General features: G+C 34.2%; 61 protein-coding genes and 1 pseudogene. 35 read left to right on the plus strand and 27 right to left on the minus strand.

Translation table 11 applies throughout. The features are described 5' to 3' along the window. Positions 1 to 838 (minus strand): annotated as a pseudogene (locus Q0W04_RS03575) (hypothetical protein); the annotation flags it as partial. A gap of 320 nt (positions 839 to 1,158) precedes the next feature. On the opposite strand from Q0W04_RS03575, the gene Q0W04_RS03580 reads away from it, so the two are divergent. The 4 genes from Q0W04_RS03580 to Q0W04_RS03595 are packed head-to-tail and all read left to right on the plus strand — an operon-like array spanning position 1,159 to position 4,293. Further along, complete coding sequence (locus Q0W04_RS03580) at positions 1,159 to 2,394, plus strand: LL-diaminopimelate aminotransferase (protein WP_298500525.1); 1,236 nt, start codon at positions 1,159 to 1,161, stop codon at positions 2,392 to 2,394. Then, positions 2,395 to 3,099 (plus strand): DUF6882 domain-containing protein, encoded by a 705-nt coding sequence (locus Q0W04_RS03585; protein ID WP_298500528.1) that lies wholly within the window; start codon positions 2,395 to 2,397, stop codon positions 3,097 to 3,099. A gap of 7 nt (positions 3,100 to 3,106) precedes the next feature. Continuing rightward, positions 3,107 to 3,700: a DUF6891 domain-containing protein gene (locus Q0W04_RS03590; RefSeq protein WP_298500531.1), complete on the plus strand. Its 594-nt coding sequence runs from the start codon at positions 3,107 to 3,109 to the stop codon at positions 3,698 to 3,700. Further along, a complete protein-coding gene (locus Q0W04_RS03595; protein ID WP_298500533.1) occupies positions 3,697 to 4,293 on the plus strand; it encodes a hypothetical protein in 597 nt (198 codons plus the stop codon). Before Q0W04_RS03590 ends, Q0W04_RS03595 begins: the two co-directional genes overlap by 4 nt. Before the next feature lie 55 nt (positions 4,294 to 4,348). Here Q0W04_RS03595 and Q0W04_RS03600 read toward each other — a convergent pair whose 3' ends face one another. From Q0W04_RS03600 to Q0W04_RS03620, 5 genes are all read right to left on the minus strand, one after another. Next, positions 4,349 to 4,972, minus strand: a complete 624-nt coding sequence (locus Q0W04_RS03600) for a hypothetical protein (protein ID WP_298500535.1) — start codon at positions 4,970 to 4,972, stop codon at positions 4,349 to 4,351. After that, positions 4,969 to 6,711, minus strand: a complete 1,743-nt coding sequence (locus Q0W04_RS03605; RefSeq protein WP_298500537.1) for a glycosyltransferase — start codon at positions 6,709 to 6,711, stop codon at positions 4,969 to 4,971. Before Q0W04_RS03605 ends, Q0W04_RS03600 begins: the two co-directional genes overlap by 4 nt. Before the next feature lie 10 nt (positions 6,712 to 6,721). Next, positions 6,722 to 7,132 (minus strand): response regulator, encoded by a 411-nt coding sequence (locus Q0W04_RS03610; protein ID WP_298500539.1) that lies wholly within the window; start codon positions 7,130 to 7,132, stop codon positions 6,722 to 6,724. A gap of 66 nt (positions 7,133 to 7,198) precedes the next feature. After that, on the minus strand, positions 7,199 to 9,070 hold the full coding sequence (locus Q0W04_RS03615) for a histidine kinase dimerization/phosphoacceptor domain -containing protein (RefSeq protein ID WP_298500542.1): 1,872 nt from the start codon (positions 9,068 to 9,070) through the stop codon (positions 7,199 to 7,201). Positions 9,071 to 9,077: 7 nt separating this feature from the next. Beyond that, a complete protein-coding gene (locus Q0W04_RS03620) occupies positions 9,078 to 10,970 on the minus strand; it encodes a histidine kinase dimerization/phosphoacceptor domain -containing protein (protein ID WP_298500544.1) in 1,893 nt (630 codons plus the stop codon). Between the two features lie 194 nt (positions 10,971 to 11,164). Between Q0W04_RS03620 and Q0W04_RS03625 the strand changes: the two genes are divergently transcribed. Continuing rightward, positions 11,165 to 12,184: an adenylosuccinate synthetase gene (locus Q0W04_RS03625; RefSeq protein ID WP_298500546.1), complete on the plus strand. Its 1,020-nt coding sequence runs from the start codon at positions 11,165 to 11,167 to the stop codon at positions 12,182 to 12,184. Between the two features lie 118 nt (positions 12,185 to 12,302). Beyond that, positions 12,303 to 13,691 carry a glutamate--cysteine ligase gene (locus Q0W04_RS03630; protein ID WP_298500549.1) on the plus strand — a complete coding sequence of 463 codons (1,389 nt, stop codon included), beginning with the start codon at positions 12,303 to 12,305 and terminating at the stop codon, positions 13,689 to 13,691. A 6-nt stretch (positions 13,692 to 13,697) separates the two neighbouring features. On the opposite strand, the gene Q0W04_RS03635 is transcribed toward Q0W04_RS03630, so the two are convergent. Beyond that, complete coding sequence (locus tag Q0W04_RS03635) at positions 13,698 to 14,453, minus strand: HesA/MoeB/ThiF family protein (protein ID WP_298500552.1); 756 nt, start codon at positions 14,451 to 14,453, stop codon at positions 13,698 to 13,700. A 223-nt stretch (positions 14,454 to 14,676) separates the two neighbouring features. Here Q0W04_RS03635 and Q0W04_RS03640 point away from each other — a divergent pair, with 223 nt between their 5' ends. Both Q0W04_RS03640 and Q0W04_RS03645 read left to right on the plus strand, forming a co-directional pair. Continuing rightward, a complete protein-coding gene (locus Q0W04_RS03640; RefSeq protein ID WP_298500555.1) occupies positions 14,677 to 15,435 on the plus strand; it encodes a V4R domain-containing protein in 759 nt (252 codons plus the stop codon). 145 nt (positions 15,436 to 15,580) lie between these two features. Continuing rightward, positions 15,581 to 16,552 (plus strand): ABC transporter substrate-binding protein, encoded by a 972-nt coding sequence (locus Q0W04_RS03645; protein WP_298500556.1) that lies wholly within the window; start codon positions 15,581 to 15,583, stop codon positions 16,550 to 16,552. Between the two features lie 61 nt (positions 16,553 to 16,613). Here Q0W04_RS03645 and Q0W04_RS03650 read toward each other — a convergent pair whose 3' ends face one another. Next, positions 16,614 to 16,961, minus strand: a complete 348-nt coding sequence (locus tag Q0W04_RS03650; protein ID WP_298500559.1) for a hypothetical protein — start codon at positions 16,959 to 16,961, stop codon at positions 16,614 to 16,616. Positions 16,962 to 17,017: 56 nt separating this feature from the next. Beyond that, complete coding sequence (gene acs / locus Q0W04_RS03655) at positions 17,018 to 19,114, minus strand: acetate--CoA ligase alpha subunit (RefSeq protein ID WP_298500562.1); 2,097 nt, start codon at positions 19,112 to 19,114, stop codon at positions 17,018 to 17,020. Between the two features lie 323 nt (positions 19,115 to 19,437). On the opposite strand from acs, the gene Q0W04_RS03660 reads away from it, so the two are divergent. Both Q0W04_RS03660 and Q0W04_RS03665 read left to right on the plus strand, forming a co-directional pair. Then, positions 19,438 to 20,358: a DUF2121 domain-containing protein gene (locus Q0W04_RS03660; RefSeq protein ID WP_298500565.1), complete on the plus strand. Its 921-nt coding sequence runs from the start codon at positions 19,438 to 19,440 to the stop codon at positions 20,356 to 20,358. An 11-nt stretch (positions 20,359 to 20,369) separates the two neighbouring features. Then, positions 20,370 to 21,293 carry an MBL fold metallo-hydrolase gene (locus Q0W04_RS03665; RefSeq protein WP_298500567.1) on the plus strand — a complete coding sequence of 308 codons (924 nt, stop codon included), beginning with the start codon at positions 20,370 to 20,372 and terminating at the stop codon, positions 21,291 to 21,293. Here the strand turns inward: Q0W04_RS03665 and aroC are convergent. Further along, entirely contained in the window at positions 21,290 to 22,387 is a 1,098-nt protein-coding gene (gene aroC, locus Q0W04_RS03670) for a chorismate synthase (protein ID WP_298500569.1), read from the minus strand. The genes Q0W04_RS03665 and aroC overlap by 4 nt on opposite strands. Before the next feature lie 103 nt (positions 22,388 to 22,490). Here aroC and hemB point away from each other — a divergent pair, with 103 nt between their 5' ends. Then, positions 22,491 to 23,495: a porphobilinogen synthase gene (hemB, locus tag Q0W04_RS03675; protein ID WP_298500571.1), complete on the plus strand. Its 1,005-nt coding sequence runs from the start codon at positions 22,491 to 22,493 to the stop codon at positions 23,493 to 23,495. Beyond that, on the plus strand, positions 23,492 to 24,370 hold the full coding sequence (locus Q0W04_RS03680) for a triphosphoribosyl-dephospho-CoA synthase (protein WP_298500573.1): 879 nt from the start codon (positions 23,492 to 23,494) through the stop codon (positions 24,368 to 24,370). The genes hemB and Q0W04_RS03680 overlap by 4 nt, the downstream gene beginning before the upstream one ends. 2 nt (positions 24,371 to 24,372) lie before the next feature. Here Q0W04_RS03680 and Q0W04_RS03685 read toward each other — a convergent pair whose 3' ends face one another. Then, a complete protein-coding gene (locus Q0W04_RS03685) occupies positions 24,373 to 24,783 on the minus strand; it encodes a C-GCAxxG-C-C family protein (RefSeq protein WP_298500575.1) in 411 nt (136 codons plus the stop codon). 119 nt (positions 24,784 to 24,902) lie between these two features. On the opposite strand from Q0W04_RS03685, the gene Q0W04_RS03690 reads away from it, so the two are divergent. Further along, a complete protein-coding gene (locus Q0W04_RS03690) occupies positions 24,903 to 26,444 on the plus strand; it encodes a phenylalanine--tRNA ligase subunit alpha (protein ID WP_298500577.1) in 1,542 nt (513 codons plus the stop codon). After that, positions 26,444 to 27,217, plus strand: coding sequence for an exodeoxyribonuclease III (locus Q0W04_RS03695; RefSeq protein ID WP_298500580.1), 774 nt, complete (start codon positions 26,444 to 26,446; stop codon positions 27,215 to 27,217). Before Q0W04_RS03690 ends, Q0W04_RS03695 begins: the two co-directional genes overlap by 1 nt. A 20-nt stretch (positions 27,218 to 27,237) precedes the next feature. On the opposite strand, the gene Q0W04_RS03700 is transcribed toward Q0W04_RS03695, so the two are convergent. Together Q0W04_RS03700 and Q0W04_RS03705 are read right to left on the minus strand one after the other, a co-directional pair. Next, on the minus strand, positions 27,238 to 27,933 hold the full coding sequence (locus tag Q0W04_RS03700) for a TIGR02253 family HAD-type hydrolase (RefSeq protein ID WP_298500582.1): 696 nt from the start codon (positions 27,931 to 27,933) through the stop codon (positions 27,238 to 27,240). A 38-nt stretch (positions 27,934 to 27,971) separates the two neighbouring features. Beyond that, on the minus strand, positions 27,972 to 28,655 hold the full coding sequence (locus Q0W04_RS03705) for a DNA polymerase domain-containing protein (protein ID WP_298500584.1): 684 nt from the start codon (positions 28,653 to 28,655) through the stop codon (positions 27,972 to 27,974). Between the two features lie 180 nt (positions 28,656 to 28,835). Between Q0W04_RS03705 and Q0W04_RS03710 the strand changes: the two genes are divergently transcribed. The 7 genes from Q0W04_RS03710 to Q0W04_RS03740 all read left to right on the plus strand — a co-directional run bounded on the left by Q0W04_RS03710 (position 28,836) and on the right by Q0W04_RS03740 (position 32,526). Next, complete coding sequence (locus Q0W04_RS03710; RefSeq protein ID WP_298500586.1) at positions 28,836 to 29,183, plus strand: hypothetical protein; 348 nt, start codon at positions 28,836 to 28,838, stop codon at positions 29,181 to 29,183. Between the two features lie 61 nt (positions 29,184 to 29,244). Then, complete coding sequence (locus tag Q0W04_RS03715; protein ID WP_298500589.1) at positions 29,245 to 29,526, plus strand: hypothetical protein; 282 nt, start codon at positions 29,245 to 29,247, stop codon at positions 29,524 to 29,526. 9 nt (positions 29,527 to 29,535) lie between these two features. Further along, a complete protein-coding gene (locus Q0W04_RS03720; RefSeq protein WP_298500592.1) occupies positions 29,536 to 29,769 on the plus strand; it encodes a hypothetical protein in 234 nt (77 codons plus the stop codon). A 195-nt stretch (positions 29,770 to 29,964) separates the two neighbouring features. Beyond that, entirely contained in the window at positions 29,965 to 30,339 is a 375-nt protein-coding gene (locus tag Q0W04_RS03725) for a 30S ribosomal protein S8e (RefSeq protein ID WP_292815461.1), read from the plus strand. A gap of 109 nt (positions 30,340 to 30,448) precedes the next feature. After that, a complete protein-coding gene (gene hypE, locus Q0W04_RS03730) occupies positions 30,449 to 31,468 on the plus strand; it encodes a hydrogenase expression/formation protein HypE (RefSeq protein WP_298500595.1) in 1,020 nt (339 codons plus the stop codon). Positions 31,469 to 31,476: 8 nt separating this feature from the next. Continuing rightward, positions 31,477 to 31,875, plus strand: coding sequence for an RDD family protein (locus tag Q0W04_RS03735; RefSeq protein ID WP_298500597.1), 399 nt, complete (start codon positions 31,477 to 31,479; stop codon positions 31,873 to 31,875). Between the two features lie 27 nt (positions 31,876 to 31,902). Continuing rightward, on the plus strand, positions 31,903 to 32,526 hold the full coding sequence (locus Q0W04_RS03740; protein ID WP_298500599.1) for a hypothetical protein: 624 nt from the start codon (positions 31,903 to 31,905) through the stop codon (positions 32,524 to 32,526). Here the strand turns inward: Q0W04_RS03740 and Q0W04_RS03745 are convergent, their stop codons facing one another. Then, positions 32,527 to 32,994 (minus strand): thermonuclease family protein, encoded by a 468-nt coding sequence (locus Q0W04_RS03745; protein ID WP_298500601.1) that lies wholly within the window; start codon positions 32,992 to 32,994, stop codon positions 32,527 to 32,529. It lies immediately after the preceding gene. Further along, the gene (locus Q0W04_RS03750; protein WP_298500603.1) at positions 32,987 to 33,679 is read right to left on the minus strand and encodes a PD-(D/E)XK nuclease family protein; all 693 of its coding nucleotides are present in this window, start codon (positions 33,677 to 33,679) and stop codon (positions 32,987 to 32,989) included. Before Q0W04_RS03750 ends, Q0W04_RS03745 begins: the two co-directional genes overlap by 8 nt. A gap of 79 nt (positions 33,680 to 33,758) precedes the next feature. Here Q0W04_RS03750 and Q0W04_RS03755 point away from each other — a divergent pair, with 79 nt between their 5' ends. Both Q0W04_RS03755 and Q0W04_RS03760 read left to right on the plus strand, forming a co-directional pair. Beyond that, positions 33,759 to 34,619, plus strand: a complete 861-nt coding sequence (locus Q0W04_RS03755; RefSeq protein WP_298500604.1) for a radical SAM protein — start codon at positions 33,759 to 33,761, stop codon at positions 34,617 to 34,619. 24 nt (positions 34,620 to 34,643) lie between these two features. Further along, the gene (locus Q0W04_RS03760; RefSeq protein ID WP_298500606.1) at positions 34,644 to 35,927 is read left to right on the plus strand and encodes a DEAD/DEAH box helicase; all 1,284 of its coding nucleotides are present in this window, start codon (positions 34,644 to 34,646) and stop codon (positions 35,925 to 35,927) included. Here Q0W04_RS03760 and Q0W04_RS03765 read toward each other — a convergent pair whose 3' ends face one another. Genes Q0W04_RS03765 through Q0W04_RS03790 form a run of 6 tightly spaced genes read right to left on the minus strand, consistent with a single transcriptional unit; the run spans position 35,928 to position 41,447 of the window. Continuing rightward, a complete protein-coding gene (locus tag Q0W04_RS03765; RefSeq protein ID WP_298500660.1) occupies positions 35,928 to 36,731 on the minus strand; it encodes a winged helix-turn-helix transcriptional regulator in 804 nt (267 codons plus the stop codon). A 59-nt stretch (positions 36,732 to 36,790) separates the two neighbouring features. Then, entirely contained in the window at positions 36,791 to 38,200 is a 1,410-nt protein-coding gene (recJ, locus tag Q0W04_RS03770) for a single-stranded-DNA-specific exonuclease RecJ (RefSeq protein ID WP_298500661.1), read from the minus strand. Positions 38,201 to 38,202: 2 nt separating this feature from the next. After that, complete coding sequence (locus Q0W04_RS03775; protein WP_298500608.1) at positions 38,203 to 38,472, minus strand: signal recognition particle subunit SRP19/SEC65 family protein; 270 nt, start codon at positions 38,470 to 38,472, stop codon at positions 38,203 to 38,205. A gap of 8 nt (positions 38,473 to 38,480) precedes the next feature. After that, positions 38,481 to 39,575, minus strand: a complete 1,095-nt coding sequence (glf, locus tag Q0W04_RS03780) for a UDP-galactopyranose mutase (RefSeq protein WP_298500609.1) — start codon at positions 39,573 to 39,575, stop codon at positions 38,481 to 38,483. A 5-nt stretch (positions 39,576 to 39,580) separates the two neighbouring features. Next, positions 39,581 to 40,684 (minus strand): glycosyltransferase, encoded by a 1,104-nt coding sequence (locus tag Q0W04_RS03785; RefSeq protein ID WP_298500610.1) that lies wholly within the window; start codon positions 40,682 to 40,684, stop codon positions 39,581 to 39,583. After that, the gene (locus Q0W04_RS03790) at positions 40,677 to 41,447 is read right to left on the minus strand and encodes a uroporphyrinogen-III synthase (protein WP_298500611.1); all 771 of its coding nucleotides are present in this window, start codon (positions 41,445 to 41,447) and stop codon (positions 40,677 to 40,679) included. Before Q0W04_RS03790 ends, Q0W04_RS03785 begins: the two co-directional genes overlap by 8 nt. Before the next feature lie 222 nt (positions 41,448 to 41,669). Between Q0W04_RS03790 and Q0W04_RS03795 the strand changes: the two genes are divergently transcribed. The 3 genes from Q0W04_RS03795 (at position 41,670) to Q0W04_RS03805 (ending at position 42,934) form a co-directional block, all read left to right on the plus strand. After that, on the plus strand, positions 41,670 to 41,981 hold the full coding sequence (locus tag Q0W04_RS03795) for a hypothetical protein (protein WP_298500612.1): 312 nt from the start codon (positions 41,670 to 41,672) through the stop codon (positions 41,979 to 41,981). Further along, a complete protein-coding gene (locus Q0W04_RS03800) occupies positions 41,981 to 42,343 on the plus strand; it encodes a DUF2283 domain-containing protein (protein ID WP_298500614.1) in 363 nt (120 codons plus the stop codon). The genes Q0W04_RS03795 and Q0W04_RS03800 overlap by 1 nt, the downstream gene beginning before the upstream one ends. Positions 42,344 to 42,472: 129 nt before the next feature. Beyond that, positions 42,473 to 42,934, plus strand: a complete 462-nt coding sequence (locus Q0W04_RS03805; protein ID WP_298500615.1) for a flavodoxin — start codon at positions 42,473 to 42,475, stop codon at positions 42,932 to 42,934. Positions 42,935 to 42,960: 26 nt separating this feature from the next. Here Q0W04_RS03805 and Q0W04_RS03810 read toward each other — a convergent pair whose 3' ends face one another. Then, positions 42,961 to 44,475, minus strand: coding sequence for a hypothetical protein (locus Q0W04_RS03810; protein ID WP_298500616.1), 1,515 nt, complete (start codon positions 44,473 to 44,475; stop codon positions 42,961 to 42,963). Between the two features lie 90 nt (positions 44,476 to 44,565). Here Q0W04_RS03810 and Q0W04_RS03815 point away from each other — a divergent pair, with 90 nt between their 5' ends. Further along, entirely contained in the window at positions 44,566 to 44,730 is a 165-nt protein-coding gene (locus Q0W04_RS03815; protein ID WP_298500617.1) for a hypothetical protein, read from the plus strand. Between the two features lie 172 nt (positions 44,731 to 44,902). After that, the gene (locus Q0W04_RS03820) at positions 44,903 to 45,937 is read left to right on the plus strand and encodes a phosphorylcholine transferase LicD (protein ID WP_298500618.1); all 1,035 of its coding nucleotides are present in this window, start codon (positions 44,903 to 44,905) and stop codon (positions 45,935 to 45,937) included. A 77-nt stretch (positions 45,938 to 46,014) separates the two neighbouring features. On the opposite strand, the gene Q0W04_RS03825 is transcribed toward Q0W04_RS03820, so the two are convergent. The 5 genes from Q0W04_RS03825 to Q0W04_RS03845 form a co-directional block, all read right to left on the minus strand. Then, complete coding sequence (locus tag Q0W04_RS03825; protein ID WP_298500619.1) at positions 46,015 to 47,052, minus strand: glycosyltransferase family 2 protein; 1,038 nt, start codon at positions 47,050 to 47,052, stop codon at positions 46,015 to 46,017. Positions 47,053 to 47,149: 97 nt separating this feature from the next. Further along, positions 47,150 to 47,830 carry a ribulose-phosphate 3-epimerase gene (locus Q0W04_RS03830; RefSeq protein ID WP_298500620.1) on the minus strand — a complete coding sequence of 227 codons (681 nt, stop codon included), beginning with the start codon at positions 47,828 to 47,830 and terminating at the stop codon, positions 47,150 to 47,152. Continuing rightward, positions 47,823 to 48,854, minus strand: coding sequence for a galactitol-1-phosphate 5-dehydrogenase (locus Q0W04_RS03835; protein ID WP_298500621.1), 1,032 nt, complete (start codon positions 48,852 to 48,854; stop codon positions 47,823 to 47,825). The genes Q0W04_RS03830 and Q0W04_RS03835 overlap by 8 nt, the downstream gene beginning before the upstream one ends. Continuing rightward, positions 48,851 to 49,573 (minus strand): 2-C-methyl-D-erythritol 4-phosphate cytidylyltransferase, encoded by a 723-nt coding sequence (locus Q0W04_RS03840; protein WP_298500622.1) that lies wholly within the window; start codon positions 49,571 to 49,573, stop codon positions 48,851 to 48,853. The genes Q0W04_RS03835 and Q0W04_RS03840 overlap by 4 nt, the downstream gene beginning before the upstream one ends. Positions 49,574 to 49,671: 98 nt before the next feature. Continuing rightward, positions 49,672 to 50,505 (minus strand): phosphorylcholine transferase LicD, encoded by an 834-nt coding sequence (locus tag Q0W04_RS03845; RefSeq protein WP_298500623.1) that lies wholly within the window; start codon positions 50,503 to 50,505, stop codon positions 49,672 to 49,674. Positions 50,506 to 50,628: 123 nt separating this feature from the next. Here Q0W04_RS03845 and aepX point away from each other — a divergent pair, with 123 nt between their 5' ends. The 7 genes from aepX to Q0W04_RS03880 are packed head-to-tail and all read left to right on the plus strand — an operon-like array spanning position 50,629 to position 57,649. Next, positions 50,629 to 51,936, plus strand: a complete 1,308-nt coding sequence (gene aepX / locus Q0W04_RS03850; RefSeq protein ID WP_298500624.1) for a phosphoenolpyruvate mutase — start codon at positions 50,629 to 50,631, stop codon at positions 51,934 to 51,936. Between the two features lie 8 nt (positions 51,937 to 51,944). Next, a complete protein-coding gene (locus tag Q0W04_RS03855; RefSeq protein ID WP_298500625.1) occupies positions 51,945 to 52,673 on the plus strand; it encodes a metallophosphoesterase in 729 nt (242 codons plus the stop codon). Positions 52,674 to 52,691: 18 nt separating this feature from the next. After that, positions 52,692 to 53,696, plus strand: a complete 1,005-nt coding sequence (locus Q0W04_RS03860; protein ID WP_298500626.1) for an NAD(P)-dependent oxidoreductase — start codon at positions 52,692 to 52,694, stop codon at positions 53,694 to 53,696. 10 nt (positions 53,697 to 53,706) lie between these two features. After that, positions 53,707 to 54,477: a DUF6564 domain-containing protein gene (locus Q0W04_RS03865; RefSeq protein ID WP_298500627.1), complete on the plus strand. Its 771-nt coding sequence runs from the start codon at positions 53,707 to 53,709 to the stop codon at positions 54,475 to 54,477. Then, the gene (locus Q0W04_RS03870) at positions 54,477 to 55,658 is read left to right on the plus strand and encodes a saccharopine dehydrogenase NADP-binding domain-containing protein (protein WP_298500629.1); all 1,182 of its coding nucleotides are present in this window, start codon (positions 54,477 to 54,479) and stop codon (positions 55,656 to 55,658) included. Before Q0W04_RS03865 ends, Q0W04_RS03870 begins: the two co-directional genes overlap by 1 nt. A gap of 17 nt (positions 55,659 to 55,675) precedes the next feature. Continuing rightward, positions 55,676 to 56,794 (plus strand): phosphonopyruvate decarboxylase, encoded by a 1,119-nt coding sequence (gene aepY / locus Q0W04_RS03875; protein WP_298500631.1) that lies wholly within the window; start codon positions 55,676 to 55,678, stop codon positions 56,792 to 56,794. A gap of 12 nt (positions 56,795 to 56,806) precedes the next feature. Further along, positions 56,807 to 57,649 carry a phosphorylcholine transferase LicD gene (locus tag Q0W04_RS03880; protein ID WP_298500633.1) on the plus strand — a complete coding sequence of 281 codons (843 nt, stop codon included), beginning with the start codon at positions 56,807 to 56,809 and terminating at the stop codon, positions 57,647 to 57,649. Positions 57,650 to 57,671: the final 22 nt, after the last annotated feature.

A 57,671-nucleotide genomic window follows, 5' to 3' on the forward strand; every position in this document is an offset into this window, starting at 1 on the left:
CATCTAAAACTTCTTGAATGGTTTCTTCTTTTACCTCTTCTTTTGGTTCTTCAGCTTCTAAAACTTCTTGAATGGTTTCTTCTTTTGGAGTTTCTTCTGCTTCTATAACTTCCTGGATTGTTTCAGGCTTTTCACTTTCAACCTGATTGATAATGTCCTGAATTGTTTCCTCTTTAGTTTCTTCTTCAATAGGTTCAGCATCATCTTCATTATTCAGGATTTCTGCAATTTCTTCATCGGCCAAAATCTCTTCGATGAGTTTTTCTTCAACCTCATCGCCTTCCTGTCTTTTTTTGATGCTTTCTTTAATCTCAGTTGTATCCTCGTCTTCTTTTTGGATTTTTTGAGATTCTTTTTCTCTTTCACTGTCTTTTCTTTTAGATTCTTTAATAAGTTCGTCAATAGTAAATAAGTCTTTTAATTCATGTTTTTCATTGTTAGAGTCGTTATTAGGTGTCATAATATCAATCTGAGTTTCGTTCATTGGTTCTTGGAATTTTTTAACTTTATTTTCGTAATTAATAAGTACCTGATTTTGAGATTCATAGTCTATGTTTTTGTAGTCGGTATCTTCAACCTCCACTTCATGTAAAATCTCATAATCATTGTCAATAGCATAATCTAGATTAGGTTGGGCAAAATTATTTTGGGAAATTTTATTTTCATCAGATGCTTTATTTTGACCATATGATAGAATTCCATCAAATGTTTCCTTAGAGATAACTGGTTTTTCATCAGTTTCCAATTCTTTGCCTCCATAATGTAGTTTAACTACAATTATGGCAATAGCACCAATAACTAATATTGTAACCCATAATAATACTGTTAATCCGTTCATTTTTCCCAACTTCAATCCTTTGTTTATAGTATAATATATTTATGTAAAATCGTTAATTTAAATATTTTCATGCTTTTTTAGATTTTTTCTATTTTTTGTTTAATTATTTTGTAACTTAAAATTTATGGTTCAATGGGGCTGATTTTTTATTATAAGTTTTCATTTCAAAAAATAATATTTAAAATTCTTGTTTTTATTCGGACTTTTCTTAATTTTTATTTTTTTAATTTTTAGTAAAATATTAAGATTTTTTGCAATACATCATTTTATATATTCTAAAATTAAAATATAAATTAGATTAATATTTATGAGGATTAATCATGGTTGTTAAAATTAATGAAAACTATCTTAAATTAAAAAGCAGTTATCTTTTTGTCGAAGTGGCAAGAAGAGAAGCGGAATTTGTAAAAGCAAATCCTGATGCAAACGTTATTAAAATGGGTATTGGTGATGTAACTAAACCGTTAGTTCCTGCTGTTGTAAAAGCGTTCCATGATGCAGTTGAAGAAATGGGCAAAGCAGAAACTTTCATGGGTTATGGGCCTGAACAGGGATATGACTTTTTGGCTGAAGCCATTATTAAAAACGATTATAATAAGTATGGAATCGAGCTTGATACCGATGAGGTCTTTATCAGTGACGGTGCAAAATGTGACACAGGTAACATTCAGGAAATATTTGGAATCGACAATAAGATTGCAGTAACCGATCCGGTCTATACAGTTTATGTTGATACAAATGTAATGGCTGGAAGAACCGGTGAGATGGGTGATGACGGAATGTATGAAGGCTTAACTTATCTCAAATGCAATACCGAAAATGGTTTTGTGCCTGAACTTCCATCAGAACCTGTTGACATTATCTATTTATGTTATCCGAACAACCCTACCGGAACCACTCTTACAAAAGACCAACTGAAAGTATTTGTTGATTGGGCAAAAGAAAATAAAGCTATCATTTTATTTGATTCTGCTTATGAAGTATTCATCAATGAGGATAATGTTCCGCACAGTATTTATGAAATTGAAGGGGCAAAGGATGTAGCTATTGAATTTAAAAGCTTTTCAAAAACTGCAGGATTTACAGGAACCCGTTGTGCATACACAGTCGTTCCTAAACAATTGAAAGGATATGACAGTGAAGGAAATGGAGTGGAAATAAATCCGTTATGGAACAGAAGACAAACCACAAAATTCAATGGTGTTTCATACCCTGTACAAAGGGCTGCTGAAGCAACATATTCTCCAGAAGGAAAACAGCAAATCAAAGAGGTCATTGACTACTACATGGCAAATGCAGAAATCATTAGACAAAGCCTGTCCGATTTGGGTCTTGAAGTTTATGGTGGCGTAAGTTCACCATATATTTGGGTAAAGACTCCTAATGATATGGATTCATGGGCATTCTTTGATTTATTGTTAAATGAAGCTAATGTTATCGGAACTCCGGGGTCCGGCTTTGGTCCAAGTGGAGAAGGTTATTTAAGATTAACTGCATTCAACACTTTAGAAAATACTAAAGAGGCAATGGACAGAATTTCAAAATTGGAGTTTTAGGTGTTTAATTTGAAAGCTAAATTTGAAAAACCAGTAGAAATAGAGCCTGGAGATTCATTTAAGATAGTTTTGTCCAAATATGGTGCTGTTGCATTGGACAAACAGGAAAACTTGTCAGATTTACTTGGTGATGCAAAGGGAGATTTGGATTTGGAAAAAGGCAGTCTCATTTTTGAAGATTTTGAATTGCCAATTCAGGTCATCGGATTTTTCACCGAAGAGTTTAATCAATGGTCATGGGCATGGGATAACGACAGCATAGGCTTGGATGACAGCATTATCCAATCCGCTCGCCAAATGAAAGCTATTGGGGATGAATTCAGCATTCCTCAATTGAACACTCCAATCATTGAGACTGATTTGGATACCTGCCATACTTTTGCAATGGTTACAACTTCAGTTTTGGATTTGGATGCATATTATGCAGTGCCTGAAGACGGACTCATTATCTTTGTAGCTGTAAACTCTGATTTAATCAAGGATAATGACTCTCCTGAAAAATTCAGAATAAATTATGCTATTTTCCAGAAAAACTTCAATGTATTTCCTAGAATAGCTTTTGAAGCATATACCAAACTTAAAGGTTACACTTTCAAACCCAATGATGATTTTGCCGTTGCCAAAATAGGTGAAAGCAGAGTTATTGTAGGATTTACTGAAAGAGGAAACGTAACCCATATTCAATTGCTTTTAGAGGAAGATTAGGGATATTATGAATAAGGATTTGGTTGAGGAAATTGAATACATGATAGATTTACTTGCTAAATCTGGATTTTTTGATGTCAGTGAAATAGAAGAAATCTTGGAGGATCAGTTTATCGATGAGGACATTGATTTTTCCAAGTTCGACATTTCTTTAAATAGTTTTGATAATGTTAATTTTAATAAACTGGAAAATGTTTTCAAAGCACTGGCCAATGAAGATATTGTAGCTATTCATAATTGCGGTTATGATTTACAGGAAGGAGTTGGCGATGCTTTTGAACTCAATGTTCATTTAAGAAACAATAAATTCAATCCCAGGGGGTTTTGCTTTTACACCTTTGAGGATATTGAGGATGCAATTTGGGATAACAAATTGAAAATAACCTTCGGTGATTTTGAAGACAGTGAGAAAAAGGCATTGGAAATAGGCAGAACTGTCAAAAAATATCTTGAAAAAGATTTTACAATTGTTTGGGATGAAACTGTAAACAATCAGATTGAAATTAATCCTTTTAAATGGGATAAGTCTTTTGACGGTCAAAAGGAATATGAAATAGAAGGTGCATATGATATTTTCATTAATAGACAGGTGTTAAAATGAATACTCGTTCACTAAAATTAATTCGTGAAGTAATGGTTAATTCAGGCAAATGGATTTCTATAGAAATAGCTCAGGATTCAATTTATCTTGGATTTAAGGATGTCGAGTTAGGAACTCCTAAGGAAACTGAAGACTTTTTCCTTACAGTCCGATTTGCTGCTGAATCATTTGTTTCTATTTTCTACAACAACATTTGGGATATCGATTTTTTAGCCAAATATGATTTTAAAAACCAACTGTTGAGTGAAAATGTATTGTTTGATATTGAAGAGGTCAAGTTTATTGATTTTGAATATCTCAATACCTTTTTCTATGACTATAAAAAAGAAAAAACAATCTCTGTCGATGAGGAGTTTGATATTCATAATATACGCAATGACTTTTTCATGCTGATTAAAACCAAGGAGATAGGAATTGTTGTTGGTGGAAATCAGATGGATTTCTTCACCAATCACGAAAGGCTTGATGATTCTTCACTTAGGGAGCTATCCAACCAGTGGATGCTTTACTTTTTAAAGTATCACATGAAAAGAAATATCATAATTAAAGATCCGATGTGTGAAAATCATCCGTTGTTAAACACTAAAAAATAGTTGAATAGATATTATTTTTAAATATCTATTAAATTATATTTTCTCATTTTTAAGTTCAATGTGGAATATGGCCTACAATGAAGTCATAAATGTGCCATATACCTGATACAAAACCATTATACTCATTATTGTGGATATTACTCATATCATCTTCAATACGGTCGTCAACCTCTTTTATGAAGGTTGTGTTGTTGTAATCGTGTTCTGTGAAATAATGAACCTGTATTGCGTAATTTGTATCCTCTTTTGAAAATACGTAATTCACACCAATAGGGCTCCAGATTTCATCAGTGTCTCTTGAAGGATTTGTGAAATACTGTTTTGAAACAGGCACTCCACCTATTGTACTGTTTTCATTTTTGATTACTTTATATCCCCCATCTTCCATGGACCTAAATTTTGCTTCCGATATGGAGGTTATATGGTCTTCAGGCCAGTCATCCCAATGGTCTATATAGACATATTCATTGGTAATTGCGTGTGGGGTTTTGGACATGTTGGTTAAATTCAGTTCATCTGTTGTATTCCATGCTTGAGGCACAACGGTTATACTGTGGCCGAAATCAACAGTTCTGTCTGTCTGGAAGCTTAAAAAGCTATTGATTCCATTAATGTTAACTGCAATGAAAATAATGAAAACTATGATAATGAATGTTCTTACAATATCCTGTTTTCTCATTGGTCTTTTCCTCCTTTATGCACTGTTTTTGCCCATTTTCTTTCTTTTCTTGTCATCATGTTATGCATTGTCAAGAAAAACAATGGAATTAAATGGAAACAATAAATGTAATATTTGACTAAATCTTTTACAAAGTCAAGAGGTCCTAATTTATCTCTTAAAAGAGCTAAAATCATTCCTGGGAAAAATGCAATAGCTGATAATATTCCTACAATAATAGGGGCTTCCATTCTGATTAATGTAACGTTCTGGAAGAAGAACCAGGAAATTGCATTGAGTATTGTAATTACAAATCCGAAGAAGATTAATAAGTTGAAACTGTAAAATGAAATGTGTTCTATTACATTGAATTTTTTTAATAGCGGAATGTTTGATCTTAAAATTTGAGGAAGATACACAAATAATGTTTCAAAGTTACCTATAGCCCATCTTGTTCTTTGCCTAAAGAAAGCTTTCCATTCAGTAACTGCTTCCTGATATACTGCACATTCTCCGCAGTAACTGATTTTTCCGCCCTGAAGGATTATTTTAATAGCTAAATTTAAATCTTCAGTAACTGCAAATCCGTCCCATCTTCCGCAATCAATAATGGCTTGTTTTTTTACGAATTGGCCGTTTCCACCTAAAAATCCGGTATGGCCTAAATTATCTTTTGCGATTAATGTATTTCCAAAGGTTGAAAATTCAACATGCTGCATACGGGCAAGGAAGTTCTCGTTTTTATTGAACATTTTTACCCTTGACTGAACACCGTCAATGTCTTCTCCAAGATATTGGACGACAGTCTGGAGATAATCCGGTTTGATTTGGGTATCTGCATCGAAAACTCCAATGATTTCTCCTCTGGATAATGTTAATGCATCATTTAAAACAAATCCTTTACCTTTTCCTGACCTTGGAGGGTGTCGGGTAACGATTTTAACTTGAGGGAGTTCTTTTTTTAAGTCAGCCAATATTTCTCCAGTATTATCAGTTGAACCGTCATTAACGACGATTAGTTCGTATTGTGGTTCTTCATCGATGTGGTAATCAAGTCCGCACACGCTTCTCACGGTTTCGGCAATTGTAAATTCCTCGTTGTGTGCAGGGATAAAAATACTGACAAAAGGTAGTGTTTCTGGTGGTTTTGGTTTTTTCTGTTTCTTGATACTGACTATTGAATTAATAAGCATAGCTCCTGTTGGGATTAACAGAACCCATTGTAGCCATGTTGCATTTCTGGATAAAACAGCAATTATGATTAATGATACACATAAAATTAAAAGCAAACTTGAATCGGATTTTTCAATTAGAAGTTCAACGCTTTTTTCTTTGACTTTGGATTGGGCTTCCTTAATATTTTGAATGTTCTGTTCATGTTTTCTTAAAGCCACCGCCATTGAACGTTGGAATTCTGCCTCGTCAAGAGGTTTGATTAAATATCCATAAGGATTACTCATCAGTAATTTATCAATGGTTTCATTGAATAAATCTCCAATTATGATAATTATTGGAATGTTGAAAAGCTCCAAATCTTCAGTCAATTTGATTAAATCAATATCTGGGATTTCTGAATCTAAGATTATCAGGTTGGCTTCAAGTTCGTCCACTTTTCTAAAGATATCCACTTCTTTGGATGCTGAACCTACATAATCGTAGTCATAATTTTCAACATATTCTTGTATAAAGCCCAATAACTCTTTTTGAGCACTTATTGCAAATATTTTAGGTTTACCTTCAATTAATTGGAATTCAGTCATATATAATCATTTATTCTGTAAACCCGCTTGCTTCATTGATTCTCTTTTCTTCCAATTTAGCACGGTTAATTGTGATTTTAAGTGTTTTGTCTAATTTGTTGATATCATATGGTTTTGAAACAAATCCGTAAGAACCTTTGACATTTGACTTTTCAAATGTGTCGGTATCTGTGTTTGCAGTCAAATATATGATTGGAATTCTGAGCTCTGAGATAACTTCTGCAGCTTCAATTCCTTCCATTTCTCCTTTTAATTTAATATCCATTAAAACAACATCTGGTACTGTTTCTGCAGCAGTATCTATTGCGTCTTGACCGGTGTCAACAGTGTCAACTATTTCGTATCCTAATTCTTCTAAACTGTATTTCAAATCAAGTGCTGTAATAGCTTCATCTTCTACAATTAAAATTCTTTCATTCATTTTATCCTTCCCATTATACTCTAAAATTTTTATTATTCATTTTATTTATAGTTTAACTCTTTTAATTTATTCTTCAATAGTATGTTCCATATCAAGTGGGAACGTTAATTTGTATCCGGTTCCATGTTCATATTGAATAAGTTCAATTTTTCCATCCAGTTGTTTTGTGAGATTTTTAATAATCTCACAGCCAAGATTTTTAGTTATGGCTTTAGGATTTTCAATACCCACTCCATTATCTTTGAGGATTAACTGGCCTGTTGCATTGTCCAATTTGGATATTTGTTTAAATATCTTTTTGTTAGGGACGCTTTTATCAGGGAATGCGTGTTTGATTGCATTCATGGTCAGCTCATCAATAACCAATAATAAAGGAGTAATGACTTCAATGGTTAAATTGATGTTTTCATCCACATCGGATACAAATTCAATTCCATCTCTCAAACCAATCAAACCTCTTAATTGACTGTCTTGGTCTATAATATACTCTTTTAAGTTAATATTTTTAAAGTCAGTAGTATTATAGGTTTTTTCGTGTAAAATTGCAAGTGAAGAGAGTCTTGATTGCATGTGGTCAATGATTATGCTTGGCTTGTTTTTATAAGCTCTTTTCTCTAAGTTCAGGAAACTGTTCAATACTTGCAGGTTGTTTTTAACCCTATGGTGAACTTCCTTGATTAAGATCTTTTGATGTTCGTTTGCCTCAATCAATTCTTTTTGTTTATTTCTCTCTTCGGTAATGTCGGTTAAAAATCCAATACTGTGGGTGGCTTGTCCGAATTCAAACCTTTCAATGTAAATGTCACATGTTTTTTGATGGTTTTCGTCTCCATGCACATTATATGTGAAGCTTGCATCAAGGTCGTTCACTTCACCGTCAAACAGTTGTCTGAATCTGCATTTGACATCTTCTTCAACAATATTGTCTATAACTTCTCTTGAGTGATGATATTCCAGTGGGTCAACTTCGCAAATTTCGTAGAATCCTTCTGAAAATTCATGTTGTTTAGCACTCAATGGTTCGATGAGCAATGCTAATTTTTTACTGTTTTTAAAACCTTTCAATAGGAAATCAACAGGTCTTGTCATTTTTCTGTTTGAATCTGTACTCACATCCTTCAGCAAACCATAACGACTAACCAGATTTCCGTTTTCATCGAATTTGGAATAAAGATTAACTTCAATATATTTTAAAGTTCCGTCATCGGTTCTAATTCTAATGACGGATTCATAATTTGTTCTTCCTTGATCCATTACCCTAAGTATTTTTTCAAGTATTGGTTTGTCTTCTTGAATAACTAAATCAAAGATAATGTTGTAATATTCATCATTTTCCTCCCTAGGACGGTTGATGATGTTATAGATACCTTGTGTCCAGCTGTATCTATCCTTAATTTTGTAGTAACTTCCAGTTTGTGAAAAGTATTCAATCAGATGTGCCTTTTCTTCATATCCTTCAGTTTCAGGTATAAATAATTTACTTTCGCTGTTGTCCCTGTGTTCTGAAATTAGGATAATCTTACCCATGTCACAAAGGATTTTAATATTTGAAAATCTAGCAAGTTTCTCATTAAAATGATAATAAAATCTCATTTTTTTCATTTCTTTTGTTTGATAAACTTCTCTAAGTGGTTCAGCTAGAATTTTAAAAAATCCTGGGGAAGTTTTACTTAGCAAACGTCCTGCAACATCTTCCTGTTTAATATGGCCTCTAACAAGTGCACTTAAACCTAATCTTTCTATAATAAAATCTTTTCCATCATCATATGGAATAAAAAGATCAATATCGTTGGAGATGTTGTTTAATGTTGTTTCAAAAGGCATTTTCATGACTTCAAATTCTGCCGGAACTTGGGTAAACAAGTCTCTTTCTGAAATATCATAGATACGTACTTCTTCTGTATCTTCTAATTTACGATATTCTTTTTCTATTCTCATGTTATCTTTACTCCTTCTCGTCCAGATATTCTTCTAAGGTATGTTCGAAACTTGTTGGGAATAATATTCTAAATCCAGTTCCAACATCACAGTCTAAAATCTCAATTCTTCCATTTATTTGTCTTGTTAAATTATTGATTATCTCCCATCCTAAATTGTGGTTTGTCAAAGCTTCAGGATCTTTCAATCCTACTCCATTGTCTCTAAGTATTAATTCACAGACATTCTCGTTAATTAAATCAATTTTTTTGGAAATTGTTTTGTCCGGCATGTCCGGGTCTGGAAATGCATGTTTAATAGCATTCATAGTTAATTCATCAACAACTAGAAGTAATGGTGTTATTGTCTGAATAGACAAATGTATGTCTTTATTTACATCAGATGTGAAATTAATGTCTTTTGCTCCAAACAGCATATGCAGGGTTGAATCCTGGTCTTGCATGTAATCGTCAAGATTGATGTTAATGAAGTCTTCGGTATTGTAGGTCTTTTCGTGAAGTAGGGCAAGTGAAGATAAACGTGCCTGCATATTGTCTAAAATACGATTTGGATTATCTCTATATGCTCTTCTTTCAAGATTTAAGAAACTGTTCAGTACCTGCAGGTTGTTTTTGACCCTGTGGTGAACCTCTTTAATTAAAATGTTTTTGGTTGCATTGGATTTAATCAGTTCCTGCTGTTTTTTACGTGAAAGTGTAATGTCAGTTAAAAATCCAATACTGTGGTCCTGATTACCATATTTGAAGCGTTCAATGAATAATTCGCATATTTTTAAGTTGTCTTCATCGCCATTGACTTTATAGGTAAATACCTGATTTAATTCATCTATTTCGCCATCAATTAATTGATATAGTTCTTTTTTTACATTTTCTTCCATGATATTTTCAACCACGTCTTTGGTGTGGTGATATTCGTTTTTAGGAATTTCAATCATTTTGTAAAATCCTTCACTGAACTCATATCTTTTGCTCAATGGCTCTACAAGCAGGGATAATTTTGAATGATGATTGAATCCGTTCAACATAAAATCAACAGGTCTGGTCTTATGTTTGTGGGAGTCTATACTGACATCTTTGAACAGTCCATAATGACTAATTTCTTCACCGTTTTCATCAAATTTGGAGTAAAGGTAAGTGTCCAGATATTTGATGTGGCCTCCGGGAGTTTTGATACGAATGATGTTTTCATAAGTGTCGGTTTCAGGGCTCATGGTTTCAAGCAGCTCCTTGACCAGCGGTCTGTCTTCGGGAATAACTAAATCAAAGATAATGTTGTAATATGAATCACTTGATTCTTTTGAACGATTGATTATATTGTATATGCCTGGTGTCCAAGTATATTCGTCATGAATCTTATAATAGCTTCCGGTTTGAGAGAAATATTCTATTAAGGTGGCTTTATTTTCCTCTTCTTCTCTTTTTTGTTCTTCTGGAGTTTTGCCCGCCTCTTCTGCTCTTCTCAAATCAGAAATTGCATATATTTCACCTTCATCAGTGATGATGTGGATATTTGCTAGTGCTTGAATTTTGTCGCTTTGGTAATAGAAGATTCTCATTGCTTTTGTTGTTCCATTTTTTAAAACATCTTTAAAGGTGTCTTTAAATATGTCAAAATAAAATGGTGAGCATTCGCTTAATTTACGACCTTCAACGTCTTCCAATTTTAAATTTAACCTTTCAAGTAGATTCCACCCAATTCTTTCAACAATAAAGTCTTCACCATCATCAATTGGCAGGAATACATTGATGTCTGATGGAACATGTTTCATTACATTGCTGAAACGAACTTTTTCAGGTTTCTTTACGGGGGGAACATCATTAAATATTTCTTCAGGGTTCATATTATAAACCTTGATTTCTTCAATGTTTTCTAGTTCTCTAAATTGTCTTTCAATATACATGCGAATTACCTAAATTCATAATTTATATTGAATTATATTTTTGTTATATGTAATATTTATATTATATATGAATTTTTGTTGTTATAATAGAAGTATAATGTTGGAAAAAATTTTTAAATAATAAATGATAAAATAATAGTGGTATGAAATTTTTGATAAATATTTCATTATTAATGATTAAAAGGAGTTATTAAATGACTTGTAGTATTTTAGTTGGTGGAGCATGGGGTGATGAAGGTAAAGGAAAATGTATTACTTACCTCTGTGATGCTGATAAACCAGATATTATTGCCCGTGCAGGAGTTGGACCTAATGCGGGACATTCTGTTGAATTCAATGGAGAAAAATATGGTTTAAGATTAACCCCCTCAGGTTTTGTACATACTGATGCTAAACTCATGATTGGAGCTGGAGTTTTAGTTAATCCGGATGTTTTATTCAAAGAATTTGAAGATTTAAAAAAATATAACGTTAAAGAAAGGATGTGTGTGGATCCCAGATGTGCAATAATCTCACAGGATCATATGGCCAGGGATAAGGGATCAGAGCATTTGGCGAAAAAGATTGGAAGTACAGGGTCAGGTTGCGGTCCTGCTAACTCAGACAGAGTATTAAGAACAATTGATTTGGCACGTGATATTCCTGAACTTGAAGAATATATCACAGATGTATCTCTTGCAGTCAACGAATCAATTGACAACGGTGAGGATGTATTTATTGAAGGATCTCAGGGTTTTGCCCTTTCACTTTATTATGGATCTTATCCTTTTGTAACCAGTAAAGACACTACAGCTTCCACTTTCGCAGCGGATGTTGGTGTTGGACCAACTAAAGTCGATGAAGTCATTGATGTGTTTAAAGCTTATATTTCCCGTGTTGGAGAAGGTCCTTTCCCAACTGAAATGAGTCAGGAAGAAGCTGAAAGCAAAGGTCTTGAAGAGTATGGTGTTGTAACTGGACGTAGGCGCCGTATCGGTTATTTTGATATGGAACTTGCTAAGGAATCATGCAGAATTAACGGTGCAACCCAAATAGCCTTAACCTGTGTTGACAGATTGTTTGACTGTGCACGTGTACAGAACTATGATGATTTGTCCGGTGAAACTAAGGCTTTCATTGAAGATATCCAGACCGAAACAGGTGTTCCGGTAACCATTATTTCAACAGGTCCGGATTTAAAGGATACAATTGATTTAAGAAAAGAATTGTTATAATTCTTTTTAATACTTTTTTCTATTTTTTTTACATTTTAATAAAATTTATTATGTGTCATTTATATAACTATAGTTATCGTTAGTAATAATTTTTAGTTAAGTTTAATAGGGGATGAGAATGAATTTATTAAATTTATCAAAAATGCATCCAAATGAAATATTGGCTGGTTCATTTGGAATAGAATGGGAAAGTTTAAGAGCAAAGGATGAGGGTAAATTATCTTTAACTCCTCACCCCAAAGTTTTTGGCGATAAATTAAAAAATCCTCTTGTAACCACTGATTTTTCTGAAAGCCAGATTGAAATAATCACCCCCACATTCGACACTATTGATGAGGCATTCGACACTTTTTCAATAATCTCTGACATTGTCAACCATTCCCTTCCTGAAGATGAATATCTTTGGTTTCAGTCACTTCCCTGTATTCTGCCATATGGGGATGAAATTCCGATAGCCCAATACTCAAAAGAGGGTGAATCGTCCCAAAAATACCGTGAGAATTTGGCTAAAAAGTATGGGGTCAAAAAACAATTGATTTCAGGTGTTCACTTTAATTTTTCATTTTCAGAGGATTTTTTAAAAAAATATCATGCTCTTGAAAATCCTGGTTTAAGTTTTAAGGAGTTTAAAAACAACATTTATCTAAAAATTACCCGAAACTATCTGAGATATTGCTGGCTGATAATATATTTGACAGGATGTTCAATCGGATCTCATGAAACGTTTTCCACTGACTGCATTCATCTGATGGATGCAAAAGACGATTTTGGCAGTTATTACTCCACTAAAGGACCATCATTTAGAAATTCATCCTGTGGATATAAAAATCTGAAAGATTTACATCCGTCATATGATTCGATTAATGAATTTACCAATGATGTAGGGAGTTTTATTGAAAATGGGGATTTGTCTGAAGCTAAGGAATTATATACTCAAATCAGACTTAAACCAAAACATCCTGAAGACATGCTGGATTCTCTTAAAAATGATGGAATAGAATATATTGAAATTAGAACTTTGGATATCAATCCGTTTTATAAATGCGGTCTTGTAAAACGGGACATGATGTTTCTCCATCTGTTTTTAATATATTTGCTTGTTAAAACTGAATCTGATTACTCAGATTGGCAAAAGGAAGCAAAGATTAATGAAGAGCGCAGTGCGGAATGCGCATATGTTGAATCAATGAGGCTGCTTAGGGATGGTCGGCAGGTAACCCTTAAAAGTTGGGCGGCTGATATTATCAATGAGATGTATGGGATGTGTGAAGTATTGGGTTTGGATGACTATCATACCCTGAATTTAATGCTTAATCGCATTTCAAATCCTGATTTGACTTATGGAAAAAGGCTTTTAAAATTGATTGAAAAAAATGGATACATCAACACTCATGTTGAGCTGTCAAAGAACAATAAGCAGACAAGCCTCAATATTCTTAAAAACATTGATTCTGATGAGTGTGATGAGCTGAAAAAATATTATAACATTGCGTTGTGGCAAAAATAATTTCAATTAAAGTTCATCCAGTGAAAATGAACTTAAATCGAGCAGGTCAAATGTCAATATTTTTGGAGCTACAGTAACTTTACCTGCTCCAGTAATTATTTTGTAAGCTTCAAAAGCTTCAAGACAACCGATTAAGTTTGGTGTAGGTCCGATTACAGGTGGAACTCCTGATGTAACATTTTTTAATTTTTCAATTGTATCTGCAGTTAATTCCTGTCCTATGGATGGTAAATTAAACATTTCTTCATATGTCTTTTCGCTGTTCGGTAGGAATACTGTAGTTTGGCCTAATGTGCCATGAATTGCTCCATGGATATATGGAATGCCTTTTTCTTTTGCAGCTCTTGAAACGATTACTCTTGTTAAAACATTATCCAGTGCATCAATTACAATGTCCGAATCGCCTATGACCTTATTGATATTGGTTTCATCAACATGTTCATTAAAAACGGTTACTTTAACATAAGGGTTAATCAGTCTTACTTTTTCTTTAGCTACGGCACTTTTATCAAGACCTAAGTTTTTAACAGTGGCTAATGTTTGCCTGTTAAGGTTTGACAAATCGAATGCGTCCTTATCGACTAAAACCAGTTCTCCAATTCCCATTCTTGCAAGCATTTCAATGGTTTCACCGCCAATGCCTCCGCAGCCGATAACTGTGATTTTTGCATCTTTAAATCTTTCCTGCTGACTTCTAGTTACTATGCTCATTTGACGGGAAGCTATTTCCCAGTATCCATCTCCAATATATCTTGTTGGCATATTTACACCTGTTTCATAATTATATAACAATAGTTATTTTTTTACAAATATTTAAATATTTTGAATATCAAAGATGGTTGATATTTTATTTAAATTGTTTTAATGTTGTTTTTTATTAAATAAATTATTAAGATTTCTTAAAACAAAATTTAACCCTAAAAACAAACATTTATATACTATTAAGGCAATTATATAAATTTAATAATTAATGGGGGATAATTTCATGACTACGTCCGACCCGATTCAGATTCTTTTAAACAAGAAGAAGAATAAAAAAAGGGTAAATATAGACATTATTAAAAGTCCGATGAAATATGAGATATTGGATTTGCTGAGACATGGTGAAATGAACTTCGAAGACATTGTTAAAAATCTTTCTAAAACTAAAACAGCCGTTTCACTTCATCTAAAGGATTTAAGGGATGAAAAAATTGTGGATTATAGGATAGACTCCTCAGATAGCCGAAAAAGAATTTACTTCATGAAAGCAGAAATGCTTGGAAGTGTTGATTCGGATAATGTCCGATCCAAAAACAAAACAAAAAGATTGATTAGAAGCTTCATTCAGGAAGGCGACATTGAATACAATTTGCTTTTGGTTCACACCTTTAAAACAATTTTGATGGAATACGGGATGGAAATTAACCATGTCATGAAAAACATAGGAAATCATATTGGGGATTACATATTTGCCCAGGTTTATAATGAGAATTTCGATGATTTTTTATTTAATATTTCTAAATATTGGGCGGACAATAATTTGGGCTTTTTAAGCTTTGAATTAAGACATAATATTCAAATTACATGCAGACAGTCTTTTGAATCTGTCAAACTTGAAGAGACAGGTTTTCCTGAGTGTCATTTGGAAGTTGGAATGTTTGAGTCAATATTTGGCAATTATTTCAATTTGGATATGAATGTCCGTGAAACAAAATGTCATTCCATGGGTGATGATGTCTGTTTGTTTGAAGTAGGTCCTTAAAGTTTAAATATTAATTATGTTAATAAGTATGTTTAGGGATTCAATATAACAATTGTTAATAAAATGAATAAGTAATTTATTTATAGTTTACTTGAGATAGTAGTATTGTAGATAAGTTAACTTATTTATTATTCGGTGATTATAGATGAATAAAAAAATTACATTCGTTTTAGTGTTGGCACTTGCTGCATTTTTAGTAATGGGTTCAGCCAGTGCAGGTCTCTTTGACTTTTTAGGAGGGGGAGACGACACTGTAAAAATAGGTTATTTACCTTCCGATCACGATGCTGCATTATTTGTAGCAGAAGCTCAAGGTAAATATGCCGAAAAAAACATTACTGTAGAACTTGTTCAATTTAACAATGGTGGAGACTTGATGACTGCTATGGCCAGTGGTGAAGTCGATGTTGGATATGTAGGAATTGCACCTGTATTGTCATCTGTTGCAAAAGGAGTTCCTGTAAAAGTTATTTCCTCCGCTCAAACTGAAGGTAGTGGAATTGTTGTAACTGAAGACTCCGGAATCAATTCAGCAGCTGATTTAAAAGGCAAATCAATTGCAACTCCTGGTGAAGCTTCAATTCAATATGTATTACTTACATACTACTTGAAAGAAAATAATTTATCTGCTGATGATTTAAACATTTCTGCTATGAAAGTACCTTCAATGAATGACGCTTTAAAAACCAAACAAATTGATGGAATTATCACTTTCCAACCTTATGTGAGCATTGCTACAAACGATAGTGGAAACAAATTGTTAGAAGACTCTTCTGAAATTTTACCAAACCACCCATGTTGTGTAGTTGTTGCATCCGATGACTTTATCAAAAACCATGAAGACAATGTAAAAGACATTATAGCTATTCACGAAAACGCTACTAACTTCATTAACGAACAAATTGAAGCAGGTAACGCTAGTGCAGTTGTAAAACTTTTACCTGAAGACATTGTTTCTGATGCAGATTTAGAAGCTCTTTCATTAGAAAGTTTCCCATTCATCTCAGGTATTGATGACAGTTTCAAATCTGATGTGGATGCATTCCAAAAATTAGAAGTGGAAATTGGTATCTTAAACAGTACCATCCCACAAGATAAATTGTACTGGGAAGCATAGTTAAATTAACTATGCTTTAATTTCTTTTTTTAGTAAAAATTAATTCGTTTTGTATTCCTCTTTAGTGAGTTTCATTTATCATTTCCTGCTGTGCTGGAAATGCGCTGGCAATTTTATTCAAGTTTTCAAAAACATTAATCAAGGACTCTAAACTGTCTTTGATATCTTCATTTTCAATATCCTTCAATGTTTGAATGTATTGTGGAAATACGGTCTTTCCATTTTCAAAAAACATATAATAGTCATTCATTTGAATTTCTTCTAGGTTCAAATCATTAACTACGTCCTGATAAAACTCTTGGAAATTACCACAAACTTCTTCAAAGGATGTTTTGTCTAATGTCTCAAGAGCGTTATTCAAACCAATTATAGAAATAGTATATAATTCTAAATCAAGCTCACCATTCATGTTATCACATTTTGGTTTAAAAAAAGAAAAAAGAGTAATTTCTCTAAATTGAGAAATTATAATTTGATTTTAATATCGAGTGCGGATGAACCTTCTTCGTAAACGAAGATTGGGTTAATGTCCAACTCGGTAATTTCAGGGAAGTCTAAAGTTAATCTTGCTACTCTTTTGATAGCTTCTTTAACTTCTTCTACATCGCAAGGTGCTTCTCCTCTGTAACCTTCAAGTAATTTGGATACTTTGGTGTTTTCAATTTGTTCTTCAATTTCCTGTGAGGATAATCCTTTAGCCAAATTGAATGCCACGTCCTCAATGAGGTTAACATAGATTCCGCCCATACCGAATGCAATCATTGGTCCGAATTGTTTGTCTTTAATCATACCTACGATTACTTCTTCACCTGAATCCATCATTTTCTGTACTTCCACACCATCCGGGATGATATCCGGGTGTGCTGCTTTTGCGTTTGCAATGATTTCATCATATGCTGCTTTTGCTTCGTCTTCATTTTCAATTCCGACTTTTACACCGCCAATATCGGACTTGTGTAGGATTTTGTCTGATGCGATTTTAAGTACAACAGGGAATTCCATTTCTTTTGCAAGCTCTGCTGCTTCATCAGCACTTGTTGATAATTTGATTGGTGCTGCTGAAATTCCGTAAGCTTCAGCTACTGCATAAGCTTCACTACCGAGTAATGTGTCTCTTCCGTCAGCAGTTACCTTGTCGAATATTGCTTTTACTGCATCTTTGTCGACGTCATCGATATTTTCAACAACATCGTCATATTGTCTTGCAGGCAATTTTGCATATCTGGTCATTGCTTCGAGTGCTGTTACTGCAGTTTCAGGGAATACGTATGTTGGCACTCCATTTGCTCTTAAAGCTTCATTTGCAGCTTCAAAGGATGGTCCGCCCATGTTAACTACAATGATAGGTTTGTCAAATTCTTTTCTTTCCTCTAAAATTGCTTGTGCAATTCCATCCGGATCTGCAGATGCGGTAGGACATACCATAATGATTAGACTGTCAACTTCATCGTATCCGAGTACAATTTCAAGGGATTCTTTGTATCTGCTTACAGGTGCGTCACCCAATACGTCAATAGGGTTTTTTGCACTGCCCTCTTCAGTAACGCATTCTTTTAATTTTGCGGTGGTTTCCTCATCGAATTGGACAAGGTTTAAACCAGCTTTTTCCATAGCGTCTACAGTTAAAACTCCTCCTCCACCTGCGTTGGTGATAATAGCTACGTTATCACCTTTTGGAAGTGGTGCTTTGGAGAATGCTAAACCTAAATCGAATAATTCTGCCATGGTTTCTACACGCATGATTCCTGATTGTCTAAATGAGGTATCAAATGCCAAATCACTGCCTGCCAATGCTCCTGTGTGTGAGGATGCAGCTTCTGCTCCTGCACTGCTTGAACCGGATTTGAGGATAATGATTGGTTTTTTAACTGCTGTTTCCCTCATTGTTCTTACAAAGTCTTCATCTTCGGAAATGGATTCTAAATAACAGATGATTACTGCAGTTTCGTCATCTTCAGCAAGGTATTGTAACAATTCAATTTCATTTACTCCTGCTTTGTTACCTAAACTAATTACTTTACTGAATCCAATTCCTGAAGTTACACTCCAGTCGATGATTGCAACCATCATTGCCCCACTTTGGGAAATGAATGCAATGTTTCCTGTTGGTGGCATCATTTGTGAAAATGATCCGTTTAATGGAGTGTGTGAATCGGTAATTCCTAAACTGTTTGGTCCAATAATGTTTATTCCATATTCTTTACCAAGAGCTGTTAGTTCAGCTTCTAATTTAGCTCCTTCTCCGCCAACTTCTTTAAATCCTGCGGTAATAACTACCATATTTTTAACGCCTTTTTCACCGCATTCTTTAACGGCAGGGTTTACAAATGGAGATGGGATTGTAATGATTGCTAAATCAACTTCTCCAGGAATTTCAGTAATGTTTGTATATGCTTTCTTACCTAAAATTTCTCCACCTTTTGGGTTTACAGGATATATTTCGCCTTCAAATCCATCGTTGATGAGATTGTCGACAATAATGTATCCAACTTTTCCAGGTGTATTGGAAGCACCAATAACAGCCACGGAATCAGGTTTAAACATTTTATTGAGATCTATCATATGTTTTTCTCCTAATAAGTTTTTGTTAACATTATAACTATTTATAATGATAAATAATTAACAATTATTATAATCATATTTATTGTTATATTCATATTTAAATATGTTGTTTAAACATCAATCTAATTTCTTTTAAAATAATTTTAATGCTTGTTTATTCTTTTTTATAATATTTGAAAAATTTTATTTCTTTTTTCAATAATTAATTTTCAAAATTAATTCAATATTCCATTAAACTATTTAATAGATGATTAATATAATTATATATAATTAATAAATTCTTGATATTTTAAAAATTTTAAAATATCTAATTAGGGGATATTATGAGCTTAATTATCGCTTACATAGGTAAAAAAGGATGTGTAATGACCGGAGATAAAAGAAAGATAGGATATTTCGGTGATAAAGAGAATTTGGAAGAGTTGGAAAAAGAATTATATAACGGAAAAATAAGAACTGATGATGAGTTTAAAAAACGTGCAGGGGAGCTGGGAATTTCCATTAAAATAACAGATGATGCAACCAAACTGAAAATTGTCGGCAACTCCGTTCGTGGTGAAGTCAGTACCAAAGGAACATTTGAAACCAAACGCAGAAGAATTTACGGTACCACCAACGGTTACCAGATTGTTGAACTGTTGGGTTCAGAGACAAAATCCCGTAAGGCCGGTGAAAAGGGCATCATAATATTTGGAAATAATCATGCAAAACAGTTGGCCCAGACACTTATACAAAGAAAATGGAAGCCTTCACAAAGCTTAAAGTATATGGGTGAGGTATTTGAGGGCATTCTGGCTGAAGTTTCATCCCAAACACCGACAGTTGGTGACAAGTTTGATACATTAATACAACAGCCTGTTTTCAATAGTTCCCAAGCTCAAAAACATCTCAACATTACTATTGACAATGACATTAAGGTATTGACAAAATTCAGACAGGAATTGACAGAACAGCTAGTTCAGCAAAATATCGCAATTGACATGGCCAGTAAAATCATTGACAAGGGTGAAATAGGCAAGGTCGTTTCCATTGATGGAAATATGCTTTTTGTTCAGCTCAACGATAAGACTCAGGCAATGGACGGCAATTGGAAGCAGAAGGCGGCACCCGGTCAGAATGTGTTGATGTTTACTGACAGTGACAATGTCAAGATAGGGGATAAGGTAGTCATTGAAAATGAAGATTTATGTCTTAAAAAGGATAAGTCCCCTCTAAAATGTGATATAATATTGTGTTCATTATGATGGGGATTTAAATGAAAATTACATTTTTAGGCAGTGGGGGCGGAAGGTTTTCCGCCATTTCACAGCGAAGAATGACTGGGGGATTCAGGATTGATAATTTGGGTGGAAAGAATTATCATGTTGATCCGGGTCCTGGAGCATTAATCAGAACCTATCAGTTTGGCTTTGATCCCCGTAATTTGAGCGGTGTTTTTGTAACTCATGCACACACAGACCACTATAATGATGCTGAAATACTCATAGAATCAATGACAAGAGGAATGACCAGAGATTTCGGAACAATCTTTGGAAGCGAAAGTGTTTTGAAAGGTTATGAATCTTGGGGTCCATGCATTTCCAGTTATCACCAGTCAAAATCAAAGAAAGTACTTCTAAAACCTGGTGAAGCTCAGGATGTTGACAATATCACCATTAAAGGTACAAAAACAGAACATGGTGATCCGACAGGTTCCGGTTTTCAAATAGATTATAAAGGGTTTAAAATTTCATATACTTCAGATACCGGTTATTTTGATGGTCTGGCTGATTATCATGAAGGTTCAGATATTCTGATAGCTAGCGTGTTGAGGCCGGGCAACAGAACAATCAACGGTCATATGTGCACTCGAAATTTCATAGACCTGATAAATGAGGTAAAACCTAAAGTTGCGGTTATGACTCATTTGGGATTGAAAATGATTTCAAACAATCCTGTTACCGAAGCCAAAAAGATTTCAAAGCAAACTGGTGTAAAGACAATTGCAGCATTCGACGGTTTGTCATTTAATGTGAACTATAACAATCCTCGCAGATTCAGGCTGATTTCACTAAAGGATGTCAACTCACCAAGTCACAGTACAAATCATAAACTGTTCAATGCCGAGAGGAAAAACTCATATCAGTTGTCATTTAAGCACAATGAGTTTGATGAAGTTTCATTCATGAAAAAGCATTAACTTTTAGATAAGTTTGTAGGATGTATGAATCCTGAGCGAATCATATGGTCTGCAAGAACAATTGCAGTGCTTGATTCAGCCACTACTGTCACTCTAGGGCAGATGCAAGGGTCATGCCTTCCTTTAATTTCTATTTTTTCATTTTTCATTGTTTCAAGATTAATTGAATTCTGACATTTGGAAATCGATGGGGTTGGTTTAACAGCAATTCTTGAAACTATTGGCATTCCGTTGCTCATTCCACCGATAATTCCGCCTGAATTGTTGGTTTTTGTTGTAATTTTATTATCTTCAATTTGATATTCATCATTTATCTGTGATGCTGTATGTGTGGCAACGCCAAATCCAAGTCCGATTTCCACGCCTTTCACGGATCCTATATTCATTAATATCCTTGCAAGGTCTCCATCAAGTCTTTCAAAAACAGGTTCTCCAAGACCTTGCGGAACTCCAACAGTTATTGTTTCTACAATTCCACCTACAGAATCCCCTTCCGCCTTTTTGGCCAAAATCAACTCTTCCATTTTTTTGCTGGCATCCAAATCTCCACATCTGATTGGAGTTTTTTCAATATTTTCTTTGATGGTTTTTAAATCCTGAGGCTCTGCTTTAACATCTCCAATTTGGACTACATGTGAAATGATTTCAATATTTTGGGTTTTTAGTAGTTTTTTAGCTATCGCACCACCAATTACATGGCCGATGGTTACTCTTCCACTGCCTCTTCCACCCCCATTGTAATCGTAGTTTCCGTACTTTGTCATCCATCCGAAATCTCCATGTGAGGGACGTGGAGTACTTTTAAACATGGAATAATCTTTGGAATGTTGGTTTTTGTTAAAAATCACTCCTGTAATTGGGGTCCCATCTGTTTTTCCTTCAAAAATACCGGATAATATTTGAACTTCATCAGCTTCTTTTCTGGCTGTTGTAACTTTGCTTGTTCCAGGTTTTCTTTTATTCAGCTCTTTTTGAATGTCTTCTGCACTTAATTCAAGATTTGCCGGACATCCATCAACAACAGCTCCAACGGCCACCCCATGGCTTGCACCAAAAGTTGTAATTTTAAATTTTTCTCCAATTGAATTTGACATTTTAAGCCTCTCTGATATAATTAATTGTAATATTGGTATTTTAAACATTTAAAGTATATGTTTTAAATAATTTTAAATCAAAATTATTAATTAAGTGATTATTATGGAATTTCCAACTACAAGAATGAGAAGATTAAGAAAAAATGCCAAGATTAGAGATATCGTTCGTGAAACTAAACTTCAAAAAGAAGACCTGATTTATCCGATTTATTTTAAAGAGGAACTTCAGGCAATGCAAAAAGAGGAAATATCTTCACTTCCCGGAGAATTCAGATATTCCCTTGATGCAGGTGTTGAATTTGCAAAACAGCTCGAAAATAAAGGTTTAAAATCAATCATTGTATTTGGAATACCAAAAGAAGAAACAAAAGATGAAATAGCCTCTCCGGACTACTCCGCAACTGGAATAGTTCAAAAGGCAATCAGAAAGCTTAAAAAGGAAACCAACCTCGTAATTATCAGTGATGTGTGTCTGTGCCAGTACACTTCCCATGGCCATTGCGGAATGATAAAGGAAAATGATGATACTGATGATGGAATTGAAATATTGAATGATGAATCTCTTCCATACATCGCAAAGGTTGCCCTATCCCATGCTGAAGCGGGAGCTGACATTGTTGCACCTTCCGACATGATGGATGGAAGGGTCGCAGCTATCAGACAGACTTTGGATGATGAGGGATACGAAAATGTAATGATAATGTCATATTCCGCCAAATATGCATCAGCATTTTATGAACCGTTTAGGGTTGCGGCATGCTCATCACCACATTTGGGTGATAGAAAATCTTACCAGATGGATCCGGGCAATGCAATTGAAGCTATTAGGGAATGCGAACTTGATGTCATTGAAGGTGCTGACTTTTTAATGGTAAAGCCTGCACTGCCATACCTTGATGTTGTAAGGATGGTTCGTGATGAATTCATGCTTCCTTTGGTTGCATATAACGTAAGCGGAGAATATTCAATGATAATGGCTGCAATCGAAAAAGGATATCTCACCGAAAGAGCCATTTCGGAATCCTTGATTTCAATCAAAAGAGCTGGAGCAGACTTAATAATCACTAATTTTGCACCATATTTACTGTTGAATGATGTGATAGAATGAATCCCAATGAAATTGCTAAAATTGCACAGATTGCATCTGCACTTGAAGTGAGCGGCTATCCGAAACCTGGAAACGTCCACAGAACCCGTGATTATGACGACATGGAGTTTGAAGATTTTATCATAAGCGGAATTGTAATCGGAGATACCATTCGTGAAGCATGCAGCGATGTTGATGTTGAAAACCCGATGTTGGGCAAATACATCCTCCAGGCAGTTGCTGAAACAGACAGATGGATTAAAAACAATACCAATTTGGGTATTGTAATGATGACCACACCAATAGCAGTGGCGGCAGCAATCAGTTCTTCATTTGATGAGATTCGTGAAAACGTAAAAGAATTGATGGCAAATACATCAGTTGATGATGCATGTGATTTGTATGATGCAATCAATATTGCAGATGCCGGCGGAATGGGAGACCAGGATGAATATGATGTGGCAAGCGATAATGCTAAAAATGAGCTGCGGGAAAACGGACAGACAATGTTTGATGTGCTTAAAATCTCAGCTCCATGGGACATGCTGGCCCGTGAGATGACCTCTGACATGCCTGCTGTCTTTGAAATAGGTTATCCTACATATCATGAGTTAAAAGAAGTGAAATCCCAAAATGATGCCTGCGTCCTGACATTTCTGACAATTCTATCGCAGGTTCCTGATACATTGATTTCAAGAAAATACGGCTCTGATGAAGCCCTGAAAATATCAATGATGACAAGGGATTTGCTTAATTTGAAGGATGAATCAGACTTTGGCGAAAGGCTTAAGGAGTTTGATGAATATCTCTTTAAAAACAAGTACAATCCTGGAACTACAGCCGATTTGACTGCAGCATCCATTTTTGTCAGCTATTTAAAATCCAATTTCGAATAGCTTTATATTATTTTTTTTGTAATTTTTGCCGCTGATTCAACCATTTTCGGACAGAGTTCCTTAAACAGATTGTTTTCAACTGCAAATTCCACACCTTCTTTGGTTTTAATGTCGCATCCGAGAAGTTCGTTGCAGATGTATGATCCGTTTTCACTTTCAAATTCATCTAAAAACCTCTCACAGACTTCATTTGATTTTTCCTTGCTTTCACCATATTTCAAACCCAATGCCATTAAAGCACCGGTGCAGGCTCCACAAACTTCTCCTTTTCTCATGCCGCTTCCAAAACATGCTCCAATTTTTAAGGCCTGCTCTTTATCGAGACCCAAATCAGGTGAAAATGCTGCAAAAACAGCCTGTGAACACACGTATCCATTCTCGAACAGTTGTACTGCTTGTGTAATTTCATTCATAATTAATTATTTTCAAGTAATGTTAAATATATGTTTGTTTTTCAATTTTTACATCATCTTTATAAATGTTTTTGAACATATATTATCATATTATATAATCTTAAAATTATGGTGTTTAAATGAGTGAGGATATTAAAAAAACCATTAGTGAATTGCATATTTATGAAAAGAAACTTTTAAAGGAACTGGAAGCAAATCCAGAAGCAACTCCTGAAGAGATTGCTGAAAATACGGGCATGGACATTAAATCCGTTATGAGTGCAGCAGGTTCACTCGCATCCAAAGACATAATTGAAATGCACAAGGATGTTGAGGAAATCTATTCATTAACCGAAGACGGAATTGAATATGCTGAAAAGGGACTTCCTGAACGTAGAATATTGGATGCCTTGGCAAACAAGGAACAAATCCACATGAAAGACCTGTCCGATGAAACAGGTGTGGATAAAAAGGAAACCAATATTGCAATAGGTTGGCTGCGCCGTAAAAACTGGGCGAACATCGATAAGGGAATGGTTACAATCACAGATTTCGGTAAGGATTTCGTATCCAAAATGGATGTTGATGAACAAACCTTGGATTATCTTAAGGCCAATGCTGATGGTGTTAAACTTTTCACTGATGATTTGATGAGTGGTATTAAAAAACTCACCGGTAGAAAAAATATTTTAAATGTTAAAAAGGAAACCTCACACTCTTTTAAACTTTTACCTAAAGGTGAAGCCATTCTTGAAGTTGGATTTACAATTCAGGAACAGGCTACCCAATTGACTCACGAACACTTGAAGGAAGGAGAATGGAAAAGCTTACAGTATCGTCCTTATGATATTAATGCGGAAGCTCCTGTTGTCTTTGCAGGTAAAAAACACCCATTAAGAGTAATCATTGATGAAATTAGAGATATCTTTTTGGACATGGGTTTTGTTGAAGACAAGGGAGAATATGTTGAATCTGCATTCTGGAACTTCGACTCACTTTTCCAACCTCAGGACCATGCGGCACGTGAAATGCAGGATACATTTTATCTTAAAAATCCTTTAACCTGTGACTTGCCTGATGATGCTCTTGTTCAGCTTACAGCCGAAACCCATGAAACAGGTGCTGACACAGGGTCCATTGGTTGGCAGTATGACTGGAGTGAAGACATTGCTCGCCAAAGTGTTTTAAGAACTCACACAACAGGAATATCAACAAAACACCTGTTTGAGCATGAACCTCCAATTAAAATGTTTTCAGTTGGAAGGGTATTCAGAAGAGAAACCTTCGATTATAAGCATTTGCCAGAATTCCACCAGGTTGAAGGGCTTGTCTGTGGTGAAGGAATCAGCTATCAAAACCTGCTGGGTGTCTTAAAGGAATTCTACAAAAAATTAGGATTTGAAGTAAGGTTCAGACCTGCATATTTCCCTTACACTTATTTGTCTACCGAAACTGAAATCTATTTGGAGGAAAAGGAAAGCTGGATTGAACTTGGAGGTGCAGGAATGTTCAGACCGGAAGTATTGAAACCTCTTGGAATAGACCAGCCTGCCTTAGCTTTCGGTTTAGGTATTGAAAGACTTGCAATGATCAGATACGATGTTGAAGACATTCGTATGCTTTATAAAAGTGACATCAAATGGCTTCGTGAATTGCCTATTGATAATGGAGTCGAATTATAATGTCAATAAAGCTGGTTTCATGGAATGTGAATGGGATCAGGGCTGTTTCAAAAAAAGAGGATTTTTGGAATTGGTTTGATAATAGTGATGCTGATATCATTAACTTTCAAGAAGTAAGGGCAACAGAAGAGCAGATTCCCAAGAAATTGGCTGAAATTGAAGGATATCATAAATGTTATAATGAAGCTGAAAAGAAGGGTTACAGCGGAGTTGGAACATACTCCAAAATCGAACCCGTCACCGTCACCAAGGGTCTTGGCGTTGAAGAGTTTGATGCAGAAGGCAGGGTTTTGAAAATCGAATATCCTGACTTTATCCTATTCAACATTTACTTCCCAAATAGTGGAATGGAAGGTAAAAGACTTGATTTTAAGGTTGGATTTTGCAATGAACTCTTAAGGCAGCTCGTCGAGCTTAAAAATCAGGGAAAGAATTTGGTCATAACCGGTGACTACAATATTGCCCACAATCCTATTGATGTCTACAATCCGAAAAACTGTGAAGGAAAATCAGGATATCTGCCAGAAGAGCGTGCATGGCTTGATGAGCTTGAAGAAGCAGGTTTTGTAGACACTTTCAGAATGTTTGATAAAAGTGAGGGTAACTTCAGCTGGTGGAGTTATCGTTTCAAGGCCCGTGAGAGAAATTCCGGATGGCGCCTGGATTATTTCTTTGTCAATGAAGAAATAAAGGAAAATGTAAAATCTGCTAAAATTCTATCAGACATCTATGGCTCAGATCACTGTCCGGTAACTTTGGAACTTGAATTTTAAAAAATAGTTAGTTTTGGTGATTATAAAATAGTATTTACATCACCAATATCATTAACAATAGTAATGTCTAATTTTTCTTTTTTAATGTATTCTCTGTCATCTTCTGTAACGTCAGAGTTTACAAGAATTGCACGTAATCCTGCATTGACAGCACCAAGAGCATCAGCTTTGAATTTGTTTCCAATCATCACTGATTTTTCAGGATTTCCATGCATTTTTCTAAGTGCAACGTCATAGATTAATTTTTCAGGTTTTTCCTTTCCAACTTCCTCTGAGGTTATCACTGCATCAAAGAAGGAATGAATGTTGAGTCTTACAAGTTTTTCCCATTGTTTGATTGTAATTCCGTTTGAAATTACTGCAAGACGATATCCCTGACTTTTCAGATAAATCAATGTATCGATTGTTTCTGGAAATGGTCTTAAAAGAGCCATTTTAACGTTGTGGTATGTTATCATTCCAAGTGCTACAAGCATTGGGTCTTCATGTCCCAATACCACTTGGGTTAATACATTGAAATGTTTTCCATAGTTGGAACCTTTTTCACGGATAATTGTTTTTAAAACACCGTATGCTTCATCCTTATCCAATGGCAATCCATTGTCAACCATCAATCCGATAGCAGCTTTTCTTGCGGTTTCGGCAAAATCTGATGTGTCAAGCAATGTGCCGTCGATATCGAAAAAAACTACGCTGTCATTATCTTCATTTATCATATGAATTTTATTATAGTTTTGAAATTATTTAAATTTTTTTAGAAGAATGCATCCAAACTTTGTTGGACTTCACCACGGGCCATGTCCTCAAGGTCCTTTCGGGTATATCCGAAGGCATACATGATTCTCTCAACGGCCGGAATCAACTGATTGTTGATATAGTAGTCCTTGTCATATGCATATCCCTCGCTGTATTCGTATGGAACGGCTCGCTGGCTGATTGATCCCTTTCCCTTGATGATTATATACTGGATGATGGTTCCTCTGCTTACTTTGATGCCGTGCTCTTCAATCTTTCTTGCTGCAACCACATGGGGACCGACCTGTTTGTATTGATCAAGAGGTTTGGTGATTTGTGTGTGGATAACTAGTTCCTTGTTTTCAACTTCGCCCTTTTTAATTCTTTTTAAAACTTTTTTAACGGCTTTTATGGCTTTTTCGGAATCTCCTTCCTTTAAAATGGCCATCAATATTTCTTCCTGTGTCTTTTTGACTATGGGTGCCCAGTCCCTTCTCACCAGTTCCAATCCCTTTGCAATTATTTCTCCGTCTTCGATAACTGCATATCTTTTTTTGCTTACGAAAAATCCCCTTCTGTAAAATCCTTCATATTCAAGCTCCATGCTTTCCGGAAGGGTTGAATTGAGATATGTAAGAAATTTTTGAGCCTGCTGTTTGATTTCGGCTTCAAGTTCAATTTGTTGTGGGCTTTCCTCACTCATATTGACTAATTTATTGTATCTTGTTAATATTCTTTTTTGAAATCAATTTTATAAATCTGCATCAATTTTGTTGTCCTGATAGTGTATTATTTACCTAATGAAGCTTGTATATTACTCTTCAAATGCTCTCGGACTTTATTAATATGTAATTAAAACTAATCTATTCATGGAGTTGATATAATGGAAAAACAAAGATTGATATCAAGTTATGATGAGGTAAACGATACCTTTGTAGGTAAAATTGACGGACGAGATGGATATTGTGCTGATTATGGTATTTCAGATGGTGTTTTCCTAAGCATCGATAAGGACAACATTCCAACATCAGTATTTGTAAACAATGCCTCCAAAGTCTTTGACATCTCAAAAAAACTTTTGGAAAATTCCAACGTTAAAATAGACATTGACTGTGACAGCATATGTCTATATTTCACAATGTTTATTGAAAATCTGAAGATATGTTCCATCAGATGCAAAAACAGCTATGGAATTCCAAACATAAATGTTGAAATGGATAGTAACTACTGAGGTTACTATCTTCAACTTTTAAATATGATTTAATCATAAAGTATAATCTGGAGATGATAATTTGAATAATCAGCATATTGAAGTTAAGCCCGGAGATGAAATCGTCATTGTCCTACCTGAAAGTGCTGTCGAAGGTGATGAAATCAATATAGATTTGGATGAATTGGGTATTGATTTGGAATCCCTGGGGGATAATGTAAATATTGTGGTTCAAATTGAAGGCGACGATATCGGTGAGGAATTCTTCGATGATGTGGATGATGAGATAATCGAGCCGAACGAATGGTATTTTGATGATGATCCATATGAGATTGTCTATTATGAGTTCCCGGATTTTGACTAGGTGTTTTTGATGGAAGACGTTCCCTATTATATTTTTGATGAGGATGAAAATGCTCGTTTAAGCTCAAATGGTGAAGCATACATTGACGATGAGGAATTGAGGGATTTGTTGATTGAACTTCTTGGTGAGGATGTTCCCGAAGAGGAAATCCAAAAGGTTCTCAGGGCTGCATCCGACAAGAATATTTCCGAAGAGGATTTCGACAGGATGGTCGATGATTTTATTTTTAAACACAAATCATAAAATTTTCTATTTTTAAGCAGAAAAATAAACATTTATATATAATGATAGAGTAATATTTTATTATCATTATTCTTTAAGGCTCTTTTTTGCTCTCAAAAATTAGGCTATTAATTATCTTGCAAATAGTTTTAATTGAAAAGAGGCTTATAGACTGCGATTATTATATTATTAAATTATATTTATTTAGGTGAAATAATGGCAATTTCTCAAGGAAAATCAACAAGAAGTCCATCCGGTGCAAGAAATGTTGCAAACCGTGGAAAAAGGAAATCAGAATTAGGAAGAGATCCTGCTGAAACTAGATTAGACGAAAAAAAATTAAGAAAAATCAGAACCCGTGGCGGAAACGAAAAACTCAGATTAGCTACCGGTAATAAAATCAACGTTACTGACGCTAACGGTAAAACCCAAGTTTTAGACATTCTTGGTGTAATCGAAAACACCGCAAACCCTAACTACGTAAGAAGGAACATCATTACCAAAGGTGCTATCGTAGAAACCCCTGAAGGTAATGCTAAAGTAACATCCAGACCTGGTCAAGACGGTGTTATCAACGGAATTTTAATTTAAGATTTTTTCTTAAATTCTCTCTTTTTTTTAAATTTTTCAATCAGATTAACTATAATTATATACTTGTTTTTACATAATCATATATTGATAATAGATTATAGGAGATATAATGTCAGACGATAAGATTAGTATGAATCACGGTGCTGGTGGAGAAGTAATGGCAAAGTTGATTTCCAGCACTGTTTTGGATAATATCACCAAAAAAAGCGTTAATGGTGGTATTAGTTTGGATGCATTGGATGATGGAGCTTCCATTCCAATAGATGATTGGGAAATTGTTGTAACAACCGATGGTCATACTATCGATCCGTTGTTTTTCCCAGGAGGAGACATTGGAAGAATTTCAGCTGCAGGAACAATCAATGATGTTTCTGTTATGGGTGCTCGTCCGTTGGCTATTTCCAATGCAATAATTATGCAGGAAGGTTTTCCGATCGATGATTTGGATAAAATCATGAAATCCCTAAACGAAACCTGTGAAGAAGTTGATGTGGCGGTCATTACCGGAGACACTAAGGTAATGCCTCAGGATAAGCTTGACGGTATTGTCATGGTCACTACAGGTATAGGTATAGCCAAAAAAGGCGAGGTGATTCGTGATTCAACTTTGGAAGTTGGCGATAAGATTATCGTTACAGGCAGTTTAGGTGACCATGGTATGAGTCTGATGTCATTCAGGGAAGGTTTCGGATTTGACACAGATTTGAAATCTGATGTTGCTCCTATGTGGAATATTATTAAAAAAGCTCTTGATATTGGTGGAGTTACTGCCATGAAGGACCCTACCCGTGGAGGATTTGCAAATGCCATAAATGAAATGGCATCAAAAGCGGGTGTTGGTGTTGTTCTTGAACAGGATGCAATTCCAATCAGGGAAGAGGTTCATGCAGTATCTGAAATGTTGGGCATTGATCCGTTTGAAGTAGCCAATGAAGGAAAAGTTGTCATGGGTGTTAGACCAGACAAGGCCGAAGAAATCCTTGAAGCTATCAAAGGCGAAAAATATGGTGAAAATGCAGCAATAATTGGTGAAGTTGTTGAAGGGGATTATGTTGTTGTCAACACTCCTATCGGAGGGGAAAGAATCCTTGAAGCACCAATTGCCGATCCGGTTCCTAGAGTTTGTTAGGTGATAATATGGTAAGTGTCTTTTCAAGAAGGATTATTGCTTATGTTTTAGATTTCTTTGTCGTTTCAGCAGTAGTGTGGATTATCACATTTCTTTTGTCTTTAATATTTGGTCCTATGGATATTCTTTCAGTCTATTCAGTATTTCCATTTATTGTGCCTATATTAGGGTTTGCTTATTTTGTTTTCCTTGAAAAATCCAAAGGAGCAACCATTGGAAAAGCTTTGATGTATCTGGAAGTGAGATCCAGAAACGGCGCAAACATCAATTGGCCGCAGGCTATTGTACGTAACCTGACTAAAATCTACTGGATTCCTATAATATTCGATTGGCTTATCGGCAGAATTATGAAAACAGACAGATTATTCGGAAATCTTACAAAAACAGTTGTTGTAAATATGCTTTAGGCATATTTCATTATTTATTTTGATTTTATGATAAAAAAAGTACAGGTTCTCTGGTATTTGAACAAGGAAGATTTGGAAAATTATTGCATTGATTTTAAGGAGTACAAATCCCATAAACTCGAAGGATATGAAATCTGTGATGTTGATGAGGATTTGATTTATGATTTATGTGATAGGGACCCTGATAGATTGGAGCCTCTTGGTTATTTCAAAAACATTAAGGAAATTGAAAACTATCTGTCCGACACAATAACCAACAACGAATTTGATTTGGAGATAGGCTCTCCTGAACTTGAAGCCAAAATTAAAAAGGCATGTGAAAATATCGAATTTTCCGGTGAAGACTATTATATCTCAATCGATGACGGTGAAAGAATAGCCAGCTGGTTTGATGCCTTAAGAGCGGAATACAACAGTTCTTCTAAGGAGAACATGTGGGTTCTGGCGGTAACCGGCTACGACCCTTATGATTTGTCTTTGACAGGCAAGACACTTTCATATGTTCTTGCAGATATCCTGAACTTAAACGAATCATCACTTGACAGCATGATTCCAAACAAAAACCACATTACAGTTGAAGAGTGGAATGAAATTTTGGATAAGGTTTATAAGAAAAATAAAATTTATTTGGGCCTGCATAGAGTTGTTTAGTTATATTTCTCCTTTTTTAAACTCACTTGGCTCAAAATAACTAATTTTTGCTAAATTACTATCTATTAACTCCTTGTTGATGTCTTCCGTATCGGTGTATACTATTGCCAATGTCCTTCCGTATTTGTCTGTAGGCTGTTTGTCATCAATATTCAGATAAACTGTTTTTCCAAGGCATTTGTCTTCAACAAACTTTTTGGCATCGCTGAAACCGGCTTCATTTGTATTGGGTGTTTTCACCTGGACCAGCTGAACCTTGCCGATGCCGTAAACCTGAATGGTATTTCCGTCAATGACATCAACGCATTTTCCGGCATTTTCATAATGCACGGTTTTGCCGTTGATGGCCAGTGTTCCGGTCTGATTTTCAACCGTGTTATTTTCATTCAAAAGGGCATTGGCTAGCGTTAGGCCAATTGTTATTAAAAAAATCACAAGAAGAATTACGGAAATCTTTTGCTTATTCATTTTTGAAATGCTCACAGTAACGTTTGTATCTGCATGATCTGCATTTGTTCGGATTTTTGGTTGCAATGAATGGTTTGGAACCGTCAAGCAATCCCTGCATACGTTCGATTGTGAATTTTATTTCATTTTCAATTTCGGGTGTGAATATTTCAATCCAGAATAGGTTTGATGTTCCACGTTCCCTTAGTGCAGCCTTCATTTTACGTGTATCTCCGGTCATGCTTTTGAATGCAAGGCAGTATGCCCTTACCTGATTCATAGTTGAGATGTATGGTGTGCGACCAGGTTTGTCATCGATTATCACTATTTCATCGGGTTTCATCCATATCTCGTCAATGTATCCTCTGATTCCGTATTCCGGTGCAACCACAAAGCATTCTCTTGACATTATTGCATTTTCCTTTGATGCTTCCACGGCTTCATCGAATGTTGCAGGTGTGGATTCCTGTTTGAATATGTCTTCAAGCTGCTGGTGGATGTCGCTTCCATGGGTCATTTCAGCTGTAGGTGCTGTTTCAATACCTTTCATGTATTGGAGATATATCTGATATTCACAATATCCCTGCTGGTTGAGCCAACTGATGGGGAAATTGTTTTTACCTTCAATTATTTGAACACCTTTTATTGATGGATGGTCTTTAATTGAGTATTCTTTTTCATATTCGGTAATGTTTTTTTGTTCCATATTTTTATTTTGTCTTCCGTAATACTAATCATTTGCTCTTGGCATTTTTTTATATACTCATTTTGATAAAGATTATTTCATGCATTACGTCAATTCAAAAACTATCCTCTCCAAAAATAATGGGATGAATCTCTATAGGGGCTGTACCCATGGATGCATCTACTGTGACTCCAGAAGCAAGGTTTATGGCATGGAACATAAGTTTGAAGATGTTGAGGTAAAAAGAAATGCATTGGATTTGCTTAAAAGGGAACTTAAGAGAAGACCTCCATCAATGATTGGAACAGGGGCAATGACAGACCCCTACATTCCTCTTGAAAAACATTTGGAATATGTCAGAAAATCCCTGAATATGGTATATGACTATGGATTTGGGTTTACATGCATTACAAAATCAGATTTGATTTTAAGGGATTTGGATTTGCTTAAAAAGATAAACGAAAAGACAAAGGCAGTCGTGCAGATGACAATAACGACGGCCGATGACGGGTTGTGCAGGATACTGGAGCCGAATGTTTGTGTGACCTCAAGGCGTGCTGAGGTTTTAGCCAGATTAAGGGATGAGGGAATACCTGCGGTTGTCTGGTTATGCCCAATATTGCCCTACATCAATGATGATGAAGATAATGTTAATTCCATATTGGATATCTGCATTGACAATGACGTTAAGGGTGTACTTTGCTTTGGAATGGGATTGACATTGAGAGACGGCAATCGCCAATACTTTTACAGTAAACTTGATGAACATTTTCCGCAATTGAAGGAAAAATACATTAAAAAATATGGAAATAGCTATTCAATTCCATCACCGAATGAAAAACAGCTTATGGAAATTTTTAAAAGAAGAACATCTGAAAATGGAATTCTAAATAATCCTGATGAAATATTCAGGTATCTGCATGAATTTCCACAGAAATCCTATCAGACTAAACTAATTTAAATATCTGTTTTTTTAAATATTAACATGATGAATTTCAGGGATTTTGATATTTCAGATAATGTTTTAAAAGCCATTGATGATATTGGGTTTGACAAAACCACTCCAATACAAAGTAAGGCAATTCCTCTCGGATTGAATGGAAGGGACATCACCGCACAGGCCCAAACCGGAAGCGGAAAGACAGTTGCATTTGTCATACCTATTCTTGAAAAGGTGTTTGTTCCCGACAGATCTCCCCAGGCAATTGTTTTGTGTCCGACAAGGGAGCTGTGCATTCAGGTGGCCGGAGAAATTGAAAAGCTCTCCAAATACATTAAAAAATTCAAGGTCTTGGCGGTTTATGGTGGCCAACCAATTGGAAAGCAAACAAGGGTTCTTAAAAAGGGAGTACATGTTGTTGTCGGAACTCCTGGCCGTGTAATTGACCATATTGAAAGGGGTAATATGGATTTGATTGGCATTGAAACTGTGGTTTTGGATGAAGCCGATGAAATGCTTGACATGGGTTTTAGACAGGATATTGAAAGGATATTGCAAGCCACTCCACACCAAAGACAGACTCTGCTTTTCTCAGCAACCATCCCTCAGGAGATTAAAAGGATAGCAAAAAATTATCAAAAAAATCCCAAGTTTATAAAAATTGATTCAAACAGGAAAAACACTCCAAGAATCACTCAGTATTCATTCAAAACAAATCACAAACATAAATTCGATGATTTATGCAGGCTGTTTGATGCTTATGGCATAAAATCTGCATTGATATTTGCAAACACAAAAAATGGTGTTGATTTTGTTTTTAAAAATCTCAAAAAGAGAGGTTATCCATGTGAAGCCCTTCATGGGGACATGAGCCAAAAAACAAGGGACAGGGTAATGAACAAGTTCAGAAATGGAAATGTCAGCTTTTTGGTTGCAACAGATGTTGCTTCAAGAGGACTGGACATCACAAATCTGGATTTCATTGTAAACTATGATGTGCCTCAAAATTATGATTCATACATTCACAGAATCGGAAGAACTGCAAGGGCAGGAAGTTCAGGTCAGGCCTTTACATTGGTAAGTTCACAGGACATTTCAACATTCAATGCCATTAAAAAACAAAGCAAAGCTAAAATCATCGAGAAAAACATCCCAACAGATAGTGAAATTGAGGATATAAAAAATAAGTCAGTTTTAAAGGAAATAAAAAAATCAATTAAAACTGATAATTTAGAAAAAGAAATAGAATTGATTAAAAAAAATTCTTCTAATGATTTAACTAGTGAAGAGATAGCTGCTGCCTTATTAAAAAAATTGAGGGAAAATTAATTATTTTCCGCCGTCAATAATGTTGTATTTGATTTTTTCATTTTCGAGTTCACGTGTAAATGCCTTGCTCATATCCCCAACACATATGGCCAAAACATTCAATCCTTTACGTGCTGCATTTGCAGTTGCCTGCGGTGCTGCATATTCAATATCTAAAGGTAAGCCTAATTTTTGAATTACAGCTCTTGAAACAGTTCCAGCAGCCGCTACTTTATCAATAGCCTCACCAGTGTTGGTTCCTTTTTCATAAACATTTTTAATCAAATCTAAATCACAGCTTTTGGATCCGCCATCTTTTATTGTTGGCACGTTAATGACGGTAACTTCTCCAACGGTCATGTCAATAAGTCCTGTTAGGTTAGTTAAAGCCACATCCATGTTTTCTTCGGCATCGGATAGTACAACGCCGGTTGCATTTTCTTCTTTTTTGTGAGCATATAAGACTCCATCTTCCATAAATAGTCCAACTATATCGTCCTTTTTAAGTTCTTCTTTTGCTATTGCGGGCCAGATGGTTTTATAATGGTTCATAGTTTCTAAAACGGAGTCTGAATATTTTCTCAAGCTAATTGCATCCTTTTTGACTTTATCGATACCTGCTTGTGTAATTTTGTATGGTGATCTTCCGTCTTTGGAAGTTATATAGCCTAATTCGATTAATGTTTTGATATTTTCAGAAACAGCTTGTATAGTAATTCCCAATGTATTAGCCAAATCTTTTTGTTTGAGATGAGGGTCCTGTTTGGATATTTCACTTAATATTTGGAAATGTGTTAGTGCACCCCTTTTTTTAAATGCTTTCATCATATTCATTCCTCAATTTAAATTGATATATAGTATATTTTTATTTTATATTATATATACTATATAGTTAATTTTCCGGTTAATTCGTCATTAAAGCGTTCAAGGAACTCTGATTTTTTTTCAAGTGGAATGTAGGCACCACATGCCATAGCGTGTCCGCCGCCACTGCCACCAACATCGGATGCAATTTTTCTAATTATATTTCCAAAATGAATTCCTCCATATGAAAGGAGTCTGGAACATCTAAGGGAAACCTTAAGTCCATGTTCATCGGTTTGTGTAAATCCGATTACTGGTTTTTGCCAATTGCAGTAACCCAGTATCATTCCTGCAACGGTTCCTACAATTTCAGGTTTGATGCCGTCACCGTCAAAGTACTGGAGGTTTTCCATCTCGACAATGGCGCTTTGCTCACCTTCGGCAACTTTATTAATTGAAGTTGCAAGGTTGTATCTGTGGGTTTTGCTGACAGCTTCAAGCTGGTCTAAGGCTTCAATTCTATCCCCTTTTAGAACTTCCATGGCTATTTCCTCTTCATGATTTCTTCCACATGCGTTCATGGCTGTTGAAAACTCAGAACCGTCCCTTAGAAAGCTTGTTTCATCTTCCTTTATAAAGGTGTAGGAATCGCCAATAATCAATTGGGGAATATATCGAACATATTTCCCCGGAACGACTTTTGAAATCATCTCAACAAGTCTTTGGAAAAGCTTTCCCTTTTCCTCATCGGTAAGTTCATTCAATTTTTTCCTGTTGTGCTTTTCATCAATGCCCAATTCCTCCAGGATGGCCATGGTTTCGGTGGTGTTGTTTGTAATTGGAAGCCTGACGTCACTGAAGTATGACAGCGCAACAAAAAGCGGTCGGGTATTTCGCCCGTAAATGTTCAAATCATTTTCGATAACTTCAAGATATCCTTCGTCAATGGCGTCCTGCTGGATTATTCTGTTCAATCCTTCAAATCGACCTGTTTTTGTATTTTGCATATCTCCGATTGCGGATAAAACTCCAATCCAACTTAAATCCATGTATCCGAATTCACGTGCAAGGAAATAGCATAATCCTCCACCGCAAACATCGTATGATCCGTCAAATCCATGATGCATTGGATTGATTTCGAGGTATGTGTAGTCTTTTCCTTTACAATAGTCAATGTCTCTTAGGGGAGGGTGGTGGTCCAGGATGATGATTTTTTGGTCTTCCATTGCCTTGGTGTCAATGCGTTGGCCTGAACCCAAATCGGAGAAGATTGTAAGTTCATGGGTTAGTTCAATATCATCGAGAACATCCAAATTTACAAATTCGATTTCATGAGTCTTATTCTGTCTGTCTAGTATGGTTGATAGGATTGCACCTGAACAGATTCCATCGCAGTCAATGTGGGAGTAGACCTTAATGTCATCGGAATTTTCGATAATCTCCTTTGCCCGGATGTATTGTTCGTGCATTTGTTGTGGTATTTGCATAATAATCAGTTTCTAATTTCTTTAATTTTTAAGCTAACTTCTTTGAGTAATTCCAGTTTTGTCTTATCCCATTCGACAAGTATCCTTCCGGATTTCTCATACCATTTTCCAGGATATGCCCTTTGCTTGTCGACACTGTATTGAAGACCCATTCTTTTCAATGCCCTTTCAATGTCTGAAAGGCTTGGCTCCTTGACTGCCAGTTCTTTTGATATTTTGCGGCCTTGGGATAAGCTTAGGTTTTTGTCTAAATATTGTGGCCAAATTGTAATCATCTAATCACCTATTTAATTTGATTTTCAAAGACTTCAAGTGCATCCTTAACTACCAAGTCCATATTGTAGTATTTGTATTTTGCAAGTCTTCCCAAAAAGATAACGTTGTCTTCCTTTTCCATTTCCGCTTCGTACAACTTGAATTTGTCAAGATATTCCTGTGTTGGATACGGATAGCATTTCTCACCGTTGAATCCAGGATATTCCCTCATGATGGCGGTTTTGCCGTCAACTTCCTGCCAGGTTAACTTTTTAAACTCGGTTATTCTTGTAAAGTAAGGGTCATTCGGATAGTTGACCACAGCAACATCCTGATAGGAATCCTCATCTACAATTTCATATACAAAGTTCAGACATCTGTATAACAGTTCCCCGTATTTGTAGTCATAGAAATAGTCGATAGGGCCTGTATAGATAAGGGTTTCATAATCTATTTTATCAATGTAGTCCTTATAGTCTGAATTGAGTCCGACATGAATCCTGTCTGATTTGATCATGTTTTCACACATCTTGGTGAAGCCTTCCTTAGGCATTCCCTGATATGCATCGGCAAAGTATCTGTCGTCATGGTTGAATCTGAATGGAATTCTTGAAATGACTGATGAGCTTAGATTGGCAGCTGAAGTTCCCCACTGCTTTTCTGTGTAGTTCTTGAATAACTTGTTGTAAATGTCACGGCCGGCATTTTTTAAAACGACATCCTCTGAGGATTTTACCTCATCGATGTCTTCCTTGTGCTCGTCAATCCACTCCTTCATGGATTCTTCATCCAAATCCAAATCGTAAAGCGCATTTAAAGTGTCAATGCAGATTGGCATCGGCACGAGTTTCCCGTCAACGTAACTTAGAACCCTGTGGACATAGTCGTTCCATTCTGTAAACTGTGAGAGGTAGTCATGTACCTTTTTGTCGTTTGTATGGTAGATGTGAGGTCCGTATTTTTGAACAAGAAGTCCGTCATCATAAAAGTCATAAACGTTTCCTCCGATGTGGTTACGCTTTTCTATAATCAGTACCTCTTCATCCAGTTCGTTTGCAATTCTTTCTGCTATTGTAAGACCGGAAAGTCCGGCCCCTACAATCACGTATTTATAATTAGCCATAATTATTACTCCTTTTGAATTTGTATTTTGGATTCCAGTGCAGTTGTCATGGAAGACAATAACATTCTTGATTTCAAATCGCTTTTATGGATTTTTTTAAGCTTTTTTACCTTTTCAAGCAGCAGCTTGTTTTCTGCTTTGGTGAAAGGTGAACCTTTCCAGGTGTGCATCCAGTGAAGCAGGTGCGGATTCAGTGAGACAGTCTGCACCTCTTTGGAAAATCCTTCGGTTTTCTTTCTGCAGTAAATGTAGGCTTCCATCAACTCGTCCAGAAGCCTAACGTTGACAGTGTTTGTAATGGATTTATCATCAGGCAAATCACGAATATAATAATCATAAGACATGAAATTATTTAAGTATACAATTCCTTTGGCGTTTAAAAGGGCTTCAAGGGTAAATGCCATGTCGTCTCCGGTAACGTATTTCTGGAATCTCAAATCATTATCCATTATGAGTTCCCTTTTATAGATTTTACACCATACTGAAGGCTGCATTTTTAAAAGGTCAGGTTCCTGCTCGATATTGTCGACATGGATTATGTCCAATGGTTTGTCTCTTGGATATGTTACTTCCAGTGTTTTTCCGTATAAAAATCTCTCGACAACATTGTCCCATAGGGCATCGGGAATATCCAGGAAGTTTGCAGACTCAAAGGTTTCATCAGGATATACACTTTCCAAATCATCCTTATATGGGGAATATGACTTTTGAACGCTTCCACCGTATTCGAATATTCTCCTGAATCTTGCGAAAGCCAACTGAACGTCATATTTTTTCACCGCTTCATAGAGCTTTTCACAGGCATCTGGTGTGTATCTGTCATCAGGGTCTAAAAACATTATATAATCACCGGTACATGCTTCAATACCTGTGTTGCGGGGAGTGTGTGCCCCTCCACTGTTGGTTTTGTGATGAATTGCAACACAGCAGTCATATTTTTCAGCATATTCATCGACTACTTCGCCAGATCCGTCGGTTGAGCAGTCGTTGACCATGATTATTTCCAAATTTTCATTTCCGATTGTCTGGTTTATAAGAGAGTCGATTCCACCTCGGAGGTGGTCTCCAACATTAAAGATTGGCAGGATAATACTTATCTTATCATTCATTTTCTTCTCTCCATGTCTTGAATAAGAGTTCCATCATGTCCCGGACGGTATAGGTGTCTGGGTAAATGTAGGTAATTCCATATATGTCGAGGATTCTTGCTGTAATCGGACCGATGCAGACTGTTAACAGGTTTTCATTCAATAGTTTGGCAAGTTTTTTCTTCTCATCAGCTATTTCAAAGAAGTTTCGAACAGTTAAAGGGCTTGTAAAAGTAATTGCATCAATCTGATTATTTTCAATTTTTTCGATAAGCTCTTTTACTGCATCCTCATTCATCGGAAAGAGTGACATGTATGCTTCAGCCAGAATTACTTTATTTCCAAGTTCCTCAAGGCCTTCTGGTAAAGTTGCTCTTGCAGAGGCGGTTCTTGGAATTCCGATGGTCTGACTGGTAATGTTTCGCCTTTCAAATTCTTCTATAAGGCCTTCGGCCGTAAAATCATGAGGCATCAAATCGACTTTAAGTCCTTGCTTTTCAACCAGTCTTCCGGTTTTATTTCCGATAACGGCTATTTTGCAATCAAGACTTTTTAAAAAGTCAGGGTAGAATTTATTCAGTGAAACAATGGTTGTCGGTGATGTGAAAATAATCCAATCAAGTTCATCTTTTCTTTCGACTAATTCCTTTAAGGATTGTGAATTTGTAGGTTTCAAATCAAGTGTCGGGGCCAGAACTGCCTCGCCACCCAATTCTTCAACAATATCACAAGCATTTTTTGCCCTATCTTTTGGCCTTGTTATTGCAACAACAGGTTTTGACATTTAAATTACCCTCATTAATTTATAATGTTCTATATTTTGTTTTTATTTGTTTATAATGTTTGTTAATTTATTTTTTTATAAAAATTGTTTTAACTATGTAAAATTGCTTTAATTTAGTAAAATTGATTTTATCATGTTTTATTTTCTTTTTTAAAATAGAAAAATATATATTTTTTAAAATACATAATAATATCTTCCTTTAAAGTAATTTGGGGTGGATAAATGAGTTATAATATTAACTATTTAATGCAAACTTTAGATAAAATAAAGGATAATCCATATGGGATAAGATATACAAGTCATTTTTTGAAAAGGTCATTTTATCGTAATGTTGATATAGACATGGTAAATAGGAAATTGTTGTCTGAAGTCCCTGTTGGTATTCAAAAGACTTTAGGCTATGATAATAGATTCGAATTAATTTTTGAATACACAAAATATGAGGATTTATATATAGTTGTGGATATATCTAATTGTAATGAAATAATCATCATTACTGCAATACCTAAAGAGAATGAGAGGAGGAAACATTGATGAAATCTAAATTGGATTATATATATGATTGTGAACATGATTTGATTGATATTACTATTGATGAATCCTTTAAATATGGCAAATCAATAGAAATCACAAGTGGAATTATATTGGATTTAGACGAAAACGGTTTTCCTGCATCAATTGAAATAATTAGTGCTTCAAAAATATTGGGAATTGATAAGCAAAATCTCATATCTCCAAATATTGATATGGGTATTATTATTAGCGATGAATTAATTTGTATTCAAATTAAATTTACTTATTTTGTTTTTGAACAAGAGCAAGATGTTTGCTTTAAACAGAATTTGGCTAATAATTATGGAATTCCTGCAATGGAGACTATTTTTTCTACAGCATAATATTTTTTTTAAAATTTTTCAAAATGTTTTATGGTTGTAAAAATTTTAATTTGTTAACTGTAAGATAGTAATTGTTGCGAATATAAACAATTATATATTATCAAATATAATTTTTACATAGGTGATAAAATGAGCAATGTATTAATCGCATATTTTTCAGCTAGCGGTGTAACTAAAAATGTGGCCGAAAAAATAGCTGATCAGAATGGCTATGATATTTTTGAAATAGTGCCTAAAGAAATCTACACTCCGGCCGATTTGGACTGGACTGACAAAAACTCAAGGTCAACAGTTGAAATGAACGATAAGGAATTTAGGCCGCCAATAAAAGAAACCTGTGACGTTTCACCTTATGAAACTGTTGTAATAGGTTTTCCTGTATGGTGGTATACTGCCCCGTCAATCATCAACACGTTCATAGAAAGCGTAGATCTTAAGGGAAAAACAGTTAAACTTTTCTGCACATCAGGCGGTTCTGGAATCGACAAATGCGTAAGTGACCTTCAAGATACATATCCTGAACTTGACTTTGCTAAAGGCATGAGATTCATGGGTGATGTATCAAAAGCAAGAGAATGGATTGAAAAATAGAAAAATTAGGAAAGAATTAATCTTTCCTATCCTTTATATGGATTTGAACTGTCGTATTTTTGACCGTTGACGGTTAATGTGAAGCTGCCATAGTCAATTTCACCAGTTAATTCTAAACTAGACACGGAACTGTCACCAGTTAATGTCCAGGTTGAACCGCCGGCAACATTAACGGTAGTGTTTCCGGTTGAATTTATTGCTCCTTTAAACTGGGTGTTTGTCATTGTCCAGTTAAGTGAGCTTATGGAATCGACAATAACATTTCCTTCAATGTTTTCATTTTCTGTGTTTACTTCAGCCACACCACCGTTGGAACCGGTAGTTCCCCACTGATTTTGACCTGCAATTTCCAGAAATGTTCCGCTACCGAAGCTTAACTCAGTATTTACCAGGTTGATTACGCAAGCTGTGTTTGTCACATGAAACATCGGAGCTTCTTTATATACTGAAGAATCAGAAGCTATTGAGAGTTTTGAGTTTTCGGCTGTAAAGAGTGATGTTCCGACATCAGCATCTCCGCTCATGGACTGATAGATGAATATTCCACCCAAATCAACGTAGTTATCACCATCTTTTCTGTTACCTTCTGCGTAACCTGTCAGGTCACAGTTTGAAAGTTCGATTGAGTTTTTACCTTCAATACAGGCTATTTGTGAAACATAGGCAGTTCCCTTGGTATTCTTAGCAGTAATGTTTCCGGTTGAATAGATTAAAGGTGATCCTCTCCCGGAATCTTTGCTTACTCCTGTGTTGATTTCAGAGTTTGAAACATGCACTTCACCTTCACCACGGTCGGTTGCAAGAGCAGCACAGCTTTGACCGTCAGTGTTAATGACAACGTTATCAGCAGTTATCTTACCGTTGTAGGTTGCATCAAGTCCTCTTGATTTATCGGAGTGAGTTGTGATTTTAACGTTTTTGATTGTGGCTTCGGTGGTTCCGGACACTGTAGACTGACCTGGTTGGCCGCCTCCGCCTTGTCCTTCACCGCTTCCTTCACCGGATGGCATTTCAGGGGGTTGGCCTCCGTCTCCTCCTTGTCCTTCACCGCCAGTTGCCTCCGGAGGCTGTCCTCCAGCACCACTGGATGTATTTTCGCCGGCTTGTGATGAATTGCCTGTTGAAGATGATTCGGCATTTGTTACAAAGATACCGTTTGATCCTTTGGAGTTTGTATTGATTTCAACATTTGAAATGTCCAGTGTTCCATTAGTATTTACTAAAATTGCGGAGTTGACACCATAAAAGTCAGCATCATCTCCTGAAGTCTGTGTATCTCCGGTTTTATTTAAAATGGAGTTGGCAAGTTTTAAAACTCCTCCATTTTTAACTAGGATGGTGTTTGTATCGCCGGAGTCTGTGTGATAATATCCGTTATTTTCATCCAAGCTTTTAGAATCAACAACAATGTTTCCCCTATCTTCCAGTGCATTTGCATCAATGTTAGATTGTGTATTTGTTGATGTTGCAGTTAGTGCAAAAGCAACACCGCATAATATAATAAGTATTGCTGCAAGTGCAATAATGATTTTTTTGTTCATAAAAGTAATAACTCGGATGTTATATTTAATGATTTTTGTATGAATTAAACACCACTACTGTCTTAATATATGGTGTTTTTGATAAAACATATGAAAGCTGCCATGAGAGGAATATTGTACATGCAAACATCACGGGGAACAATAAGTGGAGTTAGGATTTTAAGCTTGGCACGCCATTTTTCCTATGTCATGGAAGTGCATCTGGCCAATTATCTGGAATTATGCTGTCAACGGACCAAAAAGAAGTCAACATAATCGATAATAACAGTTATTATTGCAAATGCGCTTAAAAAAAAATCGTTGTAAAAAATTATCTATTTTTTGTTTTCATTATAAATATTTTATAGTATTAATAATATATAATAAATATAAAAATTAATTTGACATTTAAAAAATAAATTTTTATAGTTATAATTGAGTTGATTAAATGAATTTTGAGAGATTATATTCAAAGTTGCCTGATTTTATAAAATACAATCGCCATATTTTAAATTTCTTTTTAAAGATTCCTAAACTATTATCAAAGTTTAATAAAAAATCAAGAATGTTCCATTCTCACAATCAGTTATTTGAATTAATTTTTTTACATTCAGATTTTCAATTCACTGGAACTCCAAGGAACATACAACTTTTGTATATAGAATTGTTGCGTTTTATTGATAATGTATGCAATAAATATGACATTGATTACTGGCTGGACTGTGGCACTCTTTTAGGTGCTGTTCGTCATGGTGGTTTTATTCCATGGGATGATGATATTGATTTGGGTATTATGAGGGAGGATTATAATAAGTTAATTGAAGTTTTACCCAAGGAAATTTCTAAATATGACTACCTTAAACAGGAATGTGGACTTTCTTTGTTAAGGGAAAATAAAGAAAACTATTTTAAGGATTTTAAAAGTGTTTATGATTTTGAAGATCCAAAAGGTTTGCTTGATGAAGCAAAATTTTTATTTTTGCAGTTTGCTTGGCTTAAACCATATATAAAAGTAGACTTTTTCCCTAAGGATTATGTTTTAGAAGAAAAATTAGATTACTTTAAAAAGAATTATCTTTCAACAAAATATGAACTCAATAAAAGGGTTAAGCAAGGAAATAAAAATTTTGATGAATATATGCAGTTAAAAAATAAAAAGATAGGTTTTTCCAGTGAAAAAGCTAAATATATCACGGATTCTTTGGATGTTTTACAATTGTCAGATGCATATATTTTTGAAACTGATAAAGTATTCCCTTTAACCACTATTAATTTTGAAGGATATGATTTTAAATGTCCTAAAGACACTGATCATTGTTTGAAAAGTCTTTTTGGTCCTAATTATATGAGTTTACCTAGTATAATAGAAAGACACAATATTGATTTATTTATTAAAACTCAATTTAAATCAAAAGAAGAAATGGATGATAAATTTAAAAAAGATATTGAATATTTAAAAGAGATTAATGATAATTTTGAATAAATGCATTTTAACAGATGATAGTATTTTTATGAATTATTAATTAACCCTTTGAGCATAGTTGCAGTTCTAATTATGTATTATGATCTAGATTTTCGGTAAATCTTTCTAATTGTAGTATTGTTGTATAAAAAGGAATATATTTCTGATAGAATTATTGCAAGAGTATAATGTTTTTTTAAAATTAAAAGGTATAATAATTTTAATTCTTTTAAGTCCATTTTTACTTCATCATCAATTATATTTTCAAACTCATTTAATTTTACAACACATTCTTTTTTATCTTTTATATTCAAATTTGAAAAAATTAAAAGTAAACTGTTCATGTCTGAAAAAAGGATTCTTTCTTTTGTGTAAGTGATATCCTTAAATAAATCCAAAATTGCATAAACCCCTCTCAAATAACTGTTGAATTTTTCTAAATCGTGTGTATGAATTAATGATTCACCAGATTCAAAAACATTATAGATGTATAATTGGTCATTTGGCAATAATGTAAATTTTTTTGACTTTAAAAGGATACTATAGTAAAAATTAGAATCTTCACATACAGTATCTTCTAAAAACTTGATATTATTGTCCATAATTAGTTTTTTATCAAAAATTTTTCCCCATGATGCCACATTGTGATAAGTGGTAATTCTAAAATTTCTTTCATTTAGCATTGGATTAATATTTACCACATCTGAAGTATCATTGCATTCATGCAAAATATTTATTTTATGCATATCTCCATCAAGATTCCAATAATGGGAGCCCATTACCAAATCCGATTTTTCACGAGTAATTGTGTTGTAATATAATTCAAATGCATTCGGAAGATATTCGTCATCAGCATCTAAAAAAACTAAATACGGTGCTGTTGAAGCTTCCATACCTATATTTCTAGGTCTTCCGCAAAAACCTGAATTTTCAGGTAAATGAATTCCAATAATATTCTCATATTTTTCACAATATTCATCAATGATTTTTCCAGAATTGTCTGTTGAATTATCATTTACAAGAATCAATTCAATGTTCTCAAATCCTATTGTTTGATTAATGACAGAATTTATAGCAGTTTCTAAGTATTTTTCAGCATTATAAACTGGTGTAATAACACTAATTTTATAACCCATTTATTATTCTCCAATACTCTTTAATTGATAGAATTATTAATTCTATTATTTTTATTTAAATTTTATATAGTTTTCTCATAACTATTTTAATTTTAAATTAGTCCCATCCAATAACATTCCTTTTAGTTTTGATAATTTCTTTAATTGATTTTTCAGAGTTCATAAATAAACTAGATGTTCCAGATACGAATATTGTTGCTCCTTTATTATATAATATTGAAGCATGTTCGATAGAAACATTTCCATCAGATTCAATATCCAAATCTAAATTAAGTTCATCTAAGTATGTTCTCAACTCTTCAACTTTATTTATTGTTTCAGGTATTAATTTTTTACCCGCAAAGCCCGGAGAGGTGTGCATAACTAAAATACCATCTAATTGGGGAAAATATTCATCTAAACAATGAAAATTTGTCTCAGGGTTAATTGCAATAAATTTTCTGGCACCTAATCTTGTTAAGTAATCAATACACCCTTGAATTGTATCATTGTTCTCAAAATGGAATGAGACTTGATCTCCTTCTCTTATATCAAACCAAGTCATTTTTTCTAAAGGATTATTTACCAAAAAATGGTAATCAAATGGAATATCTGTTATTCTTCTCAGACTTTTAACATAATCTGTTCCAAGAGCAAAATTTGGAACGAATTGTCCATCCATTATATCAATATGCAAATATTCCAAATTCACTTCTTTAAATTCGGTTAAAAAGTAAAATAATTTATCTAATCCCGCACACATCATTGATGCTGAGAGTTTTCCTTTTTTCTTATTCATTTTTAAACATAACCTTTAATTTTTTTTCGTTTGAATTTCTTAGATAATCAAAAGCTTTATTATAATCCTGCATTGAAAATTCTTTACTTATCAATGATTCAAAGGGAATGTCTCCTTCAGTCATTAGATTCAATATTTCTTTCCAATCATTAACTTTTGAACTATAGCTTGAGTTCCAGATTCCTTTTAAGATAAGTTGTTTTCTCAATATTTTCCAATAAATTTGTTTATCAAGTAAAACATCATCTTTGGGATTCCCAACCAAGATAACAGTCCCAAAATTATCTGTCAAATCAATAGTTTGATTGATTGATTCATTATTTCCAACAACTTCGAATACTTTATCAAAAGTTTTATTTTTCAGTTCAGATGTTAATAATATATTAAATCCTAATTTCTTTGAAAATTCTAAACTTTCATCGCTTCTCCCTATTACAGTAACATTAGCATTTCTACTTTTAACTATTAATGCTATCATCATACCAATAGTTCCAGTTCCACTAATCGCTATATTCTCATCTTCTTGAATATTTCCAATATTAACAGAGTGAATTGCAACGGCTCCCGGCTCACAAAGAGCAGCAATTTTATAATCCAACTTATCATTAAATAAAACTAAATTCCATTTAGGGACAAGTAAATATTCAGAATATCCTCCATCACATCTGGATCCAAAGTAATTGTAAGTAGCACATTGTGCAAATTCTTGTTTTTGGCATGCATCGCATTTAAAACAGGGCATTAATGGAAAAATTGATGTTTTTTTACCCAATAACTCTTCATCTTCATCATTAACAGCTACAATTTGGCCGGACATTTCATGGCCAGGGATTGTAGGAAAGTTATATGTTCCATTTATAAAAACTCTTTCAATATCACTAGAACAAATTCCGCAGTATTTTATTTTGACTAAAACATTGTCTTTTGTTAGTTTATAAGTTTCTTTTTTTTCGAATCTTAAATCACCAATTCCATATAAGTTTAACACATTCATCAATTTTGGAATTTCTTCAATAGTTTTCATAAGTCACCAACTTCTTTTTTTAAGATTATATGTTCTGCAAGTTCTAAATCTGCATCAGTTGTAATTTTAAAATTATTTGTATTTCCTTCAATCATTTTTATCGGATAATTATTCAATGTACAAACTTGAGAGGTCCCGGTAATAATATCTTTTTGGGAGTTAGTTAATCTGCTTTCTAGTTCTATGAATGTTTTTAGATTAAAGCTATCAGGAGATTGGCCATTGAATAATGTCTTTCTAATTGGAATTCTATCAACATAATCTCCTTTTTCTGATAATAATATTGTATCATTTACTGGAACGGAAGTTACTGTTGCCCCATATTTTTTTGCTCCTTCAATGTTATCTAGAATTATCTTTTCAGTTACAAATGGTCTAACTGCATCATGAATAACAATGATGTCATCATCATTTATCTCACGTACTTTAATGGATTTTATAACATTATGAATGGAATCAATTCTTTCAGCTCCACCATTAACTAGGGTAATTTTAGAAATATCGTTTTCGCTAATATGTTTTTCCAGCATGGAATTAACTAAATCACTAAATTTCTCATTAACTGCAATATAAATATAATCAAAGCATTCAATCTCAATAAATGTTTTTAAGGTGTAAATTATTATGGGTTTTCCATTTATTTCATGATATTGTTTTGGAATATCAAGTTGTTTCATTCGACTTCCAGATCCCCCGGCTAAAATTACACCATAATTCATTACATCACTTCATTAAAATTTTAAATCATTTTTATAATAATATTATAATTGAATAATATATTTAAGTATATAAGTTTTATTGAGTTAAATTAAATATTTTAATATTTTCCAAAATCTAATTTTTCCGGAGCGGGTCTAAATCTTTTATTCTTTGGTGGTAATTCCATATAATTTCCATAAAGTCTAGTTAATATTTTATCATAATTGTTGGGAACATTTATTTCAATATTTTCAAATTTACATTTTTTTAAAGGTAAAAAATCTTTTTTATTATAAATTGGCATGTGCATAAGGCTTGGAAAATCACAAACTTCGTTACAATTAATATTTTCATATTTTCTGTATGTTTTTATACATCTTTTCTTGATTGTCATTGGGGAAATGGGAATCAATTTTAAAAAATAATATGCGCTTTGCTGAATAATTTCTTTAATTTTAGATTCATTTTTAAACTTAACCAATGAGTATTGAACCATTTGATTAAGAGTAAATGAACTCCATCTATGAATAAATCTTTTTAATTTATTATTTGGGATGTTGTCCATAATAAAGATGTCTAAAAAAATATTCACAGTATAGTCTACTTGTTTAGCCCACCATTCATTGAGAATAGTATTTTTTAGATTAAATCTTCCCCATGTATAATGATAGGTTTCTTCATTTAGAACATTGATTAGATGGTATTTATCATTAGGGTTATTGCTCATAATACTATTTAACTTCTCAAAGTCTTCTCTAAACATTATTACATCAATATCGTCATCCCATGGGATAAATCCTTGATGTCGTATTGCTCCAAGTAATGTTCCTCCAATTGCAAAGTAAGTTATATTATTTTTTTCACAAATTTTTATAAAATCTTTTAACATCATTAATTGGACTTTTTGTAAATGCTTTAGTGTTTCATCATCATATCTTTTTGATTTAAACATAATTCCCCATCAAATTACCATTTTTAAAAATTTAATTAAATCTTATATTTTATTTATGTGTTGGAAATTTTTAAATATTTCTTTTTTTATAAATAATATATTATATAATAAAAGGTAATGACTATGAAATCTGATAAACCTATTGTTTATACTTGTTTTTGTACTGATGTAATCCATGATGGGCACTTAAATTTAATTAATGAGGCTAAAAAGTATGGTGAAGTTATTATTGGCGTCCTCTGCGATTCTGAAATGGTTAAATACAATAAATTTCCATTAAAATCAACAGAAGAACGTGTTGAATTAGTCAAATCAATTCCAGATATTAAAGAAGTTGTCATCCAAAATCAAGTTATGTATAATGATATTGTAAAAGAATTACGTCCAAATTATGTTATTCATGGGGATAATTGGTCTGAAGACTCAATGAAAGTTATTAGGAAAAATATTCTAAAAGTTTTAGAGGAATATGGTGGGGAGTTAATTGAAGTTCCATATACATTCAATCCTCATGTTCAAAAAATTGACCGGCAAATGAGAGAAAAATTAGCAATGCCCGAACTTAGAAGGGCCAGATTAAGGCAATTATTAGATATGGTTCCTATTGTAAAGACAATTGAAGTTCATAGCGGTTTAACAGGTTTAATTGCAGAAAAAACTGTTATTGCTGAGGATGAATACATTGACCAGTTTGAAGCTATGTGGATTTCTAGTTTATGCGATAGTACAGAAAAGGGAAAACCTGACATTGAACTGGTGGATATGACCTCCAGATTCAGAACTATCACTGACATCATGGAAGTTACAACAAAACCTATTATTTTTGATGGGGACACTGGTGGAATTGCAGAGCACTTTGTCTACACAGTAAGATCTCTTGAACGTATGGGAGTATCAGCAATTATAATCGAAGATAAAGTGGGTTTAAAGAAAAATTCGTTGTTTGGAACTGAAGTGGAACAAACCCAAGATGATATCGAACATTTCTGTGAAAAAATAAGAGCTGGTAAAAATGCACAGCTATCAGACGATTTTATGATTATAGCTAGAATAGAAAGTCTTATTCTTGAACAGGGAATGGAAGATGCATTAACTAGAGCATTTGCATTCAGAGATGCAGGTGCTGATGGAATAATGATTCACAGCAGACGCAAAGAACCTGATGAAATATTGGAGTTCTGCGATAAATTCAGAGCAAAGGATAAAGAAACTCCAATAATTGTTGTTCCTTCATCATATAATACCATTACAGAAGATGAACTTGTTGAACATGGTGTTAATATTGTTATTTATGCTAATCAGTTGTTGAGAGCAGCATTTCCTGCAATGCAAAATGCGGCGAAAAGTATTTTAAAATATCATAGAGCACATGAAATTGATGAAGAATTATTGTCTATTAAAGATATTATCACATTAATAGATGAATTATAGAGAGTCACATGTCAAAATATGCTATATTATCAGATATTCATGGAAACCTATTTGCTCTAAAAGAAGTAATCAATGATTTAAATAATCAGAATATCGAATCAGTTATTCTTTTAGGGGATTTGATAGATTATGGGATGCAATCCAATGAAGTAATTGAGTTTATTGAAAATAATTTATCAGATAAAATTATTTGCAGTATTTGGGGCAATCATGAAAAAGCTATTCTTACAAAAGATTTTAATCATTTTTCAAGTCAAAGAGGAATAGATTGCGCAAAATTTACAGCTTCACAGTTAAATGAAGATTCTAAAAATTATTTGAATAAATTAACTCAAGAAGGTAAATATCAATTTGATTTGGATGGAAAACGGATTTTGGCAGTTCACGGTTCTTTGAGTGATTGTTATTGGAAAGCTATTTTTCCGGATAATTTAAATGGAGATTATTCTGAATTTGACATTGTTTTATCAGGCCATTCTCATTATCCTCACGTTTTTCAAAAGTTTTATGAGGTGGACAATCCTGAAATGAGAAATAAAAAAGCTGTTTTATTTATTAATCCGGGCTCTGTTGGACAACCTAGAAATCAGAATCCTTATGCTCAATATGCAATTTTAGACACAGAATCAATGAGTGTGTCTTTAAAAGCAGTGAAATATCCTAAAGAAAAAGCCATGGCTTTGTATAATGGCAGTGTTGATGAATTTTACATGAAAAGATTAGAAAATGGAATTTAGAAAATGGGGTAAATAATTATGAAAGTTTTGTATGTAATTAGCGGTGTTACTGGAATGACTGGTAATGAGTTAGTAAGACAGCTCATTAATCAAAGTGATGATGAAGTTGAAATTATCGGTTTTGATAACTTTTATGCTTCTTCAATTGATACTGTTGCAGATTGTTTGGATAATCCCGGTTTTACTTTTTTTGAGTATGATTTAAATAACTCAGAACAGATGGGTGAAATTGAAACTTTGGTTGTAAGATCTAAAAGTGAATTTGATGAGGTAATCTACATTAATTGTGCGGCTGTTGTTCACACAGAACATTTCTATAATGTTTATGAAACCTACGAAACCAATGTGGTTGGTATGAATGACTTTTTAGCCCAGGCCATCCGTGTGGGTGCTGATAAATACATTAACTGCTCTACTTCTGAAATTTATTCCATGAACTCCTGGAACGAAGACGGAGGAGTAAAAGAATCAGATTACATTACCATGGCAGATGCGGAGCACAGCCAAAGAACCAGTTATGCAACAGGAAAACTATTGACTGAGTTTTTCATGAAAGATGCAGTTGACAACGGTAAAATCAAAGGCTGTTCCATTCGTTTTGCTAATGTTTACAGTAAGGATGAAAAATACCCAAAACACATCATACCTCACATAATCGACAGTTTCAAAAATACTGGGGAAGTAACATTACTTGAAAACTCCAAAAAGAACTGCAGAACATTTTTAAACAATTGTGACAGCTGCAGTGCAGTATTAGCATTGGCAAAAACAGATTCAGCATTAGACGGTACAATTTACAACGTCGCAACAGATGAAGAAATATCAATCATCGATTTAACTAAACTGATTGCTGAAAAAATGGGTATCGATGAACCTGTCATTAAATTTGAAGGTTACAGAGAATCTGATCCTGAAAGAAGATTATTATCCACTGAAAAATTAAGAACTAAAACTAATTGGGAGCCAATTGTTGATTTGGATAAAGGATTGGATGAATGTGTTGAAAATTATACTAAAAATTAGAGGGTTTTAATTGAAAATCGCAATTATCACAGTGGCTGGAATTTCTTCCAGATTCAACAAGAACATTCCGGAAGATGAAAAAATACTCAAATGCCTGTATTATAATGAAAAACCACAGGACACATTAATTTATCAAATGCTTGAAAAATTGGAATATGCCGACAGCATCATTATTGTTGGAGGATATAAATTCCAGGATTTAAAAGCCTACATCAACAAACAAATTCCACAGAACTTGCAGGAAAAAATAATTACTGTTGATAATCCTCATTATCATGATTTAAGTTCGGGTTATAGCTTATACATGGGCATTAAAGAAGCATTGGATAATTTTAATGACATAAATGAAATATTATTCGTTGAAGGCGACTTGGACATTGACAGCGAATCATTCTCAAACGTTGTCAATTCTAAAGCGAATGTTTTAACATATAATCATGAACCGATTTATTCAAACAAGGCAGTAGTGCTATATCAAAATGAAAAAGACGACTATCATTATTTATTTAACAGTGACCACGGAATGTTAGCTTTAGATGAACCTTTTAAGGCTATTTTTAATTCAGGTCAGGTTTGGAAATTCCAAGATATCGATTTGCTTAAAAAGGCAAACGATAACTTCAAGGAAAACTTAATAGAAGACACCAATCTAGGAATAATCCAAAAATATTTTGATTTAATAGACAATAACTCAATTGAAGTGATTGGTTTTAGCCACTGGGTAAACTGCAATACACGTAAAGATTATGAATTTATAAAGAAATACTGGAGTGAAATATAATGAAAACTTTAGATGAAAGATTAAAAATAGTTGAAAAACACGTTAAAGATGATGAAATTACAATAATGATTATAGGTTTAGGAAGTGTCGGAACATATTTACTGGATTATCTTGTTAGCATGAATGATCCTGCAGTTAAAATAGTTGTTGTGGGAAGAAATGCAGATAAGATGCAGTCCGATGTTAATATTGTCCGTGTTGCAGGCCTTATACGTGAAGTAAATAAGTCACAAATCATTGTTGAAGGCGGAGTTGATTTAGAAGACATTGATTCAATCGAAAAAGCAATTGCTAAACATAGTCCTGATTTTATTGTAAACTCAAGCAGAGCATATGCAGGAATAAAATACGGCAGTATCTCCTGGCACAATATAAGAGCATACGGTATCTGGACACCATTATCAATTAAATTCACAAAAAATATAATGGGGGCATGCGACAAGGCAGATACTGATGCGGTTGTAATTAACACTTCATATTCCGATGCGGTTATTCCTTGGCTTAAAAGTGCAGGAAAAGCTTATCCAGACTTTGGAAGCGGAAACCTAAATCACCTGATTCCAAGAATGAAATTTGCAGTAGCAAATAAATTAGGCGTAGACGATTTCTGGAATGTTGGATTTAATTTTGCTGCAGGACATTTCCATGATGTCGTAATAAGTAAAGAAGGCCAAACCGAAGGTGTCACATTACCATTGAAAGTTTATTACAATGGTGAAGAACAGGACATTCCTGCCGATGAGATTTTCAGCGAATGTTCCATCAGTATGCCTGTCGACCAAAAAAGAAACATGATGAACGCATCCAGTAATTACAGGATTATCAAAGCTATTCTTGACGCAATCAGAACCGGTGAAAACCAACAAATATTCTCACCAGGAGTATTCGGCAATATCGGAGGATACCCAGTAATCATCGGTTATAAAGATGATGAAATTTCTGCTTGGATTGACGAGTCAGTATTCAGTTTTGAAGAAATGAATCGTGCAGACAGAGAATCCATTGCATTGGACGGTGTTGAAGATATTATTGACGGCACTTTATATTACACTGACGATTTAATCAAAAAAGTGAAAGATGTGTTCGGCGCAGATCTTCCAAAAACTGTCGCATATGAAGACATTGAAAAAACCGCCAATTTCCTGATTGAAGAAATTATCAATCCGCAATTAAACAAATAAATAAGAGATAGTATATTATGAATGTAGAAGATTTTGTAAACGTTTTGGATTCAGATTTTTACACTGGAGTTCCAGATTCACAATTGAAAGCGTTATGTAATTATTTGATGAATACTTATGGCATTGATAGAAAACATCATATTATTGCTGCAAATGAAGGTAATTGCGCGGCATTAGCTGCAGGTTATCATTTGGCTACTGGTAAAGTTCCTGTTGTTTATATGCAAAATAGTGGTGAGGGCAATATTATTAATCCTGTTGCTTCTTTACTTAATGATCAGGTTTATGCTATTCCTTGTATTTTTGTTATCGGTTGGCGTGGCCAGCCAGGTGTTCATGATGAACCTCAACATATCTATCAGGGCGAAATAACCTGCAAATTACTTGATTTAATGGATATTAAGAATTTTGTAATAAGTAAAGATACTACTGTGGGCGAGCTTGAAGAAATAATGGTTAAATTCCGAGAAATCTTAGAATCTGGTAAGAATGTTGCTTTTGTTGTTGAAAAAGGAGCATTAACATATGATGTTAAAGTGAAATACAGTAACGATAATGATTTGGTTCGAGAAGAAATCATTGAACATATTGTTGATGTAACTGGTGAGGATCCTATTGTTTCCACTACCGGTAAGGCCAGCCGTGAGTTATTTGAAATTAGGGAGAGAAATAATCAGTCTCATAAATATGATTTTTTAACCGTTGGGTCTATGGGTCATACTTCGTCAATTGCATTAGGGGTTGCTATCAACAAGCCTGATGAAAAGGTTTGGTGTATTGATGGTGACGGTTCTGTTTTGATGCATATGGGGTCCATGGCTGTTGCGGGTAATTTCAAACCTGGAAATTTGGTTCATGTTGTGATTAATAATGGTGCTCATGAAACTGTGGGGGGAATGCCTACTGTTGCTGTCAGTATGGATTTGGTTGAAATTGCAAAATCCTGTGGTTATGAGTATGCAGTATCAGTTGATAATTTTGATGATTTGGACGTGGAACTTGAAAAAGTCAAATCAATGGATAAATTTTGCTTTATTGAAGTATTGTCATCAATTGGCGCTCGTGATGATTTAGGAAGGCCAACAACAACAGCCTTGGAAAATAAAGAGAATTTCATGAATTTTTTAAAAGAGTAATTAAGTGATAACTTGAAATATACCGAATATGATGAAAAAATCTTAAAACATTTGCAGAGTCTTGAATTAATGATTTTAAAGGAATTCATTAAGATTTGTGAAGAGAATAATTTAACTTATTATATGTATGCCGGTACTCTTTTAGGAACTATCAGGCATAACGGATTCATTCCTTGGGATGATGATTTGGATGTAATAATGTTTAGAGATGATTTTGAAAAATTTAAACAAGTTTTCATTTCCAATCATCCTGATAAGTTAAAATTATTGTCCATTGAAACTGAAGAAGAGTATTTTCATCTTCTTTCAAAATTAATGCTTAAAGATACTCTTTTTGAAGAAGACTGGGTAAATCAAGTTGATTTCAATATTGGTGTTAATATAGATATTTTTGTTTTAGATGATTTAAGCAACAGTAATTTTAAAAGAAATTATCAGCTTAAAAAGGCCTTTTTATACAATAAACTTTTGATAATGTCAAAAATTAAATTAGATGATTTGCCTTTCTTAACTAAATTAATAACACATTCAGGTTATCATATTTTAAATTTATTGGGGATTAAACCTAAATGGATTAATAAAAGATGCTTGAATTTTTTAAGTAAATATCGGGATGAAAATGCAGAATGTGTTTTTGATATTTCAGCCACAGCTGAAGAATACCCTCAGATTTTTAATAAAAAGAAATTTAAAGAGGTTAAAAGAGCAACATTTGAGGATATTGAAGTTAATGTGCCTGGAAATTATGATGAAATTTTAAAAAGTCTTTATGGTGATTATATGCAATTGCCTCCAAAAGAAGACAGGTATAATCATATAACTGAAAACTTGGATTTCGGACCTTACGCACTGTAAAAATTCATTATCATTTGATTAG

It is taken from the genome of uncultured Methanobrevibacter sp. (genome assembly GCF_947170395.1).
Taxonomy (GTDB): Archaea; Methanobacteriota; Methanobacteria; order Methanobacteriales; family Methanobacteriaceae; genus Methanocatella.

Bases quoted from the DNA above. Each gene is read 5' to 3' on its own strand.
- Q0W04_RS03580 (WP_298500525.1), top strand. From the start codon at position 1,159: ATGGTTGTTAAAATTAATGAAAACTATCTTAAATTAAAAAGCAGTTAT.
- Q0W04_RS03590 (WP_298500531.1), top strand. From the start codon at position 3,107: ATGAATAAGGATTTGGTTGAGGAAATTGAATACATGATAGATTTACTT.
- Q0W04_RS03595 (WP_298500533.1), top strand. From the start codon at position 3,697: ATGAATACTCGTTCACTAAAATTAATTCGTGAAGTAATGGTTAATTCA.
- Q0W04_RS03600 (WP_298500535.1), bottom strand. From the start codon at position 4,972: ATGAGAAAACAGGATATTGTAAGAACATTCATTATCATAGTTTTCATT.
- Q0W04_RS03605 (WP_298500537.1), bottom strand. From the start codon at position 6,711: ATGACTGAATTCCAATTAATTGAAGGTAAACCTAAAATATTTGCAATA.
- Q0W04_RS03610 (WP_298500539.1), bottom strand. From the start codon at position 7,132: ATGAATGAAAGAATTTTAATTGTAGAAGATGAAGCTATTACAGCACTT.
- Q0W04_RS03615 (WP_298500542.1), bottom strand. From the start codon at position 9,070: ATGAGAATAGAAAAAGAATATCGTAAATTAGAAGATACAGAAGAAGTA.
- Q0W04_RS03620 (WP_298500544.1), bottom strand. From the start codon at position 10,970: ATGTATATTGAAAGACAATTTAGAGAACTAGAAAACATTGAAGAAATC.
- Q0W04_RS03625 (WP_298500546.1), top strand. From the start codon at position 11,165: ATGACTTGTAGTATTTTAGTTGGTGGAGCATGGGGTGATGAAGGTAAA.
- Q0W04_RS03630 (WP_298500549.1), top strand. From the start codon at position 12,303: ATGAATTTATTAAATTTATCAAAAATGCATCCAAATGAAATATTGGCT.
- Q0W04_RS03635 (WP_298500552.1), bottom strand. From the start codon at position 14,453: ATGCCAACAAGATATATTGGAGATGGATACTGGGAAATAGCTTCCCGT.
- Q0W04_RS03640 (WP_298500555.1), top strand. From the start codon at position 14,677: ATGACTACGTCCGACCCGATTCAGATTCTTTTAAACAAGAAGAAGAAT.
- Q0W04_RS03645 (WP_298500556.1), top strand. From the start codon at position 15,581: ATGAATAAAAAAATTACATTCGTTTTAGTGTTGGCACTTGCTGCATTT.
- Q0W04_RS03650 (WP_298500559.1), bottom strand. From the start codon at position 16,961: ATGAATGGTGAGCTTGATTTAGAATTATATACTATTTCTATAATTGGT.
- acs (WP_298500562.1), bottom strand. From the start codon at position 19,114: ATGATAGATCTCAATAAAATGTTTAAACCTGATTCCGTGGCTGTTATT.
- Q0W04_RS03660 (WP_298500565.1), top strand. From the start codon at position 19,438: ATGAGCTTAATTATCGCTTACATAGGTAAAAAAGGATGTGTAATGACC.
- Q0W04_RS03665 (WP_298500567.1), top strand. From the start codon at position 20,370: ATGAAAATTACATTTTTAGGCAGTGGGGGCGGAAGGTTTTCCGCCATT.
- aroC (WP_298500569.1), bottom strand. From the start codon at position 22,387: ATGTCAAATTCAATTGGAGAAAAATTTAAAATTACAACTTTTGGTGCA.
- hemB (WP_298500571.1), top strand. From the start codon at position 22,491: ATGGAATTTCCAACTACAAGAATGAGAAGATTAAGAAAAAATGCCAAG.
- Q0W04_RS03680 (WP_298500573.1), top strand. From the start codon at position 23,492: ATGAATCCCAATGAAATTGCTAAAATTGCACAGATTGCATCTGCACTT.
- Q0W04_RS03685 (WP_298500575.1), bottom strand. From the start codon at position 24,783: ATGAATGAAATTACACAAGCAGTACAACTGTTCGAGAATGGATACGTG.
- Q0W04_RS03690 (WP_298500577.1), top strand. From the start codon at position 24,903: ATGAGTGAGGATATTAAAAAAACCATTAGTGAATTGCATATTTATGAA.
- Q0W04_RS03695 (WP_298500580.1), top strand. From the start codon at position 26,444: ATGTCAATAAAGCTGGTTTCATGGAATGTGAATGGGATCAGGGCTGTT.
- Q0W04_RS03700 (WP_298500582.1), bottom strand. From the start codon at position 27,933: ATGATAAATGAAGATAATGACAGCGTAGTTTTTTTCGATATCGACGGC.
- Q0W04_RS03705 (WP_298500584.1), bottom strand. From the start codon at position 28,655: ATGAGTGAGGAAAGCCCACAACAAATTGAACTTGAAGCCGAAATCAAA.
- Q0W04_RS03710 (WP_298500586.1), top strand. From the start codon at position 28,836: ATGGAAAAACAAAGATTGATATCAAGTTATGATGAGGTAAACGATACC.
- Q0W04_RS03720 (WP_298500592.1), top strand. From the start codon at position 29,536: ATGGAAGACGTTCCCTATTATATTTTTGATGAGGATGAAAATGCTCGT.
- Q0W04_RS03725 (WP_292815461.1), top strand. From the start codon at position 29,965: ATGGCAATTTCTCAAGGAAAATCAACAAGAAGTCCATCCGGTGCAAGA.
- hypE (WP_298500595.1), top strand. From the start codon at position 30,449: ATGTCAGACGATAAGATTAGTATGAATCACGGTGCTGGTGGAGAAGTA.
- Q0W04_RS03735 (WP_298500597.1), top strand. From the start codon at position 31,477: ATGGTAAGTGTCTTTTCAAGAAGGATTATTGCTTATGTTTTAGATTTC.
- Q0W04_RS03740 (WP_298500599.1), top strand. From the start codon at position 31,903: ATGATAAAAAAAGTACAGGTTCTCTGGTATTTGAACAAGGAAGATTTG.
- Q0W04_RS03745 (WP_298500601.1), bottom strand. From the start codon at position 32,994: ATGAATAAGCAAAAGATTTCCGTAATTCTTCTTGTGATTTTTTTAATA.
- Q0W04_RS03750 (WP_298500603.1), bottom strand. From the start codon at position 33,679: ATGGAACAAAAAAACATTACCGAATATGAAAAAGAATACTCAATTAAA.
- Q0W04_RS03755 (WP_298500604.1), top strand. From the start codon at position 33,759: ATGCATTACGTCAATTCAAAAACTATCCTCTCCAAAAATAATGGGATG.
- Q0W04_RS03760 (WP_298500606.1), top strand. From the start codon at position 34,644: ATGATGAATTTCAGGGATTTTGATATTTCAGATAATGTTTTAAAAGCC.
- Q0W04_RS03765 (WP_298500660.1), bottom strand. From the start codon at position 36,731: ATGAAAGCATTTAAAAAAAGGGGTGCACTAACACATTTCCAAATATTA.
- Q0W04_RS03775 (WP_298500608.1), bottom strand. From the start codon at position 38,472: ATGATTACAATTTGGCCACAATATTTAGACAAAAACCTAAGCTTATCC.
- glf (WP_298500609.1), bottom strand. From the start codon at position 39,575: ATGGCTAATTATAAATACGTGATTGTAGGGGCCGGACTTTCCGGTCTT.
- Q0W04_RS03785 (WP_298500610.1), bottom strand. From the start codon at position 40,684: ATGAATGATAAGATAAGTATTATCCTGCCAATCTTTAATGTTGGAGAC.
- Q0W04_RS03790 (WP_298500611.1), bottom strand. From the start codon at position 41,447: ATGTCAAAACCTGTTGTTGCAATAACAAGGCCAAAAGATAGGGCAAAA.
- Q0W04_RS03795 (WP_298500612.1), top strand. From the start codon at position 41,670: ATGAGTTATAATATTAACTATTTAATGCAAACTTTAGATAAAATAAAG.
- Q0W04_RS03800 (WP_298500614.1), top strand. From the start codon at position 41,981: ATGAAATCTAAATTGGATTATATATATGATTGTGAACATGATTTGATT.
- Q0W04_RS03805 (WP_298500615.1), top strand. From the start codon at position 42,473: ATGAGCAATGTATTAATCGCATATTTTTCAGCTAGCGGTGTAACTAAA.
- Q0W04_RS03810 (WP_298500616.1), bottom strand. From the start codon at position 44,475: ATGAACAAAAAAATCATTATTGCACTTGCAGCAATACTTATTATATTA.
- Q0W04_RS03815 (WP_298500617.1), top strand. From the start codon at position 44,566: ATGAAAGCTGCCATGAGAGGAATATTGTACATGCAAACATCACGGGGA.
- Q0W04_RS03820 (WP_298500618.1), top strand. From the start codon at position 44,903: ATGAATTTTGAGAGATTATATTCAAAGTTGCCTGATTTTATAAAATAC.
- Q0W04_RS03825 (WP_298500619.1), bottom strand. From the start codon at position 47,052: ATGGGTTATAAAATTAGTGTTATTACACCAGTTTATAATGCTGAAAAA.
- Q0W04_RS03830 (WP_298500620.1), bottom strand. From the start codon at position 47,830: ATGAATAAGAAAAAAGGAAAACTCTCAGCATCAATGATGTGTGCGGGA.
- Q0W04_RS03835 (WP_298500621.1), bottom strand. From the start codon at position 48,854: ATGAAAACTATTGAAGAAATTCCAAAATTGATGAATGTGTTAAACTTA.
- Q0W04_RS03840 (WP_298500622.1), bottom strand. From the start codon at position 49,573: ATGAATTATGGTGTAATTTTAGCCGGGGGATCTGGAAGTCGAATGAAA.
- Q0W04_RS03845 (WP_298500623.1), bottom strand. From the start codon at position 50,505: ATGTTTAAATCAAAAAGATATGATGATGAAACACTAAAGCATTTACAA.
- aepX (WP_298500624.1), top strand. From the start codon at position 50,629: ATGAAATCTGATAAACCTATTGTTTATACTTGTTTTTGTACTGATGTA.
- Q0W04_RS03855 (WP_298500625.1), top strand. From the start codon at position 51,945: ATGTCAAAATATGCTATATTATCAGATATTCATGGAAACCTATTTGCT.
- Q0W04_RS03860 (WP_298500626.1), top strand. From the start codon at position 52,692: ATGAAAGTTTTGTATGTAATTAGCGGTGTTACTGGAATGACTGGTAAT.
- Q0W04_RS03870 (WP_298500629.1), top strand. From the start codon at position 54,477: ATGAAAACTTTAGATGAAAGATTAAAAATAGTTGAAAAACACGTTAAA.
- aepY (WP_298500631.1), top strand. From the start codon at position 55,676: ATGAATGTAGAAGATTTTGTAAACGTTTTGGATTCAGATTTTTACACT.